A 57,671-nucleotide genomic window follows, 5' to 3' on the forward strand; every position below is an offset into this window, starting at 1 on the left:
CCCCCTTGATATGGGCCCCCAGCACCAGCTTGGTCAGGGTGGTGTTGAACGTATGCGTGTCAGTGTCGATCAAAGCCCCGTCGAGATACTGCGACAGGACATCGTCGCTCAAAACAACCGACTGCACCGCCCAACTCGGCGACAGGCCCTCGGTGCCGCTGTCATAATCGTTGGTGCCGCCCCAGCCCTGGACCGCGTAATTGCCCGTCGAGCCGTCGGCCACAACTCCGAAAGTCTGGTTGCTCGCGCTGGAACCATAGACCACCCCGGAAGACCGTCCGTTCGGCTCCACATAATCAACCACAAAGAAGATCGTCCGGTCCGCATCGCCCGTGGGAAGGTTGAAAATCGTGTCGTCGGCATCGACCCGCTCCAGCAGGTCGCCCGCGCCGTCAAACGCGATCGCAGGTAGCCCTGTGGGGGTTACGTTGTCGACAAGCCGCGGATCACCCTGCGCGAACAGGTTGTTTCCGTTTCCGGACCCATCCAGCCAGGCTGTCACGGTATTGCCGTTGCCCAGTCCGATTTTAATATCCGACTGCAGCAGCAAGACCAGCCCTGAGGTTACGGGCACCTGGGTGGCCGTGCCAATCTGAATTGGCAAGTTGGGTGAGAAAGTGGTTTCAGTCCCATCCGTGACTTCCAGATAGGCGTCGTAGCTGCCTTCGGTGGCATAGATATGGCTGGCAACGACCTGACCCGATGGATCGACCTGGCCAGTGGCGCTGTTTCCATCGCCGAAGTGCCACGTATAGGTCATCGTGTCACCATCGGCGTCCGAGGCATCGGCTGAAAAGGTAATCTCAGTTGTGCCAACGCCGCCGACTGCAATATCAGACTGCGCATCGGCGATCTCAGGTGCGAAATTCACATCTCCCGCTTCGACCTGGAACGCGTTGGACAGAACCGTATGAGTCGGATCGGACAGGGACAAAGATACGTCATAGCGCCCGTCCACTGTGTATTGATGACTGACCGAGATGATGCCACTGGGCCCCACAATATCGTTGATCACGGTGCCGTCGCCGAAATTCAGCGTGTAAGTCAGCGCATCGCCTTCAGGATCGCTGACCGTTGCTTCAAAAGTAACGCTCAACGGCAGATCCCCTTCCAGAGGGCTCAACGACGTTGTATCGATGGACGGCGCGGCATTGCCGTCAAAGGTGATGCGATGGACTTCGCCTGAAGCGATCAGCGCGTAATACAATGCCCCATCTTCACCAACGTTGATAGATACGATTTCGTTGGTTGTGCCGGGCAATTGGGTCGACGGCTTAAAGGCATAATCGCCCAATACCTGAGTGCCGGTGCTATCCAGCCGTAGGTAGCGGATGAAATCATTGGTATAATCGCCGTAAAAATAGACCCCGTCCCACTCCTCTGGGAACAGATCACCGCGATAGACTTCACCGCCGGTGATTGAGGTGCTTTGGCCCTGATGGTCGATCGAGAAGATCGGAGATGAATAAAAGTCCCCACTGGCCGCATCGGCAATATCCCCGTCGGGCAGCGGATGGTCATTGGGGTCTTCGGGGCTCAGCCCGGCATTGACGTAAACATTGGGTGTACCTTCGTAGAACGGCCATCCGTAGAAAGCGCCAGCCTGCTCTAGAGAGGAGGTGTGGATATCGTCATGGGCGATGTTCTGCTGGTTGCCACCGACCTCACCAATATACAGCTGACCATATTCCTCGTCCCAGCGGGCGCGGAACGGGTTGCGCAGACCATAGGCCCAGACATAATCGTTATACCCGTCATTGGGGTCGGCCCAGGGATTCGCAAGCTGCCCGTCCGTGCCGTCCGGCACGGTACCGTCGGGATTGACCCGGATGATCTTGCCTGAGGACGATTCCGGATCCAGCATGATATCGTCGCCGCCGCTGGGGCCTTCGCCCGGAGTGGTTGCCTGAAATTTGTCCGATGTCGTCAGCCAGAGTTTGTCGTCCGGACCAAAATCCAGACCACCGCCATAGTGACAGCAGGCGAGATAGCCATCGGTATCCTCCCAGACCACGAACTCACTGGACAGGTCACCGGCCGAGGTCAAACCGCCGGCGTTCTCTTCGTGCTGGAAACGGGCAATACGAGCGTTCTCTGGATTATTCGGTGTGTAATACAGATAAAAATAGCCGTTATTTGCAAAATTAGGATCCAGCGTGATGTCCAAAAGGCCGCGTTCCTGCCCTGCATCGATATTGTTCAGGGTCATGTAGACTTCATTCGACCCGGTTTCCGGGTCGACGATACGGATTTCGCCATCCTTGGATAACAGCAGCATCCGGTTGTCCGGCAGGAATGTCATCGAGATCGGGAGGAAAAACGGGCTGCCGCCATCCATGTCTTCGCGAGAGACCACCAATTCACTGGTGAATCCGTCAAGCGACAAAGGCTGCGCACCAACATCAATTGTTACAGTCGCTGGAGCAGATGTTTCGCCCTGCGCATCGACAAGTTCGTAAGTAAAGCTGTCGTCAGCCCCCGAACCACCATTGTGGGTATATGTTACGGCACCGGTAACCGGGTCGATATCAGTGATCGTACCGTTGCTTGGGCCGCTAAGAATATTGATGCTGGTACCATCCAGCACCCCATCATCGATATCATTTTGCAGGACGTCAATTACGACGGTCTGACCCAATTCTATGCCTTGGTTGTCCCCGACAGCTATAGGTGCGTTGTTCAGCCCGTCATCGGTCAGGTATTCCGACTGCAGATAACTTTCTACGGATGTTCGGTCCGCCGTACCAAGCGCACGATCATAGACGAGAACTGCAGCCACATCCAATTGCGCCTCGCCCAGATTACCCAGTTCCGAGCCTATGACCAGCCGGGCCAGATCGGTGTTGAACGTGTGAGAACCACCGTCAATCAGCCCACCGTTCAGAAAATGCTCGTATTGACCTGCAGACAGAACCACGGACTGCACAATCCAGCCCTGGGTTTCTGCATTTACACCCGAACTGAAATCGTTGGGGCCGCCATAGCCCTGAATGCCAAGCTCACCGTTGTTCCAGCCCGACACTAAACCAAAAGCTTCATTCGCAGTATTGTCACCATAGGACAGACCTGCCGAAACGCCCTGATTGTCCACATAGTTGACCACAAAGAATATGGTCCGATCTTCATTGCCATCTGGCAGCAAACCGGAACCAAGCACGGTCTGAAGGTTATCCTCGTCGCCATCAAACGAGATCGCCGGGGCCCCCGACGGTGTGGTGGCAACACCAAATGTTGGGTCCCCGTTTGATGTCAGATCGATTCCTGACGAAGACACATCCCTCCAGGACGTTACGGCGGCGCCTTCTGTCGTAACCCCCGATTTTCCTTCTAGGTGAAGTACTAGCCCACTCGTAACTGGCAGAACCATAAAAATACCCTCAAAAACCTACATTAACACCCGCATGGCAGAGGCAGGCTTCATGCGAAAAACACTAAAATAATTTATCACGAATTTGTATCGGACTCAACGCAACGAACCCTGTTTGGAGCCCCGGCATACTGTCACGATTATATTATCACCTGTACTTTCTTGCACCAGCGCAACTCTGATTTTCCAGGATCTAACGCAAATGGCCGAGCCCTTCGTTCAGCCGGTTGATAGCGCCGTGGGTTTCAGCAAGGCTGCCTTCGACCGGGCGCAGGTCTTCAAGCGTGATACCTTTGGAGGTATGCGCATTCACGAACAGACCGGAATAGTGGAAGTCGCCTTTGGCATCCTTGTGCTGCGTCACGACATTGGTGCCTGCCAATTTGCCTTTCTTAGCAGAGTAGATGTTGTACTCTTTGATCGCGCCGCTGCCCGAGGCTTTGATCGAGGTCACCGGACGATTGTCGCTCAGCGCATTGATCAGCGTGTTGTAACGGATGACAATATTTTCACCACCTTCGTGGATGGAAATCCCGTTGGCCATTGCGGTGTAGATGATGTTGTCCTCGATCAGCAGGTTGTTGTGCCCGCCCTTGCCGCCGAAGAAGATACCCTGCATGTCAAAGCGGTTCTGCAGCAGCATCACGTTGCCGGTGATTTCCAGATTGCTTGAAGCCCCGCCCTGGAACTGCATGAAGTCCGCATGCGTATCATCTTCTGGGTAGAAATGGGTTGGACCAGTATTGTTTTTGATCAGGCCGCCATCAACGCTGGAGAATTTGAACGCGTCAGAGCCGAGATAGTTGAGCGTGTTTTCAACAAGCTCGAAATCTTTGGTGCCGTAGTTGCCAATACCAACTGCTACATGGTGGATGTCGTTGTTTTCAAGGCGGATGTTATGATTTCCATTCCGAAGCTCGATACCGAATTTGACATCAAAGATCGGAGTGCCGGGCGATGTGATCGGTCCGTTGATCTCGGAGTTGAGGACTTCGATATGATGGCTTTCATTGACGGCAATCGCATTTCGGCCAGCGTCTGTGGCAACATGAACACCGTCAAAGCGCAGATAGCTGGAGTTCCTGATCTCGACCCCGGAAAAGGTCGCGCGCCCGGCTCCGTCCTCGGACGCAATGGTGACATAGTCACTGAAGTTCAGACCTTTCAGCTTTACCGACCCGTAGTCGCCGTGTTTCAGCAGGATCGTTTCACCGCCTGACGCCTTGGACAGAGTTCTTTTTAAGGTGGCCCCAAGATCTGCGGCCTGCGTCGGCAGAGTCATCATGACGGTGGAGCACACCGTAGTGAATGCGACCAGAACACGTTTTCCCTTCAAGGCACCCTCCTGTTTTTAAGTGACGTCCTTGCCCGCATTTACCGTGACAGGTTGGCTTTGGCTTTGCTGCTCCAGACCCCGTCCGTAGCGCATCAATGGTCCCTCGAAAAAGCGGAACGACAAGATCGCTTGCACTTGAGTCACGATCAGTGCAGCGATCACGACCCCCCAAAACGAGAGCTCCGATTTGGGGTGGAAAACGCCCGGGAGTTTCAGGATCAACTCAATGTTGAACATGTGAAACAGGTAAGTGAAATAAGAATAAAACCCGATTGCCGAAAACCAGGACAATACTTTGCTTTGGGCACTTTTGTAGCGCGTTTCGAACAAGACAATCAGCAGGCAGGTAACAAGTGCAATGAATGTGTATTTCAGAGAACTCCAGAGTACGGGGTCCCAAAACACGAACATATAAGACAAGATCGCCAGCAGCAGCAGCGTTGCCATCAGCTGTGGCCTGGCGACTTGCCGCTGCATGCAGACGGCAACGATTCCTCCGATGCCAATGGAATCGATCCGCGCGGGTGGGAAGTTGTAAACGGCCTCAAATCCGGAAAGATTCAAATGCAGCCGCAGCGCCATTGAGGCGATGCTGATCAGGACCAGAAAAGCCAGGAAATTCCGGCGAAGGATCCACGCCGCCAGCCCGAAGAGGATATAGGCGAATTCCTCGACGGATAGGGACCAGGTGATCGTATAGGGAATTGTCTCGGGACCATCGAAGAAGATCATCCATCCCGTCAGGAACAGGTAGTTGATCCAAATCCGGCCCACAGTGTCCTGATCGTATCCCAAACTCAGACTGGCACACAGGAATAACGTTACCGCAACCATATACAGCGGTATGATCCGGAACACGCGCCGCAGGAAAAAGACCTTGATGCTTTCCGTGTCAGACCTGCGCAGCAGGAATCCGGTGATCAGATAACCACTTAGGGGGAAAAAGATATCGACCCCTAAAAGGCCGTAGCGCCGAAAAAATTGCGCCAGCGGGTCAAGGCTGCTGACGTCATAGCGCGAGGCGACATGGTAAACAAGAACGGCCAAGATCGCGACAGTCCGGATGCTGTCCAGCGCCATGGAACGGTTTTTCTTGAAACCCACGCTGGGATCAGAAGAGGAAAGTTTAACCACCATAAAGCCGCCGCTTCACTGCCGCCCTGCCCGAGCCGGTAAGCGCGAAAAACATGGAGGTCGTTTCGTCAAATGGGGCGTCTTCCAAAGACCGTCCCGCGCGAGGTTTACCTTTAAATACCACATACCTCTACCAAACCAAAAAACACCAGGTCCTTTAGTTCAGAATACCATTGGACCGAACACCAGCATGACATCGCCCGGCGGGAATATCCATGCTCTTGCGGTGTCCTCAGTTCTAAATTGCCCCGGCTAACGCGAGTTCTGACACCATAGTTACCTGCAACAACAACGTAAGCACCTGTATTCCGAACCTGGGAGCATTTGGCAACACGACGACCAAGCTGGTACCTGTTCCTGATTTCAGAGATGGTTTCCCGTGACAGGACTGGACGTCAATTGTTATGCGTGAGGAGATAGAGATGTTGTGCTGGAGAGCCTAATGGAAGCTGATGTATCCGTTGCTTTCTCGGTCGTTCCGCGGGATTTGAGCTGGAAAGAAAGTGAAGCGTAGTTTTTCTGAGTATGCCCGGGCGTTTTTCCGAATGGGCGACAAGGATCGGCCTGAACTGTCTGCGGACGTTCGGTACGGTCTGCTATTTCTATCTTGCTCAGCAACCTTCTCGGCACCTCGGATTCGCAAATCGCACTCACCTGAAAACGGTCTATATCCAGACGAAAGTCCGCTACCCCCCCCATCCTTTAACCGCGAGTTGCACCAGCATGTATAGCGCGGCAAGCCGGAAGGACTTTTCAGCGGCGGATGATACCACGCCGTCCTCCGAACAGCGGGAAAAGCTACCATTTCTGGCCAAGCTGGTACTGATTTCACTGTTGTTTCCGGCCTTCTTTTCGGTCGGAACGCTGCTGCTCTCTCCATCCCGGGTCGTGTTTCTGGTCGTTGTGCCGATCCTGACAATCAACCTGCTTCGTGGTTCCTACGGACGCCTGCTGGCGACCGACTACCTGTTGTTTGGTTTTGCGGCATGGATGACCCTAGCCATGCTCATAAATCACTCACCGCGTGTGGCGATCGAATACACAGGATCCCGAACCATCGTTCTTTTAGGGGGGTATCTCACAGCCCGCGCGACTATCAGAACAAAGGCCACATTTGTGGCAATGATTCGTTTTATAGCGTTCGCCGTTCTGTTTACTCTGCCGTTTGCACTATACGAAGTAATCACGAGTAAACCTTTGATTCCGCAGTTGATCAGCAAGCTGCCTGGGATCGCTTCAGTGGTCAATGTCAATCCTGATCAGCGCTTAGGTCTCCATCGCGCGCAAGTCGTATTTTCGCATCCAATTCATTACGGCATATTCTGTTCCCTGGGATTTTCGCTGGTCTATGTGGGGTTGGCCGACCGCATGCAGTGGTTCCGTCGTGCCATCATTTCAAGCCTTATCGGCTTGAGTTGTTTTTTTTCAGTGTCAAGTGGACCGGTGCTGGCGGTGGCTGTGCAGATCGGTTTGATCGGATGGGGAGCCATTTTCCGGCGCTCAAAGTATTGCTGGGCAATCCTGTGGGGTTCCGGGCTTTTCTTTTATGTCATCGCAGAACTCGCCTCAGGGCGTGCCGCCATTTACGCTATCGTTTCGCGAATATCGTTCTCCAGTTCGACGGCATTTGCACGCCGAGTTCTTTTTGAATTTGGCGTCCGTCAAATTGAACGCAAACCACTGTTTGGAGTAGGTTATAATCCTTGGCCGTTGCCACGCTGGATGACCGGAAGCGTAGATAACTTCTGGCTGTTTGTCGCCGTGCGGTTCGGTGTGCCGGCACTCATTATGCTGGCAGGTGCATTTCTGATTGCCATGATCGTCGCCGGCCGACGGGATTTTAGTGAGGACCCCACACTCTATCCATTGCGCCGAGCCTGGATTTTTACTCTGGTCAGTTTGGTTTTGATACTCGCTACAGTGGCAATTTGGGGGGAACTGTATTCGCTGATACTGTTCACACTGGGAAGTGGCATGTGGCTTCTTACAGTGGACCCGCGGCAACAGGCGAACCGTCCAGTCACGAGCAACACCAAGCCGGAAAGCACATTGCCTTACACACGTTTTGCCAGAGAGAAGCGGCAGCCAAACAAAGAAGATATCTATCGCCGAAATACCTAAAAATTTCTTTTAAAACATTATCTTAAAAAAATAAAGACAGCCACCAAACGCGGCGGGTTTTACGCCCTGCGGACTGCCATGACTGACTTGGTCATCAACGCAAATCGCTCTTTTTCGATGTCTGCATCGGGGAAAAGCTTAACCATGATACCCTTGGAAATAATTCTGATATAGTCGCCGCGCACCATTGCGCGCTCAAAGCTGACCTTTGGCATGTATCCAAGAGACGTTAGCTGGAACAGTCCGATCCGCAGGGGGCCGGGGAGCCAATGAATGAATGGCCGTCCATAATGGGGATCAATGGGAAACCAGAAATTGGGCGTCTGCACAAAATATGCCCGACCAACACGCCGGACTTCACTAGCAAATGAAAGCATGTTGGCATATGAGCCGACATGCTCCACGACCGAATTCGAATGAACCAGGTCAAATGATCCGTCTTCAAACTCTGGCATATCACATGCGTTTCCGGTCGCGCACTCAACCACCAACCCCTCGACCGAGTTGTCAAACTGCGCCAGATCCTTCTCGAAATTCAGCACAGTGACAGACACTCTGCTGCGTAAATCCATCGGAAGCAGTTTCCAGTAGCGCGCGCGACCGCCCGCATCCAGAATCTTAATGCTGTCATTGCTCTCAAGAAGTTCGCGTATCAGACGCTCAATATGCGCAAAGCGCTTACCACGAAAACGCCCTTGCGCGGCAAGAAATACTCGGCTTTTTTGCACCTAACTCTCCAAAATCGCTAAAGTTCCGGCCGGAATAAACTGCCTGCAACCGCAACCGTAAAACAAGCCTGAATCCAGGGTGGTTCTCCATTCCCGAAAAAAGCGTCCCAAAAAGAATTGTCGCCAGCCAAAACGAAAAAATAGAACAGTGTTACCGTAACAGATACTCCTTACTCTGGTATCATTATCTACCGCGACACAAAATGGGGCAACACATCCCGCACGGCAATGCACTAATTGTAGGCAGCCAGTTGTTTCCTGACTTCAAACGGTTTTTGGATATTTAAAGAAGTGTTTCCTGAATATGGATTTACAGCGGGCGTGGCATTCAGCGCGCATCCTGTGGAACGTCCGGTTCCTGTAGTCTTCCAGGAAGCCGCTTGAGCTCACCCAGCTCTCTGTCTAGCATCGCTGGCTACGCAACGCCGGATTTTATCTGTGGGTTTTTCGACCTGTGTTGAGCGGAGATTTTTATGCCGATTGTCCGAATTGAAGCGAAGCTGGTCTATTTTGCCCATATCCCCAAATGTGCGGGCAGTTCAGTCGAAGACTACCTGCAGAACCGCTTTGGTCCGCTGGCTCTGCTGGACCGGAAGTACTTGTCTGTGGATGCAGATCTACGCTGGTCCAACACGTCACCGCAGCATCTGGACTGGGCCGCATTGATGCGCCTTTTCCCCAAAGGTTTTTTCAGTGACATTTTTACTGTCGTGCGCCACCCGATGGATCGGGCTGTCAGCGCCTACCGGTTTCAATCCGAAGTCGAGGGAACGATTGCCCGCAGCACCAGTTTCACGGAATGGCTGCAGACGGAAGCCGGTCTCTGGTCGTCGGATCCGCACAGACACGACAATCACAGTCGACCGCAAGTCGATTTCCTTCCGCCGGAGGGCGGACCGGACTGCACTGTCTTTCATCTTGAGCACGGACTTGATGCGCTTATCCCCTATTTTGACAGATTGTCCGGGACTCAAGCCAAGCCGCGCGCTATGGGGCACGCCCTGCGCTCCGGTACGCCAAAAAACGGGGCGTTTACCCCGACCGAAGCCGAACGCGCGCTTGTTGCCGAAATTTACGCCGCTGATTTCGAACGATTTGGGTACGAGCCGGGCAATCCGACACCTCTGCCCCCCCCACCAGAGCTATCCGCTGATTTTCTTGCTGAAAACGCAGCGGCGCATGCAAGGGCCAATCAAACTCTAAATAGGCTTGCTGATCGAGTGCGCCGTCGCATCCGAAAGTGGTAAAGCTGATCCCGCAAACACAGGTTAACAGGTTTCAGAATTCCGACCTCAATCAATTTTGTGAAGCTCCGTCGCCGAAAGATTTGGCCTAATTTCCTCGTCTGGTCAGACTGTTACAGGTTGATCTGGCAGCGCCCGGTTTAACTGCAAAGTGCAGCATATATCTCTTCGGCCCGAGCCTGTCGTTCGGGGGCGATCGGCCTGTCGATCTGCGACATGCTCAACCGGAAATCCGGCACTTTGCTGATCTCCAGTCCCAGCCGGGCCGCAATCCGGGCAAACTCACTGGCACTGGGATCGCACAACCGTTCGTAGCTAACCGCGACAATATTTCTTTCGAAACGTTTCGCCTCGATTAGGATCCGGCTGTAGGCACCAATCCATTGCTCGACCCAATAATCCAGCGTTCTCGGGTCCAGATCAATATCCGCCGCCCAAGCAAACGGGCGGTGATCCGCACCGAATTCATGGTGCACAAGCCAACCCATGTAGCTTTTTGTAAACGGGTCGTCCGCGTGCTGGGCACAGAACCGTTCGTGCTGTTTCAACAGTGACAGCGCTTGTTGCTCGGGCCGCCGATATGGGATCAGGATTGCCGCGTTCGGAAACGCACGTACTAGCGCGCCGATACGCAGGATATTATTGTTGTTCTTCGACAAGTAGCGAGTACCGCCGTGGCACTGCAGGATCAGCGCGACATAGGTGCGGAAAAGCTCGATCGTCTCGCTATCCGCCTCCATCGGCTCCAGTCGGTCAGTGCGGATATAGCGTTCACCCTCGAACACGCGCCAGAACACCTCATCCAGCGCCTCGGGACTGTCGAAATCGACCATAATCCCATCACCGTGGGCCCGCACCGACGCCGCGCGGTCGCTTCGAAACCGGCCCGACAGCCGTGCCCAAATATTGGGTGCCAGCACGAACGGCATGTCGCGATAGGTCAGTGAGGCGAAGGAACCGCTTTCGAACAGCGCGCGCATCAGGATTGTGGTGCCCGACCGCGCCAGCCCCGATACAAAGACATGTGCTGCCTGCGAATCCGGGTTCAGACCGCGTCCAGTGATTGACCGCTCAAGATCGAATGCCGCCTGTCCGGCTGCGCCGCTGCCGAGCGCAAGCCGGTGCAGGACCCTTGCGCCGAAACCGTAATCACTCACCGATCAACCGCCTTCTGACAAACAGATAACCAAATGCGACCAGAATAGACAGGCTGGCACCAGCCAAGCTAGCGAACCGCTCGGCCACTGGCCAGGACGTCAGCACGCCGATTCCACCAGCAATCACCACTGGGATCATGATCACCAAAATCATCAGAAAAAGAAGCACCGATGTCGCCATCAGCTTTCCGGAGTAAGCAAGCAGCACCCTTTCTTTCCAATGGTCGGAAATTCTGGGCGAGCGCACCGTATGCACTGTTTTAGCGACAAGGCCAGATAGGTCCTTTACACGCTCCAGAAACGGTAGCCGGCAAAAAAATTCGACGGCGGCGACCGTCGCGACGATCACCAGAAGCCAGTCCACTATTGGTCGTTCTGCATATCTGCTTCGGCGGCGGCTTTGCGCCGTTTCAGCATGCGCTTAATCGGGTAGAACATGATCGCGAACAGCGCCAGAAAAACCGCCCCGATCACAGCAAGGATGGTGCCGATCACGCCGGCGCCCAAGCCGGGCCCGATATAGGCATGCGCCGCACCGGCAAAGAACACGGCGCCGACGAGCGCGGTCAGGAAAAGTTTCAGCTGTCGCATGAGGTACTCCTTGCAATCTCGTACTGTTCCGGGGTGAGGTATTGTGCGTGCTTTGCCCAGTAGACAGAGCCCTCATCACCCACATTCACCAAATCCATCAGCACCCGGCCGTCCGGCGCTACCTCCAGATAGCGGCCTTGTACCGTCAGATCGACCAGCAGCGTGCCGTCGTCGCGGAAATCAAGTTCGCCGCTATGTTTAGTATAACCCGACACATCGGCCCCGTTCCAGATCACACTCCACGTATCGGTCGAGAAATCGTACTGCCGAATCTCGGAAAAGTTCGCCGGGTTCGCCGGATCGTCCAAGTTTGTGTCGCGTCGATTGTCAAAGACAAGAATCTTGTTGTCGCCAATGAATTCCGGATCATGCTGCCCTTGAGTATTACCATGCGAATACCACAGAATCTGCAACGTCTCGGGGTCGATGATCGCGATCATGTTGATCGCCCGCGACGACAACATGATCGCGCCGGCAGGAAAGTCGGGATAGTCGTCGGCCAGCGCCTCAGGTAGAATCTCGACTTTGTTAAGATGCACGTAATCCTCCAGCAGCACTTCATCCTCGGTCATCCCCGCTATCCAGTGATTACTTAGAAAGGGGTCAAACACGCCGATATTGGCGCGCACGATCTGATTCAGCGTGATCGATCGGATGATCGTGCCGTCCTCCACGTCGATCAGGTTGATGATTTCGGAATGATTCCAGCGCCGGTCACCCTGATCCTCGGCGGTCAGTTCCGTTTTGGGCAGACCCAGGATACCGAGCGTGCCGTCGGCGACTGAGATCGAGTGATGGTATAGCCCCGGAAGTTCCCAGATTGTCTCATTGCACAGCGACTTGCGGTAAAGCCCATCGGAGCCCCCAGAAAATAGAATCACGCTGCCGTCATCCAGCATCAGCGGCGCAGCGTTGCCAGTACGACTGACGAACTGGCCCGACAGGCTGGGTGCGGTCAGCGGAAAATGCGCGACCATCTCGCGCGTAGAATCAAGGATCACCAGAATTTCGTCGCGTTGCGCCTTGTTCATCCGTACCATAACGGCCAGCGGGTCCGATTGCAGACCTTCGGCGCGCCAAACAACTGGGCGGTGCTCGTAGGCGGGATTGTCGAAACCTGCAAGTTCCTCGTATTCGGCGTCCGGGAACGCGCGGACGTCGAAATCGGACGAAAAATCTTTCTGCGTAGCCTTGCCGCGCAGTACGTCCGCCATCGCCTCAGGCATCCCCGCAATCCCGTAAACCGCCTCGCCCATCGGCCCCAATTTGTTTTGACCATCCGCGACGTGTCTAACTATGCCACCAAACAGAAGCATACCTATTAATCCAAACACGGCCAGCAATAGCACGACCCACACTTCAATCTTAGAAAAAAGAAATCTTTCCATACCTAACCGCGACTCGGAACTGTGGCGCTTAAGACTGGAACGGGCCACTGAAAATGTAGACGTGACGTCAGGATAGGGGGGCTGCACATGTTGTCAACTGAAGGATGCCGGTCGCCACGGTGGCCAGTGGAAACGTCCGCCACCAGAGCCACAAACTGATTAAGGCAAGTCATGCATTTTGGTTGAACGCGCTCCATAACGTCTGGTTGTTCGGGAAGCGCTAAAAGAACGACGGCGATAATAAAGCGATTGTCATCGCGGCGCATCAGCCCGGAATGCGGATCATGCAACCCGGGACATCCAAACAACAGGCAAGGGCTGCACTGTGTAAGGTACTCGGGTGCATGATCCATCAGAGGATAGTGTTGGAAGATGCATTTTGATCTATGTTTGTGCTTACGTTCAAATCGTTCCGTTCCGCTTTGGTTACACAAAAATCTATCAGGCGCCCCCAGAAGCAGATTTACTGAATTTACTTTTGAACGATTGCCATAGAAATCCAGGATTGTGCCGGAACCCGGTCAGATAGAACCGGCGCGCCATTTTGCGCTTGCCATGTCGGGCAAGGATACGGCCTATGCGCCACATCATTATGCCATAGGCATCAGGGTAACGCGCGTATGCATCGCGGTTGCGTTTGACGATCCGGATCAACCCGATTGCCTTGGCACGTTTCAGTTTCGAGATACCATCCGGCGACGAAAACGCCATGACCACGGGTTCGGGGTATTCTGCGATTTTTGTATGTTGTGCCAACGATGAACTGAAAGCCCAGTCGGCGTTCGAACGGGTTACATCATCAAACCAAAGCGGTTCCGGATAGCAATCGCGCCGAAACAACGCGTTCTGCAGACTGATGCGATTTTCAGTCAGATATTTACGGACCTGATCCTCATGCGGTTTCATGATGCGGTGTGGCGGTGGCCGCATAGATACCAGTCCGACGCCATAAGAACCGTCAGGGCCACTGCCATAAAGCACTTTAGAGTGGATAACTGCGCCCACTTCGGATGGGGCCGCCTCTAATAGATCCAACTGCATTTGCAGCTTACCGGGCAGCCACAGATCATCGCTGTCCTGAAAGGCGATGTAACGCCCATCGGACGCGGCCAGCCCGGTATTGCGCGCGGCAGACGCGCCCCCGTTCTTTTCACGCTTTATGTAGCGGATCCGTGAATCACCGATCCCATCCACGATGGGCTGCAAATCCTCGGTCGAAGCATCGTCAACGACGATCAGTTCGAGATCACGGTAAGACTGGTTGAGAACGCTGCGCATTGAATCTTCAAGACTGGCGCTGCGATTATAAACCGGCAGAATAACCGAAACGGCTGCACTCATAGACTGCCTCACAAAACAATAACTGCGGTGCAGCATAACATGCCGTTGCGGACCGCACCATCGGCAACACCGCTCGCACCGGAAGGGGTGGATATTTGCAAAACAATAGCTCACTTTTCCAAGAAATTTACGTCAAATGGCAACAGTATCGTCATTTCGAAACAGACCGCTAGGCTTGTTCCCCGGAGAGTTATAATCTTCTTTTCAAGATCAGAGATATTACATCATGCCCGACCCCCTTCAGCTGAGCATCGTCATACCGCACCTCAATGCGCCAGATGCCTTGCGCAGGTGTCTGACAGCGTTTGCCGGACAGGCTGATGACGGTATCGCCTTCGAGGTCATCGTTGTCGATAACGGTTCGACGGAACCGCCGGGCGAAATTTGCGCCGCATTTCCCTTTGCCCGCCTTGCCCATGAAACAACGCCCGGACCGGGGCCCGCACGCAGTCGCGGGGCCGCCCTGTCCCAGGCGGATGTGCTGGCTTTCATCGACTGCGACTGTATCGCACAACCGGGCTGGATCACCGGGATCGTCGACTGTTTCAATGCGCATCCCGACACCGATGTAATTGGCGGCGATGTCAGGATTTCGCGCATCGACCCTGATGCGACCACCGCAATCGAAGCGTATGAAAGCGTCTACGGATACCGCATGCAGCTTTATATTATGCGGGATGGTTATGCCGCGACCTGCAATATGGGCGTCCGGCGCGCAGCGTTTCGCAAGGTTGGTGACTTCGCTGGAATCACTATCGCCGAAGATGTGGACTGGGGTCGCCGCGCCACCTCACTGGGGCTGCGAACCCGCTATGTGCCGCAGATTGTTGTCGAAACTCCGGCGCGAAGCTCATTCAGGGATCTCACACGGAAATGGGACCGCCATATCGGTCATGACTTTGCTCAAATTTCAGGCATCGGTGGGCGGCTGCATTGGGGCGTCCGCGCACTGATGCTGGGGGCCTCTCCGTTGGGAGAGGTTCTGCGCATTCTTCGCTCGAACCGTGTCTCGGGCGCGCAGGAGCGTATTTTGGCACTATTTTGCCTCACTCGCATCCGGTTTTACAGATGCCATCGCATGCTTGCGTTGCTGTTTGGCCGCGATGCCCAAACAGCAGCAGCCTGGCGACAGGGTGGATGATCTGTATGCCATCGCGGTAAAACAGCTTGTTACTTAACCCAGATGGGGTACAAGTTTTTACGTCGATTTATTTCAGCCTATCAGTGAAAATACAGCAAAGAGTACCATGACCAGAGAAGCCATTTTTAACGATTTGAATGAGATTTTTGCCGACGTTCTCGATCTCGACGATCTATCCCTGACAGAGACGACCACTGCAGATGATGTCGAGGATTGGGACAGTCTGAGTCACATCCGTCTGGTTGTGTCGATTGAACAGCATTACGGATTCAAATTCTCAACCGCTGAAATCGAAGCGCTGAAATCGGTCGGCGACCTTGTAGACTGTATTCAGGAGAAGACCGGTTAGCGGAGTGGATTATGACTGTGTTCTCTATCGAAGGGCTCAACTGGCTGCGCCCAGCCCCGTCGGATTTTCGCGCACAGTTGCGAGCACTTGATCCCGACACCGAAACCGGAGCGCTGGCCGCGCTGGCCAATCACGCCCTAGATCTCAACAAACTGACCCAACTAAACCGCGTTCTGGACAAGGTGGATGCGGTGCAGGCGAAAAGCGCGTCGCTCTCTTCGGTTCGCCTTGCAGTTCTGGCGGATGCGACCACTGAATATACGGCGCCGGCAATCCGCGCCAGCGCGCTGCGCCATGGGATTTTCGCCACGCTCTATGTACCGGATTACGGTCAGGCTACGCAGGAAGCGCTGAATCCTGAAAGTGGTCTGGCCGGGTTTGAGGCAGACATGGCGTTGCTGGCGCCAGATTATCGCAGCCTGGGGTTGGCCGCAGTTCACATGAATCCCGACGATGCCAAAGCAGCAGTAGACGCAGCGACTGCGCACATACGCAGTCTGGTTGATGGGTTGAAGCGCATCGCGATCCCGACGGTCATTCTGCAAACCCTGCCGATCCCGCCTGATCCTTGGTGCGGGCATTATGACCGGCGCGCGCCCGGTTCGGTCGCGGCTCAGATCGCCGCTTTCAACGCAAATCTGCTGGAGCTGGCCCAAACGCAGTCACTGACAGTGCTGGACGTGGCTACACTAGCCGACACGGTTGGGCGGTCGCGCTGGTTCGACCCTGCCTACTGGCATCGGGCAAAGTTGCCTTTCGCGCTTGACTGCGTCCCTCTTTATGCTGATCACATCGCCCGGATGTTGGGCACGTTGCGCGGCAAGGCACGTAAATGTCTGGTGCTCGACCTCGACAATACATGCTGGGGCGGCGTTATCGGTGATGACGGGCTCGACGGCATCCGCATTGGACAAGGCACTGCAGAGGGTGAGGCCTTTCTTGCAATTCAGCGACATGCGCTGGATCTCAAGGCCCGCGGCGTGGTGCTGGCGGTCTGTTCCAAAAACGAAGAAGACGCGGCACGCCTGCCCTTTCAAAAACACCCCGATATGCTGCTGCGCGAAGACGATATCTCGGTCTTCATTGCAAACTGGACCGACAAGGCCAGCAATATCCGACATATTGCCAAGCTTCTCAATATCGGCACTGATGCGCTGGCTTTTCTCGACGATAATCCGGCCGAACGCGAGCGGGTGCGCCAGATGCTGCCCGAAGTTGCGGTACCTGAATTGCCGGAAGACCCCGCATTTTATCCGGCCGCACTAGCGCAGGCCGGGTATTTCGAGACCACGGGCCTGTCAGCCGATGATGCGCAGCGCGCTGAGCAATACCGCGCCAATGCCGCCCGCAGTGTCGCGATGGAAGCCATTGGCGATTATGGCAACTATCTGAAATCGCTCGACATGGTGTGCGAAGCGCGAGAGTTCGACGATGTCGGGCGCACCCGCATCGCGCAGTTGATCAACAAATCCAACCAGTTCAACCTGACCACGCATCGCTATACCGAGGCTGAAGTTGCCCACATGCAGCAGGACCCGGATTTGTTCACACTACAGATTCGACTAGCCGACAAGTTCGGCGACAACGGCATGATCTCGGTGCTGATCTTCCGCAAAGGGGTCGAGGACTGGACCTGCGACACCTGGCTGATGAGTTGCCGGGTGCTGGGGCGCCGCGTTGAAGAGGCTGCTCTGTTCCTGGTTGCGGATGCAGCGCGTCAGGCAGGGGCAAAGCGCCTGATCGGCGAGTATATACCTTCCGAAAAAAACCGGATGGTCGCTGGTCATTTCGAAAAGCTGGGCTTCGCAAAAACCGCCGAACAGCCGGACGGACGCACGTTCTGGCAGCTTGATCTTGCCAATTACAACGCGCCTTCCGAATTGCCTATGACATTAAACGGCTCGCCCACCGATGCCGCCGCCTGAACAATCGGATTTTTTCATGCCCACGCAGCCTTCTGATCTTTTCTCTGACGCTCTGACCAGAGAATGGCCCGCAACTCGCCGCATTGCCGAAGCGGTTATCGCGATCTGGCCCGAGCATGAGCGTTATATTCGCAAAAGCCTTGCGGGCCGCGATAGCGACATGATGCACACCACTGAAATTCTGGCCGAAGCCGTGCTACTGCTGGTTGGCGATCGGATGGAGACTATCGCGGCACACTACCGCTGGACCTGCGACCGGTTGCGCGAAGAGGAGTTGTTTTTTCACCGCGAGGGCCGGTATCGATTATCGACCTTCGCCGAGGCGGATGCCGAGGTTTATTCCGATGCCGCCTATATGGAAAAATACATGGACGGGCTGCTGTACAGTCAGGTCTTGTGGTTCAACCATGCAGCAAGCTGCCATTTCTTCCTGACCGAGGTGCCGGACCTGTTGCAACCTGGGGGCCATCTGCTGGAAGTAGGGCCTGGGCACGGGCTCATGATGTCCCTGGCTCTGCGCGATTTCGGCCTGTCCGGCGCCACTGCCTGGGATCTGTCGCAGGTCTCTCTGGATCAGACCCGTGCGGCACTGGAAAAACTGGGTCATCACGGGTGCCACTTTGCCGTTCAGAACGTGATGGATGTGCCAGCCGGTACCCCACCCGCCGATCTGGTGGTGTTGTCCGAGGTCCTGGAACATCTTGAGGATCCGAAGTCGGTCATGCGCAAGCTGCACGCTCTGATCCGGCCTGAAACGGGCCGCATTTTCATCAATGTCCCGATCAACAGTCCCTCACCCGATCACCTCTATCTGATGCAGACGCCAGACGATGCACGCGCGCTGCTCAGTGATACAGGGTTTGAGATCCTGAAAGACGGGTTCTTTGCCACCCAGGGCACTGCCCTGGACAGGGCACTGCGCAATAAAATCTCCGTCTCTGCCTGCATGATTGCACGACCGATCTGACCGTATCCTTTCATGCTGTTCAATTCCCTTCCTTTTGTTTTTGTCTTTCTGCCGCTGACGCTTGCGGGCTACTACCTGCTGATCCGCATGGGGTTGAAACAGTGGATATTTCTGTTTCTTGTCATCGCCTCGCTGGTCTTTTACTCCGTCTGGAATCCACCCTATGTCCTGCTGCTGATCCTGTCGGTTCTGGGCAACTACCTGATGGGGTTGCGGATCGAGCGGGCGCGGGAAAACGGACGCGGCGCAGGCTGGCCGCTGTCGGTGGGTGTCGCGGGTAACCTGCTGGTTCTGGGCTGGTTCAAATACGCCAATTTCTTTGTCGACAACGCAAATATGCTGGGGGCCGATCTCCATCTGGAAAAGATCATTCTTCCGCTTGCTATCTCATTCTACACCTTCCAGCAGATCGCCTTTCTGGTGGATGTGGCCCGTGGTGAGGTCCGCACCGGGGGCATCTGGCGCTATGCCACGTTTGTGATCTTCTTTCCGCAGCTCATCGCCGGTCCGATCGTGCATTACAAAGAGATGATGCCGCAGTTTTTCGGGCGTAATCCCGGGCGTTTCGTAACCGCGAACATGACCGTCGGGCTGGTGATCTTCGCGATCGGCCTGTTCAAGAAAACAGTCATCGCCGACAGCGCAGCCCTTTTCGCCACACCTGTCTTCGAAGCGGCGCAGGCTGGCAACACGATCGGCCTGCTGGCCGGATGGAAGGCCGCACTGGCCTATACTGTTCAGCTTTACTTCGACTTTTCAGGCTATTCCGACATGGCCATCGGCCTTGCACGGATGTTCGGAATCAAGCTGCCGGTAAACTTCCATTCACCGCTACGCGCCGCGTCGATCATCGAATACTGGCGGCGCTGGCATATCACCCTACAGCAGTTCATCGTGTCATACATGTACCAGCCGCTGGTGTTGCCCCTTTCACGGCTGGCCGCGCAATGGCGCTTGGGTAAATGGGCGTCCTTCTCAGTAACGGTCGCCGCCCCCACAGTTGTTTTGTTTGTGGTCATCGGCCTCTGGCACGGCGCAGCCTGGACCTATGTCCTCTTCGGTTTGATGCACGGCACATATCTGGCAATCAACGAGTTCTGGCGCGCGCTGCGGCGCAAGACGCGCCGCAAAAGCGGCATCCCCGGCTCTAGCATGGCGTTGTATCACGCGGTGACCCTGATTGCGGTGATCTTCGCAAACGTCATGTTCCGCGCTGACAGTCCCGCCGCAGCGGTGGCCGTCTGGCAGGGCATGATCCGCCTGGACCAGATCGTCGGTGTGGCTACGGTGTTGCCCGCCAAACCCGCCGAACTCATAACCGAACCGGGGTTGTTCCTTCTGGGAGCTGCCGCGCTGATTTTTCTGTGCCCGAACACACAGCAGATCATGGGCCGCTATTCCCCGATCCTGCACTGGAACCGCTGGCGCACCCGCGCACCGGCGCTTCTGCACCTGACATGGCGCCCGACCCTGCCTTGGATGATCTGGACCGGCGTGGTCCTGTTTCTTGGGCTTGCCTTCATTCTGCGCGGGCAGTCAGAATTCATTTATTTCAACTTCTAGGATGCGCCGATGACCAAACCTCTGCGCCTGCGCACCTTCCTCAGCGGTCTCTGGCTGACAGTGCTGGCCTGTATTGTACTAGCCTTCCTGCTGCCCCATGACCCCTATTTCCGCTATCAGGCCATGGGCGGCACGATCTTTGAGCGCGCCCGGTGGATTTATGAGCGTATCCATTTCGACGACACCCCCATCGACATCGCTTTTCTGGGATCATCGCGCACAGCACGCGGCGTAATTTCTCCGGATCTGGAAGAGCACCTTACTGAACAAGGGATCGAAGCCCGCGTTGTCAATTTCTCGCTGCCCGCGTCCGGTTTCGACGTACGTCTGCCAATTATCCGCGAGATACTGTCCAAACATGAACCAAAACTGATCGTGATTTCGGTGGTTGAACAGTTCCCGCGGCACGGGCATCAGGCCTTTGGTGATCTCGCCAGTGCGGGCGAGGTTCTGCAAAGCCCCTGGATCGTCAACCGGAACTTGCCCGAAAATCTGGCACGCCTGCCGATCCGGCAAATTCAGCTGGCAACCGCGAACCTGTTGCCCGAAGCGTTTGGTTATCAGTCCGAATTCAACCCGGCCACCTATGCCGGAACCACAATCGATCCCCGGATTTTCAATCCCGGCAAGACATCCGGTCCCAAAAGCGCAGCCGATATCGAAGCGCTGGAAGACGAATCCGCATTTCGTCGCCGCAAGCTGACGCGCCCGATCCTGCCGGATTCAATGGCTGGAATCGAGTTTGGTATTCCCCGCACCTATCTGCGCCGGATCGCCGAACTGGCCGCGGCTGAGGGCGTGCAGATCGCCTTCCTATATCTGCCCTTCTACGGCGGCTATGCAGAGCCCGTCGAAAAGGCGTGGCTGGAACAATATGGGCCGGTTTTTTCTGCGGATTTCCTGTTGGATGACCCGAATCTCTATAACGATGTAGCCCATGTCTCTGAACCCGGCGCCGTGCTGGTGACGGACTGGCTGACCGAAACGCTTACCCCACTGCTCGACCCCTCATCCGGGTCGTGAAGACAGGAGCCGATCATGACGATATTGCAGAACTCTCTCCGTTTGCACCATGTGGGAATTGTGCAGCCTGACATGGAAAGCGCCGAAAATTACATGTCGCTGTTTGGCCACACAGAAGACTATCGCGGCTATGTTGAGGAGTTCGAATGCTGGTGCCTCTTTTGCACCGCGCCCGAAAACAGTTCCGCCGTGGAACTTGTGGTGCCAACCGGCGGATCGCTCTCCCGGTTCAACCGCGGCGCTGGTGGCCTGCATCATTACGCGTTCGAAACTCCGGATATCCTGGCACTGCAGCAGGAGCTTGCCGCCCGGGATGTAACAATGCTGCAGGACGAGCCGGTCAAGGGCGCTGGGAATTTCCTGTGCAATTTCATCAATCCGATCGCGACACGGGGTGTTTTGGTAGAATATGTTCAGCCGCTGGATATCTAGGTCTGACTTCGAAAGTGCACCAAGACTATCCGGAAGGGCAGTCAGATGCACGAAATGTTGCAATCAAAATACGCCCCGACACAAATACCCAGTCAGAACACGTTTTTGACGACGCATGACGTCAGAAGCTGTAAACAGGCTGCATAACAATAAACGGGCCACCTCGACAAAATAATGATATGCGCGGCGGCCGGAGCGGTAACTGAACTAAAAACTGAGGCACATGTGAAACGGCACCTGCTCTATCGCACCTTTTTGGTTGGCGCTTGTTCGATCTGCTGTTTATGGCCTGCTTCAGCCCAGGAAAACGGGACAGAACTGGTCTTCAGCTTCAATCAAAGCCTTGAAACCGATGACAACCTCGAACTCGATCCAATCAGCGATGGTAGAACAACCTTTGCTGCCACCCGCCTTTCTTTAGGACTCATCCATGAAAGCTCGTTGAATCAACTCGGCCTTAACGCATCTGGAGTAATACGTGCTGTAAACGGGCCTGGAGCGGACTCCGGCTTGGACGACCAGAGTGCTGGCCTGACTTACAACCGTATAGGGACACAAGCAGAGTTCGGATTCAATGCCAGCTATTTTCAATCGAACATCGAATTCCTGCGACCCCTTCAAGATTTTGAAAACTCAGATGGCGAAATTGAGTTGCCGCCGGATCTTGACGATCTGAACGGGACAGGCAACCGGGAACGTTACAGAACCGGGTTGTCGTTTGAAGTTGGGCGAGATGCACCGATTGGAGCCGCATTCGACGCCAGATACCTCGCACTCAGATATACTGACACCACTAATACTGGGTTGAATGACAATGACCGGTTCAATCTGGGAACCGACCTGTTCTTGCGATTTTCGCCACTGGTAGAAGGTACACTGGGGCTGGATTACGGGCTTTTCGAATCCGACAATTCAGAACAGACTAGACGTGAGACCAAGACGGGTTTTTTCAATCTGGGTGTCGAGCTTTCCCCGATCTGGCGCCTCGCGGCCGGATACGGTTACACGACTATCGATACGCGGGAATTCGGGATCACTACACGAACTGACGGACCTACCGGGCGGCTACGACTGGAAAGGGATATGCCCAACGGTTCCATTAGAGCCGAAGTTGAACAGATCGTAACCGATGACGGGGATATCCGTAATTTCTTAATCGGTCGAGATATCGCACTACCCGCCGGTGAGTTGTCATTCACAATCGGCGTGTCGGATTCTGAACTGGACAGTAGCACTCCTATCGGATCCCTGAACTGGAGGCAAAACCTTTCAAGAAGCTCGATCAGCGCACAAATTCGCCGGTCTGTAGATTTTGATCAGGAAAAGGGGAACGTCATCAGAACCGCTGCTTTCTTGGGGTATTCTTACGAAATCAACAGTTTTTCCGGAATTAACCTCAACGCCGGTTACACGATCAGCGACGAGGTGACAGACACGATAGACCGGGCAAACTTTACCGCTTCGTATCAGTACGTTCTGACCGAAGACTGGGCGCTTAACACCGGATATCGCTATCGAATGCGCGAAGATTTGACAGACCCACGCGCGCAATCGCATGCCGTGTTTTTTAACATCGGACGTGATTTCATTCTGCGCCCCTGAAACAACGACCCGTCAATATCCAAATTTCCGTAGTACAGGGCCAAGTTCGCGTTCGATATAGCTGATGTGGTCAGGCTCTAGCTCATCGCGCCATTGCCCCGATTTACCGCTGCGCAGGTGGGACTTCCGGGCAATTTCTCCGGTCTTTTTACCACTCCGGCTTTGCGCTTCGAACAACCGCATCAGATCGGTGGCCAATTCCAGATTGCTACCTTCAAACCCGAAATGACTGAACATGCTGTGGTATATATCAGCCCGGTTCTCACCCATCAGGTTTTCGAAAGACACCTCAAGAATATCCGGATCGCCGGTATCCCAGTTCAGCAATGTATCCCGGTAGAAGAAGATGAAGTGATCTATCTCCATGAAAAGGCCGTCGTAGGTGCTGGCTGCGTTCAGCTTACCCTGGTAAGTGCGCCCGTCTTCGTCCGGTCGATGGACCCAGGCTTCGTGGGTCCATTTGTGGTAGTGATAGCCCGACACGATCATATCGCGCGGATCGCGCATGACATGCACCCCGCGATAAGGGGCCAGACGCGCCATATCCAGCTTGCCATGCATTGACATGATCAGACGCGATTGCGGATCGGGATGTTCGATATGCACCTTCTGATAGGGCAGGTTCAGACCATAACCCAAAAGGCGCAGCACCGCCGTGAAATAGGTCGTCATCACCTTGTGATGGGTGGCCACAAACAGAACTGGAACATCCTTGGGCAGATCTGCCCCCCACACCCGGGTAGCAGACAGACGCCCCAACAAGGACCAGAACTCCGGATTTACCAGAAGCCCTTTGTTCTTTTTTAGGAAATTAGGTACTTCACGCCGCAACTGGCCCATCCGGGACCGGCGAACCGGCGGCCCGAACCCAGCTGCGGTCATGATTTTTCGATCCTGAAGATTATCCTGCAAATCAATCGCCCAAAAAATACGAACCTATCATGGCTCAGTTTAACCTGTCCTGAGAGGGGAAACAGTGATTCCGGACCACCTGCACAATTATTGAAACATTGTCCAAATTTTACCACCATAGTTTCACATCAGGAAACCTGAGGTGGACGCGCGCGATCAAGACAAGGCGGATCGAATTGTCACTGCAGTTTGAGTAGCCTTTGCCCCTTAGTTTTCGTTAAGATCGAACACGGAACTCCCGCCAACACAGTTTTTAATGAGTATCAGGGGAAACAGGTGAGCACTACAACGTCTGCGGAAAACCCGATCCGGATAGGCCGCGACAGGGCATTTAATCCGACCGGGCTGTTCTGGTTCACATTGCTGGTCGTCGGCTCGATCCCGATCTTCTGGATCGGAATCGTATCGCTGGGCGCGGCCTGGACAACCGCCGAATACAGCCATGGCCCTCTGATCCCGGTCATCTCGCTATATCTGTTCCTACGCGAGATGCGCAATTACCCGCCCCCGCCAGGTGAAGTCCGGGACCGATGGCCCGGTATCCTGATCATTGCATTCGGGTTGGTAGTGGCGATCCTGGGCAATCTCGCCAAGGTGCCCGACATCGTCACCTATGCCATGATCATCTGGACTGGCGGTGTGGTACTGACTGTGTTTGGCTGGAATATCGGGCGGCGGCATCAGCTGCCGGTGCTGCATCTGGTCTTCATGCTGCCGCTGCCGAACTTCATCTACTGGAAGCTGACTATCTTCCTGCAGGGCATCTCTTCGGTGATAGGGGTCTGGTTCGTTCAGCAGGCAGGCGTTTCAGTTTATCTGGACGGCAATATCATCGATCTGGGCGTCTATAAGCTGCAGGTGGCCGAGGCCTGCTCCGGCCTGCGCTACCTGTTCCCGATCCTCAGCTTCTCCTATCTCTTCGCCCTGCTCTATCGCGGGCCGATCTGGCACAAGGTGGTGCTGCTGGTCTCGGCTGCGCCACTGACGGTGCTGATGAACTCGATCCGCATCGGCGTGATCGGCGTTCTGGTCAATCACCATGGCATCGAAATGGCCGAAGGATTTCTGCATTTCTTTGAAGGCTGGGTCATCTTTCTGACCTGTATTGCCATCCTGTTTGCCATGGCCGTCACGCTGCAGCGCTTGACGCCAAACCCCAAACCGCTGGCCGAGGCGGTCGATCTGGACACCAGCGGCCTGCTGACAGTGGCCGAACGTATCCTCACCATCCGGCCTTCTCGCGCGCTGGCTGCTGGCGCCTTGCTGACGTTGGCGGTGTCGGTGGCCTGGGTGCTGCAACCCAGCTCGGATAAAGAACCGATCGACCGAAACCCGTTTACGCTTTACCCGCGCCAGCTTGGTGAATGGTCAGGATCGGCAGCCCTGCTCGACCCGAATATCGAACGGGTATTGGGCGCAACCGACTATCTCAACACCACCTACGGCGCACCCGGGCAGAACGGTTATGTCAATTTGTTCGTCGCCTTTTACGATAAACAGACCGAAGGCGATGGCATCCATTCGCCCGAGGTCTGCCTGCCGGTGGGTGGCTGGGAGATATTCAGTCTTGAGCCCTATCGGGTCGACCCAGGCGTGCCCGCCTACGGTGCCTTCGAGGTGAACCGCGCCATCATCCAGAAAGGATTACAAAAGCAACTGGTCTATTACTGGTTCGAACAGCGCGGCAAGCGCCAGACCAACGACTTCGTCGCCAAAATCGGGGTTGTGGTTGACGGTCTGACCATGGGCCGCACCGACGGCGCGTTGGTACGCTATGTCACCCCGATCCGCGAAGACGAAACCGAGGCGGACGCAGATGCCAGGTTGTTGGGTTTTGTCAGCCAAAGTCTGCCGAAACTGCCGGATTTTGTGCCGATGTAGTTTCCCCGGCGCCCATCTGTCCGGACAATAAAAACCGCTCTTCTCAGAGCGGTTTTTTCCCAACAACCCGTTGATATGCGCAGATCAGCGCATCTACCTGATGATCCCAACCCAGTTCCGTCTCAACCCGGGCGCGACCGAAGCGGCCCATCTCGGCCGACTGTTCCGGATCGCCCAGCAGTTCCAGAATCTTCTCGGCCATGTCTGCCGTGTCATTGGGAGCCGCATAAAGCGAAGATCGGCCTGCGGAATAGCGCCCCTCGGTCACATCGAACTGTACGATGGGTTTTGAAAACGCCATATATTCCAGGATTTTATTCATTGTGGATTTATCGTTCATCGGATTCACCCGGTCCGGGTTCACGCAAACATCCGCTGTCGACAGCACTTCGAACAGGTCTTTGTCTGGCGCACGCCCGGTAAAGGTGACGTGCTCGCTTAGACCCAGTTCCCCGGCCTGCGTCTTCAGCCCGTCCAGCGCCGGGCCGCCGCCGACCAATACAAACTGAACATCATGACCACGGTCCTGCACGATGATCCGCGCGGCCTCAAGCAGCAGGTCGATACCCTCCTGATCGCCCATAACTCCCACATAACCTACCATATGCGCCCGCCCGTTACGCCATTTCGGGTCAGGGTTCATCACAACCAACCGGTTGAGATCCGGGCCTGATCGCACAACGAACACATCCTCCGAGGCAATTCCGCCGCGCTCCTGCGCGATCGCCCGGTAGCTTTCATTGGTTGAAATCACGACATCGGCGCTGCGGAACGTCCAGCGCTCGAACAACACCATAAGCTTCCAAAAAAAACCCCGCTTGCCGAATTTGGCCTCGTAGAGTTCGGGGTTGATATCGTGGTGATCGAAGATGAACCGCTTGCCGAATAGTTTGAAGGGTAACGCCACCAGAAAGATCAGATCAGGCGGGTTACAGGCCTGTAAGGTGTCAAACCCGTGCCGGCGAGCGACCCTCAGCGCCAGCCGCATCTCATGAAACAGCGCCGCCCCGTATTCCAGCAGATATCCAAGCGCCCCGCTGGCGTCGATAGGCAGAGCGTGGCGATAGATATGCACCCCGTCGATCTCTTCATACGGGGCTTCGTACCCCTTGCCCGTGGGGCAAATCACCGCCACCTCGGCCCCGGCCGTGCGCAGCGTCCGGCATTCGTGCCAGACCCGCCGGTCGAAGGGTAACGGCAGGTTCTCGACTATGATCAGCACCCGACGGCCAGCAAGTGGCTTTGCCTGCCGTACCGCATCCATACGGGGCGTTTCGACCAAATCAACATCCTTCATGGCAATTGACCTGTATGACGAACCTCGGGACTACCTGAGAAGGTGAGGTCGTCGATCGTCGCGTTCGACGCTATAACCCGGTCATAATGCGCAGCCTCAGCATGGGTGCGATCGACAAGGAGGCGCTCAAGCACAGGCAAATGACTGTAGGCATAGCCCAGATTGGCACCGACCAGCTTGCCGGCATCAACACCCGGGTCGAAGATCTCCAACTCGTACCCGGCGGCCAGCAGCTTACGCGCCAGATCGACATTCGGGCTTTCACGCAAATCGTCGGTGCCCGCCTTGAAAGCCAGCCCGACCAGCAAAATGCGTGCAGGTTTTTCCAGCCCCTCAACCGCATATTCGAACAGGCGGTGCTTATGCGCCTCATTCGATCCCAACAGGCTGTTGATCAGCGGTAGGTTGGCACCGGTATCAGCGGCGATATATTGCAGCGCCCGCACATCCTTGGGCAAACACGAACCGCCAAAGGCCCCGCCGGGCCGCATGTAATAGGGCGAGATGTTTAGCTTGGTATCCGAGACAAATATCTGATGCACCTGCTGCGCGGAAACTCCCTGTGCCAGACAAATCCGACCAACCTCATTTGCAAAGGCCACTTTGACCGCATGCCAGCTGTTATCGACAAATTTGGTGATCTCAGATTCACGATATCCCACGACGAAGGTCGGCGCATCGATATTGACGCTCAGAGCCTCCATCACCGGGTTAGGAGCACCATCCTGCGTGCCTATCACCACTTTAGGCGGGTTAAAATAATCCTCGACTGCACTGCCCTCGCGCAGGAATTCAGGATTATAGACCACCTGAACCCGATCCCTCATCTCCTCTCCCAAGATCGCCTGGAAAATCGGCAATACCAGCTCTTCGACCGTACCGGGCCGGAAAGTCGACCGGTAAGCTACCACTAGCGGTCGGTCCCGGTCCCCGGTCAGCGCGGTCGCAATTTGCCGCGTCACATCGGCGATGAACCCCATATTATGCGAGCCATCGGCAGCTGAGGGAGTTCCAACACAGACAATGGCCAGATCGCACTCGTCCAGATGGGCTCCGACATTCACATCCGCCGAAATCCGGCCTTTCGCGATGCCATCCGCCAACATATCCTGCACGCGAGGTTCCACGATCGGGGCCTGCCCTACCATGATCTGCCGCACCTTCTTCTGGCTCACATCTATACCGATGACCTCGTGACCTTCGCTAGCAATGCAGCAAGCGGCGGTGAAACCGACATATCCCAGGCCAAATATTGCAACCTTCATAAATCTCTACCCAATCATGGAAACTCAAATACAGCATAAAGCGGTGCTGACAGACCGCCCGCCTACAGTAAATCATCCCCGGTTGTAGATATCTTCGTATCGTACGATGTCATCCTCACCCAGATAAGATCCGGTCTGCACCTCAATAAGATACATCGACACCTTACCGGGATTTTCCATACGGTGCACCGCGCCCAACGGGATATAGACAGACTGGTTTTCCGTCAGCAGCTTCACCTCTTCCCCCACGGTGACCCGTGCCGTGCCAGCTACAACGACCCAGTGCTCTGCCCGATGGACATGGCTTTGCAGGCTCAGGATACCATCCGGCTTGACCATGATCCGCTTGACTTGGAAACGGTCCCCCAGACACAAGGTCTCATACCAGCCCCAAGGGCGATGAAAGCGGGGATAATCCTCGGCCTGAAGCACCTTTTTTGCCTTCAGAATGCCAACCGCCTTTTTAACATCTTGAACATGGTCCATGTTGGTTACAAGCACTGCATCGCGCATGGCGACGGCGGCAATGTTCTTCAATCCCAGACCAACCAGTTGGATATTATCGTCTTCGCTGCGTAGAAGCGAGTTCTCGCAATCGATTGCCGTTGTTGTCCCCATCTGGGCAACCCCGTTTTCATCCAACGGCAATATCGCATGCAGGGCATCCCAACTGCCCAGATCGGACCAGTCGGACTCCAGCGGAACGGCGACGATATTCTTCGCCTTTTCCATGATCGCATAATCAATCGAAATCGCATCAATCGCTTCGTAGGGCTCCGCCGCGAGCCGGAAGAAACCGAGATCTTTTTCTCCCTCCATCAATGCCGCCCGACACTGCGCCACCATCTGTGGGGCATGTTCTTCAAACGCGGTAATGATGTCACACGCCCTAAACATGAACATTCCCGCGTTCCAGAGCACATTGCCACCCTTCAACAGTTCGGCAGCGCGCTGTTTGTCCGGCTTTTCAATGAACCCTGAAAGTGGCGCAGGCCGCCCAGACCTGACCTCTGCCTCCTGTAGCAGATATCCGTATCCTGTTTCAGGGCGATCCGGTACAACTCCGAATGTAACCAGCATACCTTCCTGCGCGGCTTTCGCTCCGACTGCCACAGCTTCAAGGAACGTCTGAATGTCGTTCACAAGATGATCCGAAGGGGCAATCAGCATTATTTCTTCAGGCGTTTCCTCAAGGCTCAACGCCGCTGTCAGAATTGCAGGTGCCGTATTGCGCAAAGCCGGTTCCAGAATGACCCGGCCATCCGAAAGCCCCAGAGCAGTGGCCTGATCTTCCACCAGAAAGCGGAAATCCTCATTGGTCAAAAAAAGCGGCGCGTCGAATTCCGGCCCGGAAAGCCGGGACAGCACGGCCTGGAACAGACTCTGCTGACCGTCAAATGAGACAAATTGCTTGGGATATGCACGCCGTGAACTGGGCCACAACCGGGTCCCCGAACCGCCACAAAGAATAACCGGATGGACCATTTAACACACTCCAAATCTACCAAAATGAACTCTTATTGAAGCAACCTCGGATTATCAGAAATTTTCCCGTGGATCGGAATAAAACCGCATGCTTTTGACAACGACTTAACCATATCCGTACCCGTACCCGTAAGTACCATCAGTGTAGTGACATTTGTTCAGAACTACGCCCATCACATTGGTAAGTTCCGCCAGTTGGCGCTCGGCCACATCAATCTGATCGACCGTCGTCCGCTCAGCTTCTGCCATCAGCAAGGCGCAGTCGGCATTTTTGAGAAACCCAAAATTGTCATCCGCCGTCAGCAGTGGCGGCATATCGAACAAAACAAGATCGGGTTTGAATTCTGCTTCGATCCTATTAAGGGTTTCGCTGGCCTTTTGGCTTTGCAGAATTTCAGCCGCTTCTCTGACTGGACCACGACTCAATCCTAGCGCCACGTTTTCCCCTATCCTATACCCATGATCGGAAAGCAGCGCCTTGCCCTGCAGGATATCACCCATCGTGCATTGACAGTTTTGTCCCAACATAAAAGACAAACCAGCACGCCGCAGATCAAGATCCAGGACGATTGTGCGCAAGTCAGACTGCCTTCCAAAACTAAAGGCCAGATTCGTGAAAGTTGTACTTTTGCCACAGGAACTGTGCGGAGAGACCAGCGCCACTCGCTTCCAGCCGTTAACTCGGGTTTGCTGCAAAATCCGCGTGCGGAGCATATCAAACGGGCCCGCATCCGCACCACCGCCATAGCTGACAAGCCTATTGCGGCTGATGGTATCGGCAGAAATATCGACTTCGGTCAGACCGGACCAAAGATCGTCAACCTTGTTTGCAGATGCATTATCCCGGGCTGATTTTTGCGGCACGGCATCAGCCGCCGCAGAAGCCCTTTTGTTTCGCTGCGATCGTGCTTTCTCAATAGCAGCCTGCAGTTTTTCCATTCAGCACTACCCTTTCCGGACAAAGACCGCCCGTTTCACTTCACCACCGCACACCAACTTTATCCATGATCCGCTCAGCCAATAGATCAAGTGGCTGATAGAAGACATGCACCGCATAAACAGCTGCGGGTACGCCGACCACAATGACAAGCACACGCAGCAATCGCAGAACCCTGTAACGCGTCAATTCTCCGGAGGTCGGAATATATGGAATTGTTGCAAATGGCGTGATGCCCAACTTTGCGACCAGATCTTCCGGCCGACGTAGAGTCCGATTCAGCAATTCCAGCAGAACAACCAGGCCAATACCGGACAGAATACCGAAGAAAATGCCGCCGCCGGCAATTATCATCCGGTTAGGTTTGGTAGGGCGGCTTGGCGCAACCGGCGGTTCGATTACGGATATACGTTGCCCCTGCGCCGTCACCTCGATGCGCTCACCCGTGCTGGCACGGGCCAGTCTCTCAACCGCTGCGTTGTACTGTCCCTGAATATGTTGGTAGTCCAGTTCGAGATCGTCCAGCCGGATTTGGTTTTCCGGAGTCTGGTTGATTGTCTCGCCCAGTTCTTCCAATTGTTTATTCAATCCAGCTTTCTGCTCTTCCGAGACCGTAATTCGGGAATCTAAATCTGCCAGTTGCACATCAAGCAAAGGATTGCCGGATTGCGGTTCGTTCTCAACGAGATCCGGTGTCGTGCTGACGCGCTCCTCTAGCTGGCTTATACGCGCCTTCAGCAACTTAACGCGCGGATTGGTAGCCGAGTATACAGCCAGGGCCCGATTAAGCTCCCTGCGCAAATCCACCAATTCACGCTGTTCCGGGCTTTGATCGGATGTCTGGTTTCCGGAAACCTGGCCAGTTGTCTCATAGATTTCGATTAGCCGGCTGCGCTGCGAGTTCAGCAGGACCAGATCCCGATCCAGTTGTGCAAGGCGTTCCTGTAACGTCGCTTGCTGCCTCAGCCGAAAATCAAGAGTGTCAGGCAATACATTTGCATTTTCGGTTTTGAAGGCCAGGATTTGTGCGCTGCGTTCGGCCAGTGCCTCGCTCAGCCTGTCCACTTCCTTCCGAAAAAACTCGAGCGTTTGGGTTGCACGGCCTGTTCGGGACTGTACGTCTTCCTTTTGAATCAGTGTCAGATATTCGTTAAGAACACCTGCGGCGCTTGTACCCGTCGGTCCTTCGAAACTGACCTCCATCAGTGCAACCTGGTTACGGCCCGTACTTATTTTGATCAGGGTGCGCGCCCGCATTGCCGCGACAATTCTATCGGCAGTCATAACCGACGGGTTTTCGAACACATTCTGCCGGTTGGAGATTTCCAGCAAGTTGGCCCGGGTCAACAGCCTCTGTTCTATGATTTGCAGCTGCTCCGGTGCCGGTGTTCGCACCGTCGACGCAGCCAACTCATCCGGAATACGTGGCGATTCCACAATCAGCTTCATGCTGGACACGTAAGCCGGCGGCAGAGTCATCGCGATGATGACCGAGGCCGCGCTAATCACCGAGGCCACTATCAGGAAATAGGGCAAACGCCGCACAAAAATCGACCAGTAGTAACGAAAATCCACGTTCAGTTTTCCCGTTTTCCGTTCATCTGCGTCCGAATACTACTCATCCTGCTTTTTCCTCCGGCGGCACTTTTTGATGAGCTCCAAGCTTCAGCACCTGACCCGCCTCCTCCGGTTCAGATACAGAAATAGCACCAAAACAGACCTCGTCCTCCAGCACGCTCCTCACAGTCTGCGAAGTGACCAAATGAAGCTCCTCGCTCCATGCATAAAGCATCGCAAACTCGCAGATCTGGTTCACCAACCTTGGCACACCTTCGGTCGCCGCATGAATAAGGTCACAGGCCTCGGCCGAAAATTCCTCTCCTGTACCGCCTGCAACTTTCAAACGATGTTCGATGTAGCCAGCAACCGTTGCCGCATCCATGCGAGGGAGATGAAAACTGGCCGCAACCCGCTGCGCCATCTGGCGCATTTTTGGCTGCAGCACAACGTCCCGCAACTCGGGCTGACCAACCAGAATTAATTGAATCAATTCGTCCTTGTTAGAGTTGATATTGGTCAGCATTCGTATTTCTTCCAGCCCCTCTCGCGACAGGTTCTGCGCTTCATCGAAGATCAGGACAACCCGTCGCCCCTCGGCATATTCGGAAATCAGAAAATTCGCCAATGTTTGGAACAATTGTACGTAGGGCGCCCTTGGAGTGGCTGGCACGTCCAGCGCGTTGAGCGCCCATTGTAACAACTCTCCACGGCCACCCTGAGCGTTTGAGACCAATCCGATCGTGATATCGTCATCGATCTGGCTGATCAGCTTTTGTAGCAACGTCGTCTTACCCGATCCGATTTCACCCGTGATCAATGTAATCGGAGCTTTAGAAATGATGCCAAATTCAAGGATCGAATAAGCGCGCTTGTGTTGTGTGGACCAATACAAAAAACCCGGGTCCGGCAACAATGTAAAAGGCCGCTCCCTGAGACCAAAATGTTCGATATAGAGATCACCCGTCGTCATGGTGACCCAGAAACTTTTAAAACCATCTACAACAAACCTTTGCGATATGATCGGGGTAAGCCTGACCAGAACCGCGTACACTCCACACTGACATGGCCCGGCAGGGCTATTAATACAACCGTCTACCTCTTTTTATCACGCTCAGACCCCTGTTAACTTATGTGTGGCATCAATTTCAGGCAATTTTAAGGAGATGCACCAAACCACACAGAAACAATTTACAGCAAGGCACACCTTCGTTCACTGTACGACAACAAACCAATGAGCATACCAAAACTACTTCATTTCAAACTCTGGATTTATACTTCGGAGTTTAACTCTCCATAGGTGTTCTGGGTATATCTCTTACGCAGCGAGCATAGCAATATTACTGGCAATGCAACCAAAAGGATGCTGGCCAGCCCGGTCAGACAATATACACCTATTACCGCGAATGCCCCATAGCCCGAGAGGAGTGCTATGGCAGCACCGATAAAACCTGTCACTACTGCCAACACCAGAATTCCCATCGGAACACTCCAAGCTACAAAGATAGCGCGCCACCCTCATAAGTAGAGTAAATGTGCCGAAAATCCACTTTTGGCGCAACAGTTTTCCGGTACACCGCGCTCCCGTTAGGAGTAACTATTGCATCAAAAAGAGGCCACTCTATGGCAGCCCCTTGATAATTCAAAAAAGATTCCTGAAATCAGGCGGTCGATCTGCGTCGACGCAATAGGCCGAAACCAGCCAATGCACCCAGCAGCATGAATCCGGCAGCCGGCAGTGGCACCGGTGCCACTGCAACCAGGTTCTGGTAACGATATGGCTGCGCAGTGCTTTCCAGAAAGCTCAGACGCCACTTCTTGTCACCAGCATAGCTCTGTGCCGCGGCAAGGTAAGCGTTAGCCTGGGTGATCACGCCATTGACCCCCCCATATTTGCCTACGGCATTAAAGCCGTCTCCGACTGCACCAGTGACGGTCCAGTCATCGTCGTAGACGGCATTCCACAAAGCCACCTGGAAAGCAGCCGATGTTGTCCTGTTGTCAACGGCAACGGACTGGCTGTAATTCGCATCAAAAATCGCCTGGATGCGTTGAAGCCCACCATTGGAAATTAGGTCAACGCTGTTCGAGAATGGCGTCTTCGTGATTTTGTAATCATATCCCGTTCCAGTCCCGATCCAAGCTGCTAAATCTAGGCAGAACGCAACGAAATCGCCAAGAACATTGTTTGGTGCCGGAGTTGTTTCGGTCATATCATAAGCACCGGCGTTAACGCGGGTATCATGATAGCCAATGCTTGGAGCGGTCACCTTGACCTTTTTATAACCTCCAGCGGCAGGTCCAGTGAGATTTAATGTTGCTGCCGTTGCCGGAACAGCAACTGCGATTGTGACAGCTGTCGCCGCGACGGCAACTTTCTGCAGAAAGACTTTCATAACCCCTCACACGACTTACTCGTTAAACGAGATTGAACGGTAGCCAAAACACGCTTCGCATCTCGCATCACTTGACCATATTAATTATGTCAGAAAGTGGCAATGAACTTGTTCATACTGCCGCATTCCGGCACAATACGCTGCACAAAATCACACCATAAACATCATTGTTTCCATTTTAGGGATATCTGGCTGACTGCATGCCTGATCATTCGACGGTTTTCCAAGAACCGGCATGGCCGGTTCCGTGAGAGCGAATTGTTGCGGCATCTGTTCGAGACAACTGTCGCCCACTGCATCGCTGAAGATTTGGTCAGCGGCGGGCATCGATCCGGCAGATGCGCCCCGCGCCGTGCGTGAGTATCTAGACACACTGGATGAAGCTGCGTTTGGCGCCGCCAGCGAGAGAAAAAATCATCAGGAACAGAGCCTAACGAAGCATGCACACCCATATGCCATCGTCGTCGAAAACCTACAGATGCATGTCCAAAGTCAATCGTTTTTCAGTGTACGGCACCTCAGTGCATTGGTCTTCCAACCTTTCTCACAAGTGTTCGGCATGATGACTGGAATGTTGATCAATCCCGAACAATGGGCCCAAAACGGAAACATCTGTGATTGCCCATGCATGGAATGGAGCACTGCCTAAACTTTACTCAACGTGAAAATCATTGAAATATAACCACTTAAAAACTTCCTGACCTCTGTCATTCAATTTTTATGCAAAAACAAAATTAAAGCTGTTAAACTTTTGGTGGGGGAAATTACAAAGAACCATCGCCCATTTGTGTTATGCGCCAGTTTTAGGCGCGAATTTAATAGTGACAACGAGGTCTGAGCAGACTGTTGTAAGTGTTTGGGGTTATTTTGTTTATGACATCTCATGTAAAAGAATTCGCTGCGGCCGAAACGGCGTCCGCCGAGCGGCTTCGTCATCACAGCATCGCGACACAGCCTTCAAGATTCTATCGGGATCGCATCAAGCGTTTGTTTGACGTTGTTTTGGTTGTCCTGGTGGCACCGTTTGCTGTGCCTTTAGTGACCGTCTTCGCGCTTATTATCGTGATGACCGGGAGGTCGCCGTTTTTTCGCCAGCGTCGGATCGGCAAAGATGGCACAATCTTTGAAATGCTGAAGATCCGCACCATGGAGCCCAATGCGAAAGAGAGGCTGGCGGCCCATCTGGCCGCTGATCCCAAAGCCCGGGCCGAATGGAACAGCACACAGAAACTGAAGAATGACCCTCGCATCACACCGATCGGGAAATTCCTGCGCAGATCGTCTCTCGACGAGTTGCCCCAACTGTGGAACGTCCTGCGCGGAGATATGTCCATCGTCGGCCCCCGCCCCATGATGGAAGATCAGAAGCCCCTGTATCCCGGAAAGGCCTATTACGCCATGCGCCCGGGCATTACCGGGTCGTGGCAGGTTTCTGATCGCAACGAGACAACTTTTGCCGCGCGGGCCCGGTTTGACGAAAACTATTATGACAGTCTGACGCTCAAAACTGACCTGTCGATTCTTGTAAAGACTGTGGGCGTTGTTCTACGCTGTTCGGGTTACTGACACGAACCGACAACACAGGGTTCCTGCATCTGGGGCTGGAAGACCAATAACATGCTGAGAAACAGCTTACTGAGGCTTACCCTGATCATCGGGGTTGGCCTTCTCCCTGCCTGCGACACGGCGGAAGAGCGCGCCGAAAAACACTTTCAAACCGCACTGGAACATCTGGAAAACGGCGATATCGAACGGGCAACCATCGAGTTTCGCAATGTTTTCAAGCTGAACGGTACCCACAAAGAGGCACGTCTGACCTTTGCCCGGATGCAGCGCGAACGCGGTGCTATCCCCGAAGCCTACGGCCAATATCTGCGTTTGGTCGAGCAATACCCCGACAATCTGGAAGGCCGGCAAGCCCTGGCAGAGATGGCGTTGGAGAGTGCCGACTGGGACGAAGTCGAACGTCATGGCCGTGCCGCCGCCGAACTCGATCCGAACGACCTGCAGGTCCGTTCGGTATTGGCAGCGCTAGATTACCGAACCGCAAATCAAACTCAGGACAGCGCCGCACAGGTTGCCGCGTTTGAGACCGCGCAGGCTCTTCTGGTCGAGAACCCCGATCTGGTCAGCGCACATCAGGTCGTCATAGACAAGCTTATCCTGGACCAGGACTGGCTGGCTGCGCGGGACGCGCTCGACGCGGCACTGCGCACCTCTCCCGAGCGTGAAACCCTCTATACGATGCGCCTAGCCGTACTTGACGAGATGGACGATAAGGCCGGTATCGAAGCGCAGCTGCTGGAGATGACCGATCGGTTTCCCGACGATCTCAACGTCGATTCGCTGCTGGTGAACTGGTACTTGTCTAACGAGAATTTCGCAGCGGCCGAGGCCTATCTGCGAGCCCAGGTTGCGCCCGATGCCGACAGTCCCGATGAGCTCATCCGTCTGATCCGGTTCCTCAATGACTTCCGCAGCCCTGAGGCCGCGCTGGCCGAACTGGATGCTGCGCTGGCCACGCCTGGTCCGCACGATACCGCTTATCGTTCGCTTCGAGCCGTGTTCACTTATGAAAACGGTGATGCCGATGCTGCCATTGCCGAATTGCAAGACATCCTTGCAAGCGCCGATCCCTCAGCTGAGACGGACAACATCAAAACCACTCTTGCCCGGATGCTGACAGCAACCGGCAGTGCCGAGCAGGCAAAAGCACTGGTCGAAGAGGTCATCGCCTCGGACGCGCGCCACGTGGGGGCCACCAAGCTCAAGGCTCGCTGGCTAATCGATGAAGACAGCACCGGCGAAGCCATCGCATTGCTGCGTGCAACTTTAGGGGAAAGCCCGCGTGATGCGCAATTGATGACGCTTTTGGCTGCTGCGCATGAGCGCGAGGGAAACCGTGATCTTATGGCCGAAATGCTGTCGCTGGCGGTTGAAGCCTCGGGCGCTGCCCCGGCAGAATCCCTGCAGTATGCCGCGTTCCTGGCCAGCAACGAACAGCGTCTGAACGCGGAATCCGTTCTGATCGACGCACTACGGGCGCGGCCGGACAATATCGAACTGCTGGCGAGCCTTGGAGCATTGTATATCGACTTGCAAGACTGGGGGCGAGCCCAGGGCATCATCAATCGACTTGATGATTTCGGCGCAGACACAGCCGGTATCACAAACAACCTCGCGGCGCGGATGCTGGCGGGACAGGGCAACGAAGAGGCGCTGCTGTCCTTTCTGGAGACCCTGTCGCAGGACCAGACCTTCGGTCAGGCGGCCGAGATTGGCCTGATCCGGTCTTATATCGGCCGAGGTGATATAGACACGGCCCTGACCCGGATTGACAGCGCCTTGCAAGAGGCCCCAGGCGATCCGGCCCTGCGGTTTGTAAGGGGATCGATCCTGGCCATTCAAAATCACCCAAAAGAGGCTGAAATCGCCTATCGGGCGCTTTTGGAGGACCTGCCCGAAACCGAGCAGGTCTGGCTGGCGCTCTACCGTTTGAAAACCCTTCAGGGCGACCTGGACGGAGCCGCTCAAATCCTATCTGAAGGTCTGGACACCCTGCCCGGCAACCTCAATCTGCGATGGGCCCAAGCCGGATCACTGGAACAACGCGGCGACATTGAAGGTGCTATTGGAATTTACGAAGAGCTCTACGCCGAAAACAGCCATCTACCACTTTTTGCCAATAACCTGGCCAGCCTTCTATCGACATACCGAGACGATGCTGAAAGTCTGGAGCGCGCATTTACCATCGCGCGCCGTCTGCGTGGCACAGACATACCTGCTTTTCAGGACACCTATGGCTGGATCGCCTATCGCCGGGGCGATTTCGACGATGCGTTGATCCACATGGAACCGGCGGCACAAGGCTTATCCAACGATCCAATGGTGCAATATCATCTGGGTGCCACATATGCTGCGTTGAACCGAAGTACTGAAGCACTGGAAGCGTTCCAGGCCGCCATTGCACTGGATCCCCCTGCCCCATTGTTGGAAACCGTGACGGCTGCGATCGAAGGTTTGACAGCAGATTCGGAAACAGTTTCGACAACCAGCGCAGATAATTGAATTCCAAGGGGCATTCCGGTCACAACTGCGGGCTATGACTCTACCAGGTCTTACAGACCGCTTGGATACGCGCTAACCTGCTCACTCAACATAAGCATTTATGAGGACCAGCTATGCTCAGGGTTCTGTTCGGATTTTTTGCCATAATGCTCTTTGCGGTCTCAGCGCAGGCGCAAAGCAATTACCGGATCAAATCGGGCGATACGCTCAATATTGAAGTGCTGGAAGACAGCAGCCTCAACCGCAATACGCTGGTCTTGCCCGACGGGTCGATCAGCTTTCCGCTTGCGGGCAGTATTTCGGCCGGCGGACGTACTGTCGATCAGGTTAAAACTGATCTGACCAATGCGCTGGCATCCAATTTTGCCGCTCCTCCGACTGTGTTTGTCTCGGTTGGCGCGATCGCCCTGCCAGCGCCGGCTGTGGCCAGTGCACCAGCAACACAGGAGATTTATGTCACCGGCGAAATTGCCAGCCCCGGAAAGCTGGAGGCTACACCAGGTACAACCATCCTTCATGCTATCGCGCAGGCTGGGGGGCTAACCCGTTTCGCGGCAGACAAGCGCATCCAGCTACGGCGAGGTGATCAGGTTTTTCTATACAATTACCGCACAAATGGCGGTGGCATTCCCGGCAGTACGGTCCTGGCCCCGGGCGACGTTATCGTTGTGCCGCAGCGCAAACTGTTCGAGTAAGGTAACGCCGAAGTAAATCTGCTATCCGGAAAATCCGCGCCGCCATTCCTGGCGGCGTTTCCATATCTCGGACCACACCTGCGCATTGTCTCCACCCGGGCACAGCACTAAGAAAGCCAACCGTCGGGTCAGAGGCCAGAACCCAAACAGAGCCTTCGCCAGTGGTCTTTGCCAACCAGGGATGTGGCGGCTAATCAGTTCGTTCTTGGCCTGCAAGAGACGCACCATCTTATCGCTGCGGACCTTCTCGGAAGCTCCACCATAGTGCACGATCACAGCATCAGGGGTCATACGCGGCGCAGCTCCGAGGGTTTGGGTCGCCCGCAAACATAGGTCGGCCTCTTCACCGTACATGAAAAATGTCAGATCAAACCCGCCCAGCGATTGCCAGTCTTCCCGCCGTATCAATAGAAAACAGCCCGTAACGATATCCACCGGGCGTTCAGCACTGCGATCCCACCCACCATAAGCCTCTGAATTGAAAACCGGGCTACTCGGGAAAATACCGGTCAGCCCGAAGGTGCGGCAAAAGATATTCCACAGGCTCATTCTACGCCAGCAAGAGGTCGGGTTGAGGCTACGATCGCCATACAGCGTGCGCCCTCCCCAGACCCGTGCATCAGGTCGGACTTCGGCAAAGGCGACCAACTTGTCTATGGCCCCGTCCAACACAACGGTGTCCGGGTTGAGCAGCAGAATGTACTCCCCATTCGCCCGTTCAGCGGCAATATTGTTGGCTTTTGCAAAACCATGATTTTCCCCTTCAGCCAGAAGAGTGATATCGGGAAATTCACGGGCAATTGCTTCGGCAGATCCGTCGGTTGAGGTGTTATCCACCACGATTAGCTCATACGGCACATGAGTTTCAGCCTGAACCGAACGCAGACATTCCAGCGTCATTTCGCGGGTGTTGTAGCTGACAACGATAATGGAAACTTTGGGCGCGGATGCTGACACGAAACTCTTCCACAAATTAAAACTTAAAACGGATCATACACTCTCAGTGTTATGGTCAGCCCGCTGCTTCAACGCAAGCTCTGGGACCGTGATGTTTCGCGCGCGAAACACTTCAGGCCTGTGTCGCCAACCACGTTTTCAGCCGCGCGTGCAGATCATCGGTCATCCCGGTCAGTGTCAGGGACTTACCATTGGCAGAGCGGGTCAGGGTGACCGATCCAATCGTTTCGCCGGAACTAGTTGGCGCATCAGAACCCTTATTTAGAGCCTGTTTTTTACCAACCCCAACCTGCGATAGGCGGCTCAGCAATGCCGTTTCAGCCTCAGCCGTATCCGGTTGTGCCTTATCCAGCTCCCTGGCAATGCGCGCACCCAATGCAGGATTTTCTTTCAGTGCTTTCGAAAGGCTCAGCCCAAGCCGTTCCGGGATCGCTGCCGCAAAACGCAGATGGTTGTCCAATGCGTGATAAATGACAATGAACGAACCGATCTTGGATCGTTTCGCTCGACTGACCGATGCGAACAACCTTCGCAACGCTAAGGCCTCATCCGGATAGACCCCCTGCTCTGCTGCACGGGCCGCGATCCGGGCCCGTTCGTAATAGGACAGCCCGACGCGGATCTCATTTTCTTCGACCATCGCCAGATAGGCGTCTGAGGCGCTCTCGGGCCGTCTGAGCAACGCTTGTACCGTGGCAAAGCGCTCTTCTCCTGTTTCCGCGTGGAGAGCCTTCAGCGCGGTCAGGCGGCGCCAGCCGGAAATCAGGCCGAACCGCCCCTCGGCCAGCTTCACCACTTCGATCGGAGTCTGCTGGCCACGCGCACGCAGGCTTTCGACCAGAGCAGCCATCTCATCCCCGTCCACCAGAATGCGGTCACGTACCAGATGGGTTTCCTCAATTGCGTCCAGAGGCACCTGCTGCACCAATCGGCCCTCCGCACGGGCGGAGCGAATTTCGGTGCTCAGATCATCCACCGCAGCCTGTAAGGCCGTATCTCCAGCGACCTGCGCAATCGGTGGAGCCGATTGAACCGTTGGAAACATGGAATTTGTCTCGGGTGCTGCGCCCGTGGCACCAGCAGGCAGAAAATCGGTACGAGCCGGGGTTAGCCGTTTGCGTTTTGCCATCTCAGGTTTCTCCTTGTCCGGCTGTCATAGACTCTGTTGCGCGCCGTTCGGTTACCACTGCGTGCGGTCTTCCGAGCGACCCAGACGGAAGACAGACATGTTTCGCGTGCGAAACATTACACGGGCAGGGCAGGGGTCTCATGGCACGGGTTCCGGCTGCTGTTCGGCCTGCGAGGCCAGTTCCTCGCGCCGCCAGACGCCCACAACCAGCCGTTTGAAGGCCGCATAGGTTTCGTCAAAGGTCTCGCGCCCCCGTGCATAGGTTTCACGGTTGAAATCCCGGTAGTCGGCCTCATAGATACCGTTCACCTGCTCACCCGCCTGACCGATCAGCGCCGTGAATTCCTGCCGGTGGGGCGACAGAGCGCTACCCAGATACGATTGCATCAGCCCCGCCAGTTCGGCCTGCTGAGTGCCGTCATACCGGGTGATCACCGTACGCACCGCATCCCATTCAAAGGCCATCTCTTCGCGCCCCAATGCACGCGCGGCCATGTTTTCCCCTTCTTCGATTGACTGAAAGGTGGAATGCAGCATGTCGAAGAACCGACCCGTGGAATCAAATTCCAGAAACGAGGCACCCATGGGCACCAGCAGAATATCCGCCGCCGACAAGCCATTGATCGTCAGATACCCAAGCGCGGGCGGGGTATCGATGAAGATCAGGTCATAGTCGTTAAGGATGCCATCCGCCTCAAGCGTCTCGGTCAAGGCGTCCCACAGTTTCCAGCCGCGCGCCTGCATCCGCCAGACAGGGATCTGGAATTCGGCCCAGTACAGGTTCAGCTGCGCTCCGATCAGGTCGATATTGGGCCAGTGGGTTTTCTGGATCAGACCATCGGCACGGGTTTCCAATGCCTCCATCAGCGTGTCGTCGATGGGGTGGGGGGCTTCTCCGCGATCCAGCCGACCCTGGTTTTCCCGCCGCAGATATGCGGCGTAGTGACGGGCCAGCAGGGGGAATACAGTTTGCCATTCGTCGGTGACCTTACCGCCAAAGATCGATGTCATCGAGCCCTGACTATCCAGGTCGATCACAAGCACTTTGTAGCCATCCAGCGCCGCTGACATGGCCAGATGGGCACAAGTCGACGTCTTGCCCACGCCGCCTTTGAAATTGGCGACCGAAACCAACTTGGCGGGGACCCCCTCGGGACGATAGGGGCGGTATTCTTTCGCCTTCGATCCCTCTGAAGCAAAATGGGCTCTCAGCCGCAGCACCTCATCCAGTGTGAACCATTTGGCGCCACCTTCGGTTTCGGACCGGCCCTGCGGCAAATCTGGGTTAGCACGCAGCACCCGGCGGAAGTGAGGAGCTGCAACCGGGATCAGATAGCGAGTGATTTCCCAGGTCGAAAACAGACGAAGCTGCCGCGCCTCGCCATCCTCCAAGCCTCGGCTGGACAGGTCTTCGCGACCAAGCGAGCAAGCGCTGGCGATCGCCGAAAAACTGGCTGTTGTAGAAGGTTCGCCCAGTTCGGAAAGCGCTGTATCGGGATCAATATTGAAATACGGCGGAAGCCTGTCTTTCGATGATGTGGCCATGTTTGTTCTGCTCGATGTGCTGTCTTTTTCTCAGTGTAGCACAAAACACAGCATGCGGAAGAACTTTGAACATCCAGCTTCAATTTTCTAAGAAATACAAGGGGCTACAACCATGCTAACTGGGGCTTCAGATTGTCAGCTCAAAATTTTTTTAGTTAGAATATGGTTATATATTAGTTACAGGCTTCGATGCTGTCACTTAAAGCTTTGAAAACCAACAACTCTGAGAGCTTTTTTCGAGGCTTGGTGAATCTGATCCCACGATAAAGCGACTCTGATCCCACGTTGGACCGACTCTGATCCCACGATCCGATGCTTTACCCGACCTGTGGATAACTCTAGGGTGAGCGTCAATAAAACCACGATAAAAGATTCGGGTAGATCAGGGGCAGAAACATGGGCTGGAGCGCTTCAGTTCTGATTGATTTTTCATGAGCAGCGATGTGATTGCCGGGGCAGGGGGGCTGCTGCCGGAACGGCATCCAACGGCTGATTTTTTTGTGTGCGACATCTTCGATGCGTTGCCCAAGACCGACATGGGATCAATGGAGCACCCGATGTTCTCGCTGTCCACCCGGCCCGATCGGCGCATCCTGAACTACGAGCACAACGGGGTGGAAATCACTGTCACGCCTTCGGTGCGGGGGCTGGCGACGATCCATGACAAGGATATTCTGATCTTTTGCATCAGCCAGCTGATGGCGGCGATAAATGCCGGAAAACAGGTCAGCCGGGTGCTCCATCTGAAGGCGCATGATTTGCTGGTGGCCACCAACCGCGAAACATCGGGGGATGGCTACAAACGGCTGCGCGAGGCGTTCGAGCGTCTGGCCGGCACCCGCATCACCACCAACATGGTGACTGGCGGGGTCGAGACGACCACGGGCTTCGGTCTGATCGAAAGTTGGGAGATCGTGCGCCACACGCGGGCAGGGCGGATGGTCAGTGTTTCGGTGAAACTGTCGGATTGGCTATTCCGGGCGGTGCTGGCGAAATCGGTCCTGACGCTGAGCCGCGATTACTTCCGCCTGCGCAAACCGCTTGAGCGGCGCATCTATGAACTGGCCCGCAAACATTGCGGCCGTCAGCCGGACTGGCGGGTCTCGGTCGAGACGCTGCTCAAAAAATCGGGGTCGGCTTCCCCGCGCCGGGTGTTTCGCAAGATGCTGCGCGACATGATCGCCGCAGACCATCTGCCCGACTACGTGTTAACCGAAGAACCGGGCGATATCATCCGCGTGTCGCGTCGCGCTGTGGTAATCGAGACAGGCGACGGCCTGCCCCTGAAACCCGAAACCCTTGAAGCCGCGCGCGCTTTGGCGCCTGGCTGGGATGTCTACGCGCTGGAGGCCGAATGGCAGGGATTTTGGGCCAGCTCCGGTCGCAAGGCGCTGCGCAGCCCGGACAAGGCGTTTCTAGGCTGGATCAAAAAGCGGGTGGGGTAGACAACAAGTAGGTGGGCTTTACGCAACATTTGTATCCCCACGATTGAGAATCGGGTGCTCCGAAACCCTCTCTCAAATGTGCACAATGGCACATTTTTCCTTAAATTGTTCACAAACCTTTAAAAAGAGCAGTCATAACATCTTAATGAATCCTTAATCTTATAGGTAAGCCTCTCTGAAATGTGGTTTTTTTGTGTCGATTTGCGAAGTATTGTTAGCACGCCAAAGTCGTTTCTGTTAGAATTAGGTGGAAAAAATTACACAGATTAACAAGTTTTTGAGGGGTTCCGATGAATAGAGTTCTCGCAATTGCGTCTCTTGTCATGACAATGGCCGCAGGTGCTCAAGCCGCTACCGTGAACCTCTGGCACGGCGTGGATCTTAACGATATTAACAGCCCGGAAGGCACTGCCACATTCCACGTTGATGGAGTTCAGGGCCACGTTACCGCCGGTAATAATCGTAGTTCTACTCCTAAAATTTCCGTAGCCTGGGACGGTATTGGGGTGAAATCGGGTTATTTTAACAACCCGGATTTGGACGGCAAATATAATGAATGGTTAGAGTTCTCGTTTGAAAAGGCGGTCCGTTTGATCTCGGTCACGTTTGCGTCTGTCGATCACAACGACGATTGGGACGTCTATGTAGATAATTCACAAATCGCAGATGACAGTTCGCAGAATCCTTTCAAATTCTACGGAAAGATTGCTTCGTCCTTCCGGATTCTTGCTGACCACGCTTACTGTTTAGGTTATTGCGGTGACAACTTTGTCATTAAGAAGTTCGAATTCGAGCATGCACCGGCACCTGTGCCGCTGCCCGCAACCGGCCTTCTGCTGATCGGTGGACTGGCAGGACTTGGCTTCATGCGTCGGCGTAAGCAGCAATCAGTCTGAACGCAATAACAGCACAGTTCGAAGCGGTGGCAACCTGCCACCGTTTTTTTTGGTTAAAGTGGGTTTTGCTGCGCTACCAAAGCGTAGAAACAGGGGCTTTCCTGTATGTCATTTCAGGCAGGTGTAATGGTGTGAAAATTTGTAACACAGGCACCTTATCCTGCCATGTTGTCAAAGCTTGAACTTATGTAGCCGCGCAATTCCTGATTTGTCCTTCTATTCCGGTTGATGGCGTATTTTTCGAAGGCCTTATCAGGGGTTCTGTTATCGAGGTATTTGCACCTCGCTTGTGAATCTACCGGGCTTCACCTTGAATTCCGATAATATTGATTATGTTAAAAATTGAGATTATACTTACACTACCGTAAATTGAACCACTACCGACTGGCGTCGGTAGGATCGGCGATATGGTTTTCGAGATATTGCAAGACAATGTCCTCCGTGATTGCGCCGTTTGTGGTAGGAAATAGGCCCTGCCCCAGAACCGGCGCTCCCAATAGTGCCTACGCGGCGCGGGGAATTTCTTTTGGACTTCGTGTGACGAACGGCCCTTCATCTTGCGCACTAGATAGAAGACCGCGATCTTCGGCGGCACCGGCATGAAGATGTGCACGCGGTCGCTCGACAAAACCTCGCGTATGATGTCGATCTCGATCTCGCGAAAGACTTGGCGGATGATGTCACGCACCCGCAGTGTTTGCCGGTGTCATGCTGGAAGTCGGAGGTTTTTCTCCAATGCGTGGAGAAAAAAACGGACCGGAAACATTGTGATTTCCGGCCCGTTTGAGATGCGTCTGCTTTGTGTACCTCTTATACTATGAGGTCCACGTCCTGAGGTGTGTATACTTGGTCAAAGATAGCAACATCCGAGATTGTGCCGTCAAAGGCATATGTCACTGCATCATCGCCGGTGTCACTGGCCCAACCAAGTCCACCGACCTGCAGATACTCAGCATTGTCGGTCCAATCCATGGTCAGGGCTTGGGTTCCGAGTAGCTCATCGTTCAGATACACACCGACTTGACCCTCTTCGAAATAGGCGGTGACTTTGTATTCTTGGTTCGCTTTGATGTTACCAGCCTTGAAGATGGCATCCTTTTCGCCGTCCTGGAAACGGACGTATAGGGTTCCCTTGTGAATCCAGGCCGAGAAATGGTCGCCACCACCTTCGTATTGGGACGCGTCTTTCGACATAAGCCCCTGACGCCCACTGACGCTGTCGGCATTAAAGCTGAAGGAAATGGTGCCTTCGCTGAGTTCGTAAGCCGACGTATGTTCGACATTGACTATATCTTTGGTGAACCCAAAAAATTCGTTGTCACCGTCCATACTGAAGACCGAGTCTGCATAAGCAGGCGGCACATCCACGGTTGGTGATTCCTGATCATTGCCGGTCGAAGGTCCTTCTCCGGCCATGATTGCATCCATCTCGCCAGGGGTTTTCAGTCCTTCGACAAACACAACATCCGAGATAGTTCCATCAAAGGTATGTTTGAACCCAGCCTCACCTGCATCAGAAGCCCAGCCATTGCCGCCGATCTGCAGGTATTCGCTATTCTGCGACCAGTCCATATCTGTAGAGGTTGCCCCGGCAATAGATCCGTTCAGCCAAACGGTTGCCCCGCCTTCGCCAACTGCTACTTGTACGTCATAATCGGTGTTGGCTTTGACACCGTTGATCTGGATTGTTTCACTGCTCTCACCGTCTTGGAAGCGAATGTAGAGGCTTCCTTGTTTGATGTAGCTTGTGAAATGATGGCCATCGCCAACAGCGTCCTTGGAGACCAGTCCTTTCGTCTGTGACACTGTGTCTGCATTGAACGAAAACGCGAGCGTTCCAGACGATACTTCCAAGTCTTTGGAGTGGGCAACTTCCAACACATCTCCAGACTTAGAAACTTCCAAGTCGCCAGTCATCGCAAACACAGCGCCATCAACTGGTTCAATTGCAGCACCGTTGTTGGCATCGCCAGATCCATCCGAAGTTCCGCTGTCCGGCTCCGAAGTTCCGCTGTCCGGATCCGGGGTGGGTTCGGGGGTCGGGTACGGGTTTGCATCGCTACCGGAGCCGCCTGTTCCGGAAAGCAGTTCGTTCAGCCGGTTGATAGCGCCGTGGGTTTCAGCAAGGCTGCCTTCGACCGGGCGCAAATCCTCAAGCGTGATACCTTTGGAGGTATGCGCATTCACGAACAAGTCGGAGTAATGGAAGTCCTCGTTGGGTTCCTTGTGCTGCGTCACGATATTGGTGCCGGAAAGCTGGCCATTTTTGACAGAGTAAATGTTGTACTCTTTGGTCACGTCGCCCGAGGCCGAAATCGTCGTTACTGGTTTGCTATCGTTCAGCGCATTAATCAGCGTATTATAACGGATGACAATATTTTCACCACCTTCGTGGACGGAGATCCCGTTACCCATCGTGGTATAGATGATGTTATCCTCAATCTGCAGGTTGTTGTGCCCGCCCTTGCCGCCGAAGAAAATGCCCTGCATGTCAAAGCGGTTCTGCAGAAGCAACACGTTGCCGGTAATCTCCAGGTTACTCGACGCCCCGCCCTGAAACTGCATGAAGTCCGCATGCGTATCATCTTCTGGGTAGAAATGGGTTGGGCCGGTATTGTTTTTGATCAGGCCTCCATCCACGCTGGAAAATTTAAACCCGTCGGAGCCGAGATAGTTGAGTGTGTTTTCAACAAGCGCAAAATCTTTTGTGCCGTAGTTGCCAATACCAACGGCCACATGGTGGATGTCGTTGTTTTCAATGTTTATGTTATGGCTGCCGTCCCGAACCTCGATTCCAAAACTCACGTCGAAGATCGGAGTTCCGGGCGATGTGATGGGGCCGTTGATTTCCGAATTGAGAACGTCGATATGGTGACTGTCGTTGATGCCAATCACCTGCCCGCCAGAGCTCTTGGAAGCATGAATACCATCGAAGCGCAGGTAGCTGGAGTTTGCGATTTCAATCCCAGAGAAGTTCGCGCCTTGGTTCCCATCGGCAGAGGCGATGGTGACGTAGTCGCTGAAGTTCATACCACTCAGATCGATCGACCCGTAGTTGCCGGATTTTAGCAGAATTGTTTCACCACCCGACGCATTTTTTAGTGCCGAGAGCAATTCCGTTTTATTTGATACGTAAACTTCTGTCATGTTAGTTTCCCGTTTTCCTGATTGAAGCTGCCATCCCCAAGCAAGGTCTCCAGCGCTGAGTGGGCGCGTATAAGAATTTCCTTGCAGCTTTCAGGCCGCCTGTATTCCGTTACATCGGTTCAGTCACACAGAAACACGCCCAAAAACATGTAATGCCGATGGGCGAACCACTCAGTAAGTAGGTAAGATGATCGAGGGCACGGCCTACCTCTCAGGCCGATTCCTGTTCCTCTGATACTGCTCTCACCCCCAATGCTCACTTTTTCGCATAGCAATAGGACAAAACTGCGGCAATTCAGGTTCGATTTAGTGCAAGGATTTAGGCGGCGAGTTGCCCACGGCTACGCTATGGGAAGAGTTTTTCTGCCAATTTTCCGTGTGGCTGGCATCTGTGATCCAATTGAATGTATGATTTCTAAGGGAACTTGGATTTTTTGTGCAGAACAAATTCATTAATTTTAGGCGGGGAATTTATATGCTATGCAAGCTAACAGGAGTTTTCGAAATACCGCTGGTTGAGACATATTTAGATATGAGTTGAAGTTCACATGTTTCGTGACCCGAAGATACCAAACCTGTTCGTGATCGGTGTTCCAAAAGCTGGCACAACTTCGGTGTTGCGTTGGCTGGGTGACCATCCACAGATAGGCAGGAGTTACGAAAATGAGTTGCGGTTCCTCATGGACGCAGACGATCCGCTGTGCCGTAAGGACGGGTACACAACTGAGGGCCTTGCCGGGTATTCGCGCTTCTTCAGGTATGATTTAGATCAGGAACAGATCAAGTATCTTCTCGATGTCTCGCCACAATATTACTATCAAAAAACCGCACAATCTGTAATTGCAGGTATTCCGGACAGTAAGGTTATCTTTATCCTGCGCCGACCATCGGCTCGAATCTATTCACTCTATAACTACGCTATAAACAATAAGGTCGCTCTCGACGCGGATATGCAATTTTCTGATTTCGTTGGTGAAATCAGGCGGGCTGAAAAGTCTGACGTGCTGCGCAACAGGCCAATGCTGCAATATGCAATCGATCATAGCAGGTACGAGAACTATGTACGGCAGTGGCAATCGATCGTTGGCCCAGAGCGTCTCAATGTGTATCTTTTTGAGGATATTGTCACTGATCCGGCCGCCTCGTTGTGCAATATAGTACGCACGCTTGGGCTGGATGCGTCATTCTACGATAATTATAGCTTTCCAGTTCAGAATGAAAGTTTTGCCCTCCGGCATCGCGGCCTTCATAAACTGCTGCACCGATCCCGAAAAAAACTTCCCGGCTGGGTCCGTCGGTCTCTGAAACCAGCCTACCTTTATTTCAATACCCGCAAGCCAGTCCGGAAAATGTCACCAAATGACCGACTGCTTTTGTCTGAACTGGATGCGGAATTCCAAGAATCCGAAATGAACCTCGCGAGAGTTTTGGGTCGCTCCAAACCGCTCTGGCCGCAAACCGGCGAATCCAGTCAGTGATGCTCTGCAGTGGCTGAAAGTGTGAGTAAGAGACGGGTATTGAGCTATTTGGGTGATCTGTTTTCCGAGGATTGCTCATTCAGAGCGAAAGCTTGCGCGATTTGGTTTGATCACCAGCAAAATTTCCCTGGTTTGTAGAAAATAGCCGTTATTGCCAGTCCGAAGTGCTGCGATAAAAGGGAATATCAAAGAGCTCCAGCATGCGGCGTGCTAAATTCCGCGTTTCCTCAGGGAGATCGGTTCTCCATGCATCAATCCGAGAACCGACTATGCGCGAAGTAGAGTAGCTACCCTTTGCATCTTTGGAGGTAGTGGCCAAGATACGAGCCTCCACGTCTTCATTCCATCCTAAATTTAAAGCGCTATATATCTTTTTCATCTCCTCTACAGGGGTAAGCGCTATATTTTCATAGTGTACCAAATGCCAGTCTCGGTGACGTGCCTTCGCATCCAGATACACACGGGTACGGATAGCCCATGCCACGATTGAAGCATCCACGACCGAATTTACGTGGCTCAATGCACTCGAAATCATATCATTATATTTGCTCATGAGGATAGGATTGCCGGCCAGCAGTCCGAGCCGTGTCACTTCACTTGGACCCTGATGCAATTTTCTGACGGATTCCACGTAGGCACCGGGATGACGCATTATCACGAGAACTTCTGGAAACCATGTTTTGTAGACCCACTCCGTTGAAGCAAAGGATGCGACTTCCTTCACAATAATTCTGGGGGATTTCGTTGCCCGGCTGGGGTAATCGGTCAGTGAAAATCCACAGCCGCGCCAAAAGTGACCGCGGAAAGCTCGGGAGAGTGTACGTTCAAAAAAAATATCTTGGCCATTTTCAGGCACGATTTTAGACCAAACCTGTTCGCTGGAATCGGGATCCATACCATTTCGGCGCGGATGACAAGGTTCACGATAATAAAGAACGTTGGGGGCAAACCCCAGCATTTCCCCAATCCATGAAGTTCCTGAACGGCCATTCCCGGTGACAAAAACGGGGCGACCCGCCACGGGTGGGAGGGTTAAATTTCCCAGCGCATAAGGAATATCGGAAATTTTCTGTCTTAGAGTAAACATGACCTTTCCACTCACTATGTATCCAATCGGTTCGATGTGTTGATCAGCCCTGTCTGAACGCAGTTCGATTGCCAGCGATGTACCTGCCCCGCAAATATCGCAAATATGCCAGGGAGTACTTATGCAATCTTTGTTTTTGAATGAGAGAACCTCTTGGAAAGAAGCAGGGTTTCAGATTTCCCGGGAGGCGAAACTGCAAGCGCCATTTATCACGGCCATCACCTGTGGATCGTTCATCAAGCCCTTCGCTGCATCCTGATGCATTTCCGGCGATGGATAGTATAGGTTTTCTGACCAGGGCTTGCTGGCAAGATCTGGTCGGTCATTCGCCGGATTGACTGTGATCCGGTTGTGCGTGAACCGGCTGAATAGCGGTTGAGGACTACCGGCTGACGTGATGACTTCGGTATATGCGGCGACTTCTGGCCTGAGTTGTGCCAGCATCTTCGGCGTAACCATATGAGGAAACTCTCCGAATAATTGCGAGTGAGTTGCATATCGTTCCTGATAGCCGGGCGTGCGTTTTGAAAACCATAGCAGGAAAATGGGCACTTCGATTCGGGCGATGAGATCAAGGCTGGATTTAACCCATGCATCCCGAAGATTCTTCACGATGGAACGGGCACGGGGTTGGGCAACCAGATTGGCTAACTTGCGCCGCACTCGAAATGGTAGCGGTAAGTTGCGGATTGCATCTGGGCCGCGCAGCATTTCGGCAAACGCCGCGCCCGCGCCCATGCACCGCCCTCCGCGGCGAAGCCGGACATATTCCAAGCCATCGCATTCATAGAGCATGTTGCTTTGACTGCGTGCCGACATGACCTGCATGATTACGAAACGTGCACGATTCAGATACGGCAGTAACCTGTCCTGCTTGAGGAAAAACTCGGGTCCGGCCCCGCCATAACCCAAGTTCAGAGCCGGCAGTCCGATCTCTCGCGCCACCAAATCAGGATAAGTCTCTTCGCAGAAACACCCCAATGTCTGCGCGGCACCGATACAGGCAAAATATTCGCCTCCATTAAATACCGCATCCGGAAAAGGACCTCGGAATTGCAACCCTGTTTCCGGCAGTACACCCATATGGTAGTCGACGACCTCGTAGTCTCGGGCTTGATATCCTGATAGGTGAATATTCTGCTGCTCTTGCGTTTTTAAAGGCAATGTCTGATCGGTTCCCCTGAGTGAATCCACTGAATTTTAATAGCGCGATGCTTGAAGCTAGCAGGTGAGATGATGAGGGCGCAACGGCGAAGGTTGCCAGATCACCGCCTGTCGAGAGCGAAGGCCTTGAAAGCCCAGTAGGTTCACTTCTTAGCGATTATGTTGAGCCCAAAACTCTTTCACTATTCAGATCTTCCCCACATGTGCTGCTGTCAGGAAGCCATGGAACTTTACGCTGCAAAAGTTCTGACAATAATTCCCAGTCTTTAAAAAAGAGAGGCTCGATTTCGACACGCTGGGCCGGATCAAGCGGTGGTACAGGCTTGCTGTTCCAACGATTAAGCCGCCGCATGACAGGCAACGTGAAATTTCGGAGTGGCCGAGATAAAAGCTTTTGCCGAAAGCTACTCGGCCAGTTGAGTTGACGGTCCAGCCAGAGGTTGCGTGGCAGGACGCTGACCATACCGCGGCGGCTCATGTCTGGGGTGAAATCGGGATCTACGCCGATATGCCGATAGATATCGTATATGACTGCCTGCGGGTTGGTTGTGAAATCATCATAAAAATGCACTTGTATCTGATCGCGCGGGAACAGATCGAACCAGCGCTTCAGTTGCGGTCCGTACTGGCTGAGTCGCCTATAGTGCCAGTCCCAGCCCCAACCGGCAGCCACGCGCTTGTCTTCAGCGTCCAGCGCAGCTCGCAGCTCAAGCGGTTCAAGCTGCTTCTGACGGTTCATGTTGTAATGCGAATAAAGGCGAGCAACCGGTTCGCGTAAAATGGCGATGATGCGTGTGTCGGGCTGCATGTTGTGCACTCGGACCGGGGCATCGGGGAAATACAGGTAGCGCACCGATCCTTCACCCACGGCCTGGATCGCACCAGCCCCGTCAAACATCGCGGTGTAGTCAGCCAGATCGCTGCGAGACCAATTATAAAGCATCTGCCGCAGAATATGGGGCGGGGCCGGGCCGACCGGATTGTTCTGCTGCCCAGACAGGGCAAAAAAATTAGGCTCTTTTGAAGTTGGGACAAAAACGTCTGGATGTTGAGCCAGATAGGAGACCAGCGAGGTGGTGCCGCTTTTAGCCGCGCCAATCACAAGAAAATTGGGCAACGTCATGTCGGTGCTCCCAGCAGGGAATTGCAGACCGCAATGGCAGCAGCCTCCCAAGAATAGCCTGCCGAAACGGTTTCGAAACCCTTCTGCCCAAGGCTGGACCGAAATTCCGGGTCCTTAGTCAGCCGCAGGATAGCCGAAACAAATTCGGCGTCACTCTCTGCTATTAGGATGTTTTCCTTATGCCGGGCGGCGATCCCCTCGGCACCCTTGGCAGTGCTGACAATCGGGCATCCCGCGGCAAAAGCTTCGAGAATCTTAAGTCGGGTGCCGCTGCCGATCGTTATGGGCATGACTGCAATGCTTTGTTGCGCGAGATAGGGCAGGATGCTGTCAACCGCACCGGTGACCGTAACGGCCGGATCCCTGGCAGCAACCCGTTGCATTGCCGATGTTGGGTCGCGCCCTACAATCGCCAATTGTAAATCGGTTCCAGCTTGCCGTAGAGACGGCAAAATACTCTCCATCAACCTCAGTGCCGCAATTTCATTGGGCTCATAAGAATAGCTGCCAATATAGACCAACAATGGCGGTGCCGCGGTATCGGTGGCATTCCGTGTCTGCCGGACCGCCGCGTAGGCCTCTACATTGATTGCGTTGGGCACGACCACCACCGGGTTCTTCGGTCGGTAGAGTTGCTCTATCAGTTGCGCATCTACATCGCTGCAAGCCCAGACGTAAGTCGCGCTGTTCACAGCCGCAGCCTCGGCCTGCCGCAACTTTGTGTTGAACATGTACTGACGAAGCGCGGCCAGCCCCGGTTTGCGCGTTGCGTTAGTGTCGCCGATATCGGACCACAGCCGCGCTTCGACATTATGTGCATCGAACACGGTGCGAATCCCGGCGGCGCGCAAGGGGTTCACATAGGCGGACAACGATATCTCTTCGACAAGTGCAAGATCATAGTTTTCCGAAGAAAGGGTTCGGAGCCGCCTATTCAGGGCTGCATCGGTATAGCGGAGAACTTTGTGATATGGTCCGGGCATTAGCCAGCGACCGGGGATGCGAAAGGTTGGTGGGGGCGCGTATTGTCCGATCTCAGTAGTGCCGCGAACCGGTTCGGTGTCAGGAAAATTACCGGATGGATCGACTGTGATCACGTCAACTGGCCCCAGCCTTGCAAGTGCGGCCATGTTTTGTGTGTTGCGCAGTGCGGCGCCGCCATCCAAACGACCCGAACCCCACCGGCTGATAACAAGACTGCGCATTACACTACCCGTCTAAATTGTCGCAGGCGGCCAGCCCTTGCCGCATAATACGCGGATGGTCCGAACATGCGATTATGGTATTTTCACATGTGATATTTCCAATGCTTCGGCAAAAAATCCAGACAAGACTTGTCTCTGAGACGCTTTTGCAGAGATGTGATAACCTGAGACACACATGTGTCAGAACCCTATCTTACGCCGCACCGTCTTCACAGCCCTCGCGGCCAGCGCCCGATCTTCGGAATTCAGGCAGCCCGCGCAAAGCACCGTCACATAGACAATGGCCGAGACGATGCACCCGATGCCGAACCGAACCCAAGAGTTGACCTCAACGATTTCCGAAAACGCCCAGCAACCTCCGAGCGCCGCCAGAAACGGAACCAGTCCCGGCAGAAGGGTTTTTTTCAAGAACACCACCTGCGAACCCTTCACAAGCCGTAGTCCCATCGGCCAGATCAGCACCAATTGCACCAGAATGAACCCGCCGGACAACCCATAGGCCGCTCCTATCGCCCCCATGCCGAGCTCGACGATGAAGACATACATGCCAATGAGTGCGGCTATCGATAGCGCCACTGAGGTGATGTTGTAAGCCCTGATCCGACCGATCGCATAGGCGATCTGATAGAACATCGCACTTGCCCAGTTGAACGGGTACAGCAGAAACAGCGTGATCATCACCGGTGCAGCCAGCGCATAGGTGGAGCCCACATAAAGCTCAATCAATTGTGCGGCGTAGATGATGAATGGCGGGGTCAGAAATAGCGCGCCCCAAAGGTAATAGCGTCCACCCCGATAGTAGAATGCCTGCATTGGACCCTCACCTTCGGTGGCGAAGATTGTTGTCAGCTCCGGTGTTGCCGGGCCGCCTGCAGCCTGTATCAGCCTGCGGATTTGCTGATTGGGCAGATTTCCAAGGTGGAATGAAGCGACATCAAGTGCTGTAGAATACCGGTTCAGAAACAATGCAGGCGCTGCCCGTTGGGCAAACTGATTGAAACCCTGTACCGATGTCCAGAGCGAGAACCCCAGAATCCGCCTCACTGTTGCCAAGGACACATGAGACCGGCGAAACCGCGCGGCCGGAAGAATGCGCCATGTATAACCTATGCGAACGCTGATATTGGCAAGCGTGGCAGCGCTGGCGGCCACCGTGACCCACAGTGCCTGGGTGCTGACACCCAAAAGCAAGATGAAAAGCAGTGCGACCCTGAGCCCCTCAGTACCGAGGTTGACAAGGTTCAGCACCACAAAACGCATCTTCACATAAAGTCCGGCGCACAAAGGTGTGGTGAAGATGCCCAAAGCCAATGCCAGGATCAGCAGCGCGAACATAATCCGCGCCTCCCAGACATATTCGGGGGCGACGTTGATCACCTGATCAATCCGCCAGACCACAACCATTCCGGCCGCGCAAAGCGCCAGCGCGACAGTGCCAAGAACCGGCAGCATCGAAGAGACAATGCGCGTTACTTCGTCATCATCTCCGCGGGCGTCAGCTTCGACCATGAAACGGGAAAGCCCGCGCGTGAAAATGATCCTGAAAAACTCTGCAAAGATCATGAGAGATGCCAATACCGGGATCAGCGCGTACTCTTCAGGTGATATACGGCGCAGCAGATACTGATTGACCCAAACAAGCCCAGTGATCGAAATCAGAATGGTCAAAACCGAACTTGCGGCATTGACCACAAACCGCGCGGCCGGACGTTGGCGGCTCTTTCCTGAACTCATCGCGACCGCCTGTTCTCTGGTTGTTGGGTTCGCTTAATATCGATTTTGATATCGGTTCGGGCGACGGGTCTCAATGTCGCCCAGGCACTTGGCTATGTAGAATTTCACACAACGTGACAGGAAAAGCGCAACGCCCCAACCGTCGACGCAATTGGCCTGAACAATACCATGGAATCAGGTTAAAATACTGCTTCTGCTATTCAAGATTTTTATTGTTCGGGGGCCTTCCTGCAATGGATGCAATTAGGAGTATTCGAGTTTGTACAAAGACACTTGGCAATATGGCCCTACCCGGCAGGTCGGCGGGCAAGGTCTATGCCATTGGGTTTAACAAGACCGGGACGACTTCTTTGCATGATATATTCACGGACCTAGGCTATCACTCATTTCACGGGACGATCTGGCGACGTACCCGGTTCCCTCTGATCCATTTCTTCTACGATGCGTTCTGCGATGGGGTGCCGGATGATTTTCGCAGGCTTGACCGTTTGTTTCCGGACTCCAAGTTTATCCTTCAGGTACGCAATCTGGATGAATGGATCGACAGCAGGTTGGAGCACATAAATCGCCTGCCGCGAAAAGATGGTCGCGGGCGGAGCGCCGATTGGACAGCAACCGACGACTCGGTAAAATCCTGGGTTCAAAAGCGCGAAGTCTACCACGCGGATGTGCTCCGCTATTTCGCCAAACGGCCCGACGATTTCCTGCTGGTCAATTATATCCGTGATCAGGATGCTGCGACACGCATCGCCGCATTTCTGGGTAGGCCAGCTCTGGCAGAAAAGCCGCATTCAAACAAAAACCCGAACGCAACCGGGCGAACCTTGCGCAACTCCGACACCATTGTGCGCTGCCTGAA

44 protein-coding genes and 2 pseudogenes (1 of these 46 running past the window's edge) are annotated in these 57,671 nt (G+C 54.4%); 19 read left to right on the plus strand and 27 right to left on the minus strand.

Annotation, left to right across the window (positions count from 1 at the left end; genetic code table 11):
• The 3 genes from AC2FGC_RS22005 to AC2FGC_RS22015 all read right to left on the minus strand — a co-directional run.
• Window positions 1–3,274 (minus strand): PQQ-dependent sugar dehydrogenase (locus AC2FGC_RS22005; protein ID WP_496783474.1); only part of this gene is annotated, 3,274 nt, incomplete at its 3' end.
• 286 nt (window positions 3,275–3,560) lie between these two features.
• On the minus strand, window positions 3,561–4,703 hold the full coding sequence (locus AC2FGC_RS22010) for a right-handed parallel beta-helix repeat-containing protein (RefSeq protein ID WP_496727191.1): 1,143 nt from the start codon (window positions 4,701–4,703) through the stop codon (window positions 3,561–3,563).
• A gap of 15 nt (window positions 4,704–4,718) precedes the next feature.
• On the minus strand, window positions 4,719–5,840 hold the full coding sequence (locus AC2FGC_RS22015; RefSeq protein ID WP_496783475.1) for an acyltransferase family protein: 1,122 nt from the start codon (window positions 5,838–5,840) through the stop codon (window positions 4,719–4,721).
• Between the two features lie 720 nt (window positions 5,841–6,560).
• On the opposite strand from AC2FGC_RS22015, the gene AC2FGC_RS22020 reads away from it, so the two are divergent.
• A complete protein-coding gene (locus tag AC2FGC_RS22020; protein WP_496783476.1) occupies window positions 6,561–7,958 on the plus strand; it encodes an O-antigen ligase family protein in 1,398 nt (465 codons plus the stop codon).
• Window positions 7,959–8,017: 59 nt separating this feature from the next.
• On the opposite strand, the gene AC2FGC_RS22025 is transcribed toward AC2FGC_RS22020, so the two are convergent.
• Entirely contained in the window at window positions 8,018–8,686 is a 669-nt protein-coding gene (locus tag AC2FGC_RS22025; protein ID WP_496783477.1) for a class I SAM-dependent methyltransferase, read from the minus strand.
• A gap of 473 nt (window positions 8,687–9,159) precedes the next feature.
• Between AC2FGC_RS22025 and AC2FGC_RS22030 the strand changes: the two genes are divergently transcribed.
• Window positions 9,160–9,933, plus strand: coding sequence for a sulfotransferase family 2 domain-containing protein (locus AC2FGC_RS22030; protein WP_496783480.1), 774 nt, complete (start codon window positions 9,160–9,162; stop codon window positions 9,931–9,933).
• 137 nt (window positions 9,934–10,070) lie between these two features.
• Here AC2FGC_RS22030 and AC2FGC_RS22035 read toward each other — a convergent pair whose 3' ends face one another.
• The 5 genes from AC2FGC_RS22035 to AC2FGC_RS22055 form a co-directional block, all read right to left on the minus strand.
• Complete coding sequence (locus AC2FGC_RS22035) at window positions 10,071–11,087, minus strand: sulfotransferase (protein WP_496783482.1); 1,017 nt, start codon at window positions 11,085–11,087, stop codon at window positions 10,071–10,073.
• On the minus strand, window positions 11,080–11,451 hold the full coding sequence (locus tag AC2FGC_RS22040) for a hypothetical protein (protein WP_496727197.1): 372 nt from the start codon (window positions 11,449–11,451) through the stop codon (window positions 11,080–11,082). Before AC2FGC_RS22040 ends, AC2FGC_RS22035 begins: the two co-directional genes overlap by 8 nt.
• A complete protein-coding gene (locus tag AC2FGC_RS22045; protein WP_496727198.1) occupies window positions 11,451–11,678 on the minus strand; it encodes a hypothetical protein in 228 nt (75 codons plus the stop codon). Before AC2FGC_RS22045 ends, AC2FGC_RS22040 begins: the two co-directional genes overlap by 1 nt.
• Window positions 11,666–13,066 (minus strand): arylsulfotransferase family protein, encoded by a 1,401-nt coding sequence (locus AC2FGC_RS22050; RefSeq protein WP_496727199.1) that lies wholly within the window; start codon window positions 13,064–13,066, stop codon window positions 11,666–11,668. Before AC2FGC_RS22050 ends, AC2FGC_RS22045 begins: the two co-directional genes overlap by 13 nt.
• Window positions 13,067–13,507: 441 nt before the next feature.
• Window positions 13,508–14,407 carry a glycosyltransferase family 2 protein gene (locus tag AC2FGC_RS22055; protein ID WP_496727200.1) on the minus strand — a complete coding sequence of 300 codons (900 nt, stop codon included), beginning with the start codon at window positions 14,405–14,407 and terminating at the stop codon, window positions 13,508–13,510.
• Window positions 14,408–14,633: 226 nt separating this feature from the next.
• Between AC2FGC_RS22055 and AC2FGC_RS22060 the strand changes: the two genes are divergently transcribed.
• From AC2FGC_RS22060 to AC2FGC_RS22095, 8 genes are all read left to right on the plus strand, one after another.
• Window positions 14,634–15,548: a glycosyltransferase family 2 protein gene (locus AC2FGC_RS22060; RefSeq protein WP_496727201.1), complete on the plus strand. Its 915-nt coding sequence runs from the start codon at window positions 14,634–14,636 to the stop codon at window positions 15,546–15,548.
• Window positions 15,549–15,654: 106 nt separating this feature from the next.
• On the plus strand, window positions 15,655–15,897 hold the full coding sequence (locus AC2FGC_RS22065) for an acyl carrier protein (RefSeq protein WP_496727202.1): 243 nt from the start codon (window positions 15,655–15,657) through the stop codon (window positions 15,895–15,897).
• A gap of 11 nt (window positions 15,898–15,908) precedes the next feature.
• Entirely contained in the window at window positions 15,909–17,822 is a 1,914-nt protein-coding gene (locus AC2FGC_RS22070) for an HAD-IIIC family phosphatase (RefSeq protein WP_496727204.1), read from the plus strand.
• Window positions 17,823–17,838: 16 nt separating this feature from the next.
• Complete coding sequence (locus AC2FGC_RS22075) at window positions 17,839–18,789, plus strand: class I SAM-dependent methyltransferase (protein ID WP_496727205.1); 951 nt, start codon at window positions 17,839–17,841, stop codon at window positions 18,787–18,789.
• Window positions 18,790–18,801: 12 nt separating this feature from the next.
• On the plus strand, window positions 18,802–20,352 hold the full coding sequence (locus AC2FGC_RS22080; protein WP_496727206.1) for an MBOAT family O-acyltransferase: 1,551 nt from the start codon (window positions 18,802–18,804) through the stop codon (window positions 20,350–20,352).
• A gap of 9 nt (window positions 20,353–20,361) precedes the next feature.
• Window positions 20,362–21,375, plus strand: coding sequence for a hypothetical protein (locus AC2FGC_RS22085; RefSeq protein WP_496727207.1), 1,014 nt, complete (start codon window positions 20,362–20,364; stop codon window positions 21,373–21,375).
• A 15-nt stretch (window positions 21,376–21,390) separates the two neighbouring features.
• Entirely contained in the window at window positions 21,391–21,807 is a 417-nt protein-coding gene (locus AC2FGC_RS22090) for a VOC family protein (protein ID WP_496727208.1), read from the plus strand.
• 225 nt (window positions 21,808–22,032) lie between these two features.
• Complete coding sequence (locus tag AC2FGC_RS22095) at window positions 22,033–23,409, plus strand: hypothetical protein (RefSeq protein ID WP_496727209.1); 1,377 nt, start codon at window positions 22,033–22,035, stop codon at window positions 23,407–23,409.
• Window positions 23,410–23,421: 12 nt separating this feature from the next.
• Here AC2FGC_RS22095 and AC2FGC_RS22100 read toward each other — a convergent pair whose 3' ends face one another.
• A complete protein-coding gene (locus AC2FGC_RS22100; protein ID WP_496727210.1) occupies window positions 23,422–24,291 on the minus strand; it encodes a sulfotransferase domain-containing protein in 870 nt (289 codons plus the stop codon).
• Between the two features lie 306 nt (window positions 24,292–24,597).
• Here AC2FGC_RS22100 and xrtD point away from each other — a divergent pair, with 306 nt between their 5' ends.
• Window positions 24,598–26,202, plus strand: coding sequence for a VPLPA-CTERM-specific exosortase XrtD (gene xrtD / locus AC2FGC_RS22105; RefSeq protein ID WP_496727211.1), 1,605 nt, complete (start codon window positions 24,598–24,600; stop codon window positions 26,200–26,202).
• A 43-nt stretch (window positions 26,203–26,245) separates the two neighbouring features.
• On the opposite strand, the gene AC2FGC_RS22110 is transcribed toward xrtD, so the two are convergent.
• The 7 genes from AC2FGC_RS22110 to AC2FGC_RS22140 all read right to left on the minus strand — a co-directional run bounded on the left by AC2FGC_RS22110 (window position 26,246) and on the right by AC2FGC_RS22140 (window position 35,139).
• Window positions 26,246–27,499: a glycosyltransferase family 4 protein gene (locus AC2FGC_RS22110; RefSeq protein ID WP_496727212.1), complete on the minus strand. Its 1,254-nt coding sequence runs from the start codon at window positions 27,497–27,499 to the stop codon at window positions 26,246–26,248.
• On the minus strand, window positions 27,496–28,764 hold the full coding sequence (locus AC2FGC_RS22115) for a nucleotide sugar dehydrogenase (protein WP_496727213.1): 1,269 nt from the start codon (window positions 28,762–28,764) through the stop codon (window positions 27,496–27,498). The genes AC2FGC_RS22110 and AC2FGC_RS22115 overlap by 4 nt, the downstream gene beginning before the upstream one ends.
• A 72-nt stretch (window positions 28,765–28,836) precedes the next feature.
• Window positions 28,837–30,249 carry a mannose-1-phosphate guanylyltransferase/mannose-6-phosphate isomerase gene (locus tag AC2FGC_RS22120; RefSeq protein ID WP_496727214.1) on the minus strand — a complete coding sequence of 471 codons (1,413 nt, stop codon included), beginning with the start codon at window positions 30,247–30,249 and terminating at the stop codon, window positions 28,837–28,839.
• Window positions 30,250–30,354: 105 nt separating this feature from the next.
• On the minus strand, window positions 30,355–31,188 hold the full coding sequence (locus AC2FGC_RS22125) for a CpsD/CapB family tyrosine-protein kinase (RefSeq protein ID WP_496727215.1): 834 nt from the start codon (window positions 31,186–31,188) through the stop codon (window positions 30,355–30,357).
• A gap of 40 nt (window positions 31,189–31,228) precedes the next feature.
• Window positions 31,229–32,761, minus strand: a complete 1,533-nt coding sequence (locus tag AC2FGC_RS22130; RefSeq protein WP_496783484.1) for a GumC family protein — start codon at window positions 32,759–32,761, stop codon at window positions 31,229–31,231.
• Window positions 32,762–32,804: 43 nt separating this feature from the next.
• Complete coding sequence (locus AC2FGC_RS22135; protein ID WP_496727217.1) at window positions 32,805–33,716, minus strand: ExeA family protein; 912 nt, start codon at window positions 33,714–33,716, stop codon at window positions 32,805–32,807.
• A 688-nt stretch (window positions 33,717–34,404) separates the two neighbouring features.
• Entirely contained in the window at window positions 34,405–35,139 is a 735-nt protein-coding gene (locus AC2FGC_RS22140; protein ID WP_496727219.1) for a VPLPA-CTERM sorting domain-containing protein, read from the minus strand.
• 188 nt (window positions 35,140–35,327) lie between these two features.
• Between AC2FGC_RS22140 and AC2FGC_RS22145 the strand changes: the two are divergent.
• From AC2FGC_RS22145 to AC2FGC_RS22160, 4 genes and pseudogenes are all read left to right on the plus strand, one after another.
• A pseudogene (locus tag AC2FGC_RS22145) lies at window positions 35,328–35,545 on the plus strand (IS5/IS1182 family transposase); the annotation flags it as partial.
• A gap of 467 nt (window positions 35,546–36,012) precedes the next feature.
• The gene (locus tag AC2FGC_RS22150; RefSeq protein WP_496727220.1) at window positions 36,013–36,705 is read left to right on the plus strand and encodes a sugar transferase; all 693 of its coding nucleotides are present in this window, start codon (window positions 36,013–36,015) and stop codon (window positions 36,703–36,705) included.
• 51 nt (window positions 36,706–36,756) lie between these two features.
• Complete coding sequence (locus AC2FGC_RS22155) at window positions 36,757–39,207, plus strand: tetratricopeptide repeat protein (RefSeq protein WP_496727221.1); 2,451 nt, start codon at window positions 36,757–36,759, stop codon at window positions 39,205–39,207.
• Window positions 39,208–39,320: 113 nt separating this feature from the next.
• A complete protein-coding gene (locus AC2FGC_RS22160; protein ID WP_496727222.1) occupies window positions 39,321–39,902 on the plus strand; it encodes a polysaccharide biosynthesis/export family protein in 582 nt (193 codons plus the stop codon).
• A 21-nt stretch (window positions 39,903–39,923) separates the two neighbouring features.
• On the opposite strand, the gene AC2FGC_RS22165 is transcribed toward AC2FGC_RS22160, so the two are convergent.
• The 3 genes from AC2FGC_RS22165 to AC2FGC_RS22175 form a co-directional block, all read right to left on the minus strand.
• Complete coding sequence (locus tag AC2FGC_RS22165) at window positions 39,924–40,859, minus strand: glycosyltransferase family 2 protein (RefSeq protein WP_496783486.1); 936 nt, start codon at window positions 40,857–40,859, stop codon at window positions 39,924–39,926.
• 112 nt (window positions 40,860–40,971) lie between these two features.
• Window positions 40,972–41,988, minus strand: coding sequence for a ParB/RepB/Spo0J family partition protein (locus AC2FGC_RS22170; RefSeq protein ID WP_496727224.1), 1,017 nt, complete (start codon window positions 41,986–41,988; stop codon window positions 40,972–40,974).
• 138 nt (window positions 41,989–42,126) lie between these two features.
• A complete protein-coding gene (locus AC2FGC_RS22175) occupies window positions 42,127–43,533 on the minus strand; it encodes an AAA family ATPase (protein ID WP_496727225.1) in 1,407 nt (468 codons plus the stop codon).
• Between the two features lie 431 nt (window positions 43,534–43,964).
• On the opposite strand from AC2FGC_RS22175, the gene AC2FGC_RS22180 reads away from it, so the two are divergent.
• Window positions 43,965–44,978 carry a replication initiator protein A gene (locus AC2FGC_RS22180; protein ID WP_496727226.1) on the plus strand — a complete coding sequence of 338 codons (1,014 nt, stop codon included), beginning with the start codon at window positions 43,965–43,967 and terminating at the stop codon, window positions 44,976–44,978.
• A gap of 290 nt (window positions 44,979–45,268) precedes the next feature.
• Window positions 45,269–45,874 carry a VPLPA-CTERM sorting domain-containing protein gene (locus AC2FGC_RS22185; protein WP_496727227.1) on the plus strand — a complete coding sequence of 202 codons (606 nt, stop codon included), beginning with the start codon at window positions 45,269–45,271 and terminating at the stop codon, window positions 45,872–45,874.
• A 377-nt stretch (window positions 45,875–46,251) separates the two neighbouring features.
• Here AC2FGC_RS22185 and tnpA read toward each other — a convergent pair.
• Both tnpA and AC2FGC_RS22195 read right to left on the minus strand, forming a co-directional pair.
• Window positions 46,252–46,568 (minus strand): annotated as a pseudogene (gene tnpA / locus AC2FGC_RS22190) (IS200/IS605 family transposase); the annotation flags it as partial.
• Between the two features lie 116 nt (window positions 46,569–46,684).
• Window positions 46,685–49,021 (minus strand): LamG-like jellyroll fold domain-containing protein, encoded by a 2,337-nt coding sequence (locus AC2FGC_RS22195; protein ID WP_496727228.1) that lies wholly within the window; start codon window positions 49,019–49,021, stop codon window positions 46,685–46,687.
• A 548-nt stretch (window positions 49,022–49,569) separates the two neighbouring features.
• On the opposite strand from AC2FGC_RS22195, the gene AC2FGC_RS22200 reads away from it, so the two are divergent.
• Complete coding sequence (locus AC2FGC_RS22200) at window positions 49,570–50,499, plus strand: sulfotransferase family protein (RefSeq protein WP_496727229.1); 930 nt, start codon at window positions 49,570–49,572, stop codon at window positions 50,497–50,499.
• A 148-nt stretch (window positions 50,500–50,647) separates the two neighbouring features.
• Here AC2FGC_RS22200 and AC2FGC_RS22205 read toward each other — a convergent pair whose 3' ends face one another.
• The 5 genes from AC2FGC_RS22205 to AC2FGC_RS22225 all read right to left on the minus strand — a co-directional run bounded on the left by AC2FGC_RS22205 (window position 50,648) and on the right by AC2FGC_RS22225 (window position 56,812).
• On the minus strand, window positions 50,648–51,586 hold the full coding sequence (locus AC2FGC_RS22205) for a sulfotransferase (protein WP_496727230.1): 939 nt from the start codon (window positions 51,584–51,586) through the stop codon (window positions 50,648–50,650).
• A gap of 171 nt (window positions 51,587–51,757) precedes the next feature.
• Window positions 51,758–52,750, minus strand: coding sequence for a DUF6473 family protein (locus AC2FGC_RS22210; protein WP_496783488.1), 993 nt, complete (start codon window positions 52,748–52,750; stop codon window positions 51,758–51,760).
• A 157-nt stretch (window positions 52,751–52,907) separates the two neighbouring features.
• Window positions 52,908–53,873: a sulfotransferase family protein gene (locus AC2FGC_RS22215; RefSeq protein ID WP_496727233.1), complete on the minus strand. Its 966-nt coding sequence runs from the start codon at window positions 53,871–53,873 to the stop codon at window positions 52,908–52,910.
• Entirely contained in the window at window positions 53,870–55,078 is a 1,209-nt protein-coding gene (locus AC2FGC_RS22220) for a glycosyltransferase family 4 protein (RefSeq protein WP_496727234.1), read from the minus strand. Before AC2FGC_RS22220 ends, AC2FGC_RS22215 begins: the two co-directional genes overlap by 4 nt.
• A 180-nt stretch (window positions 55,079–55,258) precedes the next feature.
• A complete protein-coding gene (locus AC2FGC_RS22225) occupies window positions 55,259–56,812 on the minus strand; it encodes a lipopolysaccharide biosynthesis protein (RefSeq protein ID WP_496727235.1) in 1,554 nt (517 codons plus the stop codon).
• A 350-nt stretch (window positions 56,813–57,162) separates the two neighbouring features.
• Here AC2FGC_RS22225 and AC2FGC_RS22230 point away from each other — a divergent pair, with 350 nt between their 5' ends.
• On the plus strand, window positions 57,163–57,671 hold the 5' portion of the coding sequence (locus AC2FGC_RS22230) for a sulfotransferase (protein ID WP_496727236.1). Its footprint extends 100 nt past the window's final position; only the first 509 of its 609 coding nucleotides appear in the window; its start codon is at window positions 57,163–57,165; its stop codon lies beyond the right edge, outside the window.

The sequence above is a fragment of the Ruegeria sp. CDSC054 genome (assembly GCF_059610645.1).

Bases quoted from the DNA above. Each gene is read 5' to 3' on its own strand.
- AC2FGC_RS22015 (WP_496783475.1), bottom strand. From the start codon at position 5,840: ATGGTGGTTAAACTTTCCTCTTCTGATCCCAGCGTGGGTTTCAAGAAA.
- AC2FGC_RS22020 (WP_496783476.1), top strand. From the start codon at position 6,561: ATGTATAGCGCGGCAAGCCGGAAGGACTTTTCAGCGGCGGATGATACC.
- AC2FGC_RS22030 (WP_496783480.1), top strand. From the start codon at position 9,160: ATGCCGATTGTCCGAATTGAAGCGAAGCTGGTCTATTTTGCCCATATC.
- AC2FGC_RS22045 (WP_496727198.1), bottom strand. From the start codon at position 11,678: ATGCGACAGCTGAAACTTTTCCTGACCGCGCTCGTCGGCGCCGTGTTC.
- AC2FGC_RS22050 (WP_496727199.1), bottom strand. From the start codon at position 13,066: ATGGAAAGATTTCTTTTTTCTAAGATTGAAGTGTGGGTCGTGCTATTG.
- AC2FGC_RS22055 (WP_496727200.1), bottom strand. From the start codon at position 14,407: ATGAGTGCAGCCGTTTCGGTTATTCTGCCGGTTTATAATCGCAGCGCC.
- AC2FGC_RS22060 (WP_496727201.1), top strand. From the start codon at position 14,634: ATGCCCGACCCCCTTCAGCTGAGCATCGTCATACCGCACCTCAATGCG.
- AC2FGC_RS22065 (WP_496727202.1), top strand. From the start codon at position 15,655: ATGACCAGAGAAGCCATTTTTAACGATTTGAATGAGATTTTTGCCGAC.
- AC2FGC_RS22070 (WP_496727204.1), top strand. From the start codon at position 15,909: ATGACTGTGTTCTCTATCGAAGGGCTCAACTGGCTGCGCCCAGCCCCG.
- AC2FGC_RS22075 (WP_496727205.1), top strand. From the start codon at position 17,839: ATGCCCACGCAGCCTTCTGATCTTTTCTCTGACGCTCTGACCAGAGAA.
- AC2FGC_RS22080 (WP_496727206.1), top strand. From the start codon at position 18,802: ATGCTGTTCAATTCCCTTCCTTTTGTTTTTGTCTTTCTGCCGCTGACG.
- AC2FGC_RS22085 (WP_496727207.1), top strand. From the start codon at position 20,362: ATGACCAAACCTCTGCGCCTGCGCACCTTCCTCAGCGGTCTCTGGCTG.
- AC2FGC_RS22090 (WP_496727208.1), top strand. From the start codon at position 21,391: ATGACGATATTGCAGAACTCTCTCCGTTTGCACCATGTGGGAATTGTG.
- AC2FGC_RS22100 (WP_496727210.1), bottom strand. From the start codon at position 24,291: ATGACCGCAGCTGGGTTCGGGCCGCCGGTTCGCCGGTCCCGGATGGGC.
- AC2FGC_RS22110 (WP_496727212.1), bottom strand. From the start codon at position 27,499: ATGAAGGATGTTGATTTGGTCGAAACGCCCCGTATGGATGCGGTACGG.
- AC2FGC_RS22115 (WP_496727213.1), bottom strand. From the start codon at position 28,764: ATGAAGGTTGCAATATTTGGCCTGGGATATGTCGGTTTCACCGCCGCT.
- AC2FGC_RS22120 (WP_496727214.1), bottom strand. From the start codon at position 30,249: ATGGTCCATCCGGTTATTCTTTGTGGCGGTTCGGGGACCCGGTTGTGG.
- AC2FGC_RS22125 (WP_496727215.1), bottom strand. From the start codon at position 31,188: ATGGAAAAACTGCAGGCTGCTATTGAGAAAGCACGATCGCAGCGAAAC.
- AC2FGC_RS22135 (WP_496727217.1), bottom strand. From the start codon at position 33,716: ATGACGACGGGTGATCTCTATATCGAACATTTTGGTCTCAGGGAGCGG.
- AC2FGC_RS22140 (WP_496727219.1), bottom strand. From the start codon at position 35,139: ATGAAAGTCTTTCTGCAGAAAGTTGCCGTCGCGGCGACAGCTGTCACA.
- AC2FGC_RS22150 (WP_496727220.1), top strand. From the start codon at position 36,013: ATGACATCTCATGTAAAAGAATTCGCTGCGGCCGAAACGGCGTCCGCC.
- AC2FGC_RS22155 (WP_496727221.1), top strand. From the start codon at position 36,757: ATGCTGAGAAACAGCTTACTGAGGCTTACCCTGATCATCGGGGTTGGC.
- AC2FGC_RS22160 (WP_496727222.1), top strand. From the start codon at position 39,321: ATGCTCAGGGTTCTGTTCGGATTTTTTGCCATAATGCTCTTTGCGGTC.
- AC2FGC_RS22170 (WP_496727224.1), bottom strand. From the start codon at position 41,988: ATGGCAAAACGCAAACGGCTAACCCCGGCTCGTACCGATTTTCTGCCT.
- AC2FGC_RS22175 (WP_496727225.1), bottom strand. From the start codon at position 43,533: ATGGCCACATCATCGAAAGACAGGCTTCCGCCGTATTTCAATATTGAT.
- AC2FGC_RS22180 (WP_496727226.1), top strand. From the start codon at position 43,965: ATGAGCAGCGATGTGATTGCCGGGGCAGGGGGGCTGCTGCCGGAACGG.
- AC2FGC_RS22185 (WP_496727227.1), top strand. From the start codon at position 45,269: ATGAATAGAGTTCTCGCAATTGCGTCTCTTGTCATGACAATGGCCGCA.
- AC2FGC_RS22195 (WP_496727228.1), bottom strand. From the start codon at position 49,021: ATGACAGAAGTTTACGTATCAAATAAAACGGAATTGCTCTCGGCACTA.
- AC2FGC_RS22200 (WP_496727229.1), top strand. From the start codon at position 49,570: ATGTTTCGTGACCCGAAGATACCAAACCTGTTCGTGATCGGTGTTCCA.
- AC2FGC_RS22205 (WP_496727230.1), bottom strand. From the start codon at position 51,586: ATGTTTACTCTAAGACAGAAAATTTCCGATATTCCTTATGCGCTGGGA.
- AC2FGC_RS22215 (WP_496727233.1), bottom strand. From the start codon at position 53,873: ATGACGTTGCCCAATTTTCTTGTGATTGGCGCGGCTAAAAGCGGCACC.
- AC2FGC_RS22220 (WP_496727234.1), bottom strand. From the start codon at position 55,078: ATGCGCAGTCTTGTTATCAGCCGGTGGGGTTCGGGTCGTTTGGATGGC.
- AC2FGC_RS22225 (WP_496727235.1), bottom strand. From the start codon at position 56,812: ATGAGTTCAGGAAAGAGCCGCCAACGTCCGGCCGCGCGGTTTGTGGTC.